The sequence below is a fragment of the Planococcus dechangensis genome (assembly GCF_042654465.1).
GTDB classification, from domain to species: Bacteria; Bacillota; Bacilli; order Bacillales_A; family Planococcaceae; genus Planococcus; species Planococcus dechangensis.
The window spans coordinates 285,821-342,026 of record NZ_JBHSGL010000005.1 but is presented as its reverse complement, the minus strand read 5'-3'; the positions used below and the strand labels follow the sequence as shown (position 1 = coordinate 342,026).

Annotated in this window: 59 protein-coding genes, 2 pseudogenes, 2 riboswitches and 1 other annotated feature (2 of these 64 cut by a window edge); of the genes and pseudogenes, 27 read left to right on the top strand and 34 right to left on the bottom strand. The window is 47.8% G+C overall.

The window, feature by feature from the left end:
* Positions 1–773, top strand: the 3' portion of a protein-coding gene (locus ACFO5U_RS04760) for an acyltransferase family protein (protein ID WP_377277152.1). It extends 319 nt beyond the left edge of the window; only the last 773 of its 1,092 coding nucleotides appear in the window; the start codon falls outside the window, past its left edge; its stop codon occupies positions 771–773.
* A 42-nt stretch (positions 774–815) separates the two neighbouring features.
* Here ACFO5U_RS04760 and ACFO5U_RS04755 read toward each other — a convergent pair whose 3' ends face one another.
* From ACFO5U_RS04755 to ACFO5U_RS04740, 4 genes are all read right to left on the bottom strand, one after another.
* A complete protein-coding gene (locus tag ACFO5U_RS04755) occupies positions 816–1,235 on the bottom strand; it encodes a YgaP-like transmembrane domain (RefSeq protein ID WP_377277150.1) in 420 nt (139 codons plus the stop codon).
* 85 nt (positions 1,236–1,320) lie between these two features.
* Complete coding sequence (locus ACFO5U_RS04750; protein WP_377277148.1) at positions 1,321–1,881, bottom strand: peroxiredoxin family protein; 561 nt, start codon at positions 1,879–1,881, stop codon at positions 1,321–1,323.
* Positions 1,878–2,498 carry a hypothetical protein gene (locus ACFO5U_RS04745; RefSeq protein ID WP_377277146.1) on the bottom strand — a complete coding sequence of 207 codons (621 nt, stop codon included), beginning with the start codon at positions 2,496–2,498 and terminating at the stop codon, positions 1,878–1,880. Before ACFO5U_RS04745 ends, ACFO5U_RS04750 begins: the two co-directional genes overlap by 4 nt.
* 463 nt (positions 2,499–2,961) lie before the next feature.
* Positions 2,962–3,813 (bottom strand): NAD(P)H-hydrate dehydratase, encoded by an 852-nt coding sequence (locus ACFO5U_RS04740; RefSeq protein ID WP_377277144.1) that lies wholly within the window; start codon positions 3,811–3,813, stop codon positions 2,962–2,964.
* Between the two features lie 366 nt (positions 3,814–4,179).
* On the opposite strand from ACFO5U_RS04740, the gene ACFO5U_RS04735 reads away from it, so the two are divergent.
* The 3 genes from ACFO5U_RS04735 to ACFO5U_RS04725 all read left to right on the top strand — a co-directional run bounded on the left by ACFO5U_RS04735 (position 4,180) and on the right by ACFO5U_RS04725 (position 7,204).
* Complete coding sequence (locus ACFO5U_RS04735) at positions 4,180–5,328, top strand: M14 family zinc carboxypeptidase (RefSeq protein ID WP_377279459.1); 1,149 nt, start codon at positions 4,180–4,182, stop codon at positions 5,326–5,328.
* Between the two features lie 107 nt (positions 5,329–5,435).
* Positions 5,436–6,392, top strand: a complete 957-nt coding sequence (locus tag ACFO5U_RS04730) for an MBL fold metallo-hydrolase (protein ID WP_377277142.1) — start codon at positions 5,436–5,438, stop codon at positions 6,390–6,392.
* Between the two features lie 89 nt (positions 6,393–6,481).
* The gene (locus tag ACFO5U_RS04725) at positions 6,482–7,204 is read left to right on the top strand and encodes a 3-ketoacyl-ACP reductase (protein WP_377277140.1); all 723 of its coding nucleotides are present in this window, start codon (positions 6,482–6,484) and stop codon (positions 7,202–7,204) included.
* A 50-nt stretch (positions 7,205–7,254) separates the two neighbouring features.
* Here the strand turns inward: ACFO5U_RS04725 and ptsP are convergent, their stop codons facing one another.
* Both ptsP and ACFO5U_RS04715 read right to left on the bottom strand, forming a co-directional pair.
* Positions 7,255–8,967, bottom strand: a complete 1,713-nt coding sequence (gene ptsP / locus ACFO5U_RS04720) for a phosphoenolpyruvate--protein phosphotransferase (RefSeq protein ID WP_377277138.1) — start codon at positions 8,965–8,967, stop codon at positions 7,255–7,257.
* A complete protein-coding gene (locus ACFO5U_RS04715) occupies positions 8,964–9,233 on the bottom strand; it encodes a phosphocarrier protein HPr (protein WP_377277136.1) in 270 nt (89 codons plus the stop codon). Before ACFO5U_RS04715 ends, ptsP begins: the two co-directional genes overlap by 4 nt.
* 146 nt (positions 9,234–9,379) lie before the next feature.
* Here ACFO5U_RS04715 and ACFO5U_RS04710 point away from each other — a divergent pair, with 146 nt between their 5' ends.
* From ACFO5U_RS04710 to ACFO5U_RS04685, 6 genes are all read left to right on the top strand, one after another.
* On the top strand, positions 9,380–10,132 hold the full coding sequence (locus ACFO5U_RS04710) for a DeoR/GlpR family DNA-binding transcription regulator (protein ID WP_377277134.1): 753 nt from the start codon (positions 9,380–9,382) through the stop codon (positions 10,130–10,132).
* The gene (gene pfkB / locus ACFO5U_RS04705) at positions 10,129–11,052 is read left to right on the top strand and encodes a 1-phosphofructokinase (RefSeq protein ID WP_377277132.1); all 924 of its coding nucleotides are present in this window, start codon (positions 10,129–10,131) and stop codon (positions 11,050–11,052) included. Before ACFO5U_RS04710 ends, pfkB begins: the two co-directional genes overlap by 4 nt.
* 4 nt (positions 11,053–11,056) lie before the next feature.
* The gene (locus ACFO5U_RS04700; RefSeq protein WP_377277131.1) at positions 11,057–12,976 is read left to right on the top strand and encodes a PTS fructose transporter subunit IIABC; all 1,920 of its coding nucleotides are present in this window, start codon (positions 11,057–11,059) and stop codon (positions 12,974–12,976) included.
* A 252-nt stretch (positions 12,977–13,228) separates the two neighbouring features.
* On the top strand, positions 13,229–13,603 hold the full coding sequence (locus ACFO5U_RS04695; RefSeq protein WP_377277130.1) for a nuclear transport factor 2 family protein: 375 nt from the start codon (positions 13,229–13,231) through the stop codon (positions 13,601–13,603).
* A 186-nt stretch (positions 13,604–13,789) separates the two neighbouring features.
* Positions 13,790–14,038, top strand: coding sequence for a hypothetical protein (locus tag ACFO5U_RS04690; protein WP_377277128.1), 249 nt, complete (start codon positions 13,790–13,792; stop codon positions 14,036–14,038).
* A 20-nt stretch (positions 14,039–14,058) separates the two neighbouring features.
* The gene (locus tag ACFO5U_RS04685) at positions 14,059–14,661 is read left to right on the top strand and encodes a histidine phosphatase family protein (protein ID WP_377277126.1); all 603 of its coding nucleotides are present in this window, start codon (positions 14,059–14,061) and stop codon (positions 14,659–14,661) included.
* Between the two features lie 125 nt (positions 14,662–14,786).
* On the opposite strand, the gene ACFO5U_RS04680 is transcribed toward ACFO5U_RS04685, so the two are convergent.
* Positions 14,787–15,005 (bottom strand): hypothetical protein, encoded by a 219-nt coding sequence (locus ACFO5U_RS04680; RefSeq protein ID WP_377277125.1) that lies wholly within the window; start codon positions 15,003–15,005, stop codon positions 14,787–14,789.
* Positions 15,006–15,117: 112 nt separating this feature from the next.
* Here ACFO5U_RS04680 and ACFO5U_RS04675 point away from each other — a divergent pair, with 112 nt between their 5' ends.
* The 3 genes and pseudogenes from ACFO5U_RS04675 to ACFO5U_RS04665 all read left to right on the top strand — a co-directional run.
* A complete protein-coding gene (locus tag ACFO5U_RS04675) occupies positions 15,118–15,579 on the top strand; it encodes an SRPBCC family protein (RefSeq protein ID WP_377277123.1) in 462 nt (153 codons plus the stop codon).
* 234 nt (positions 15,580–15,813) lie between these two features.
* The gene (locus tag ACFO5U_RS04670; RefSeq protein WP_377279458.1) at positions 15,814–17,823 is read left to right on the top strand and encodes an ABC1 kinase family protein; all 2,010 of its coding nucleotides are present in this window, start codon (positions 15,814–15,816) and stop codon (positions 17,821–17,823) included.
* Between the two features lie 394 nt (positions 17,824–18,217).
* Positions 18,218–18,304 (top strand): annotated as a pseudogene (locus ACFO5U_RS04665) (winged helix-turn-helix transcriptional regulator); the annotation flags it as partial.
* Positions 18,305–19,072: 768 nt separating this feature from the next.
* Here the strand turns inward: ACFO5U_RS04665 and ACFO5U_RS04660 are convergent.
* Positions 19,073–19,957: a DMT family transporter gene (locus tag ACFO5U_RS04660; RefSeq protein ID WP_377277121.1), complete on the bottom strand. Its 885-nt coding sequence runs from the start codon at positions 19,955–19,957 to the stop codon at positions 19,073–19,075.
* A 171-nt stretch (positions 19,958–20,128) separates the two neighbouring features.
* Positions 20,129–20,524, bottom strand: a complete 396-nt coding sequence (locus ACFO5U_RS04655) for a VOC family protein (protein ID WP_377277119.1) — start codon at positions 20,522–20,524, stop codon at positions 20,129–20,131.
* Between the two features lie 262 nt (positions 20,525–20,786).
* Between ACFO5U_RS04655 and ACFO5U_RS04650 the strand changes: the two genes are divergently transcribed.
* Entirely contained in the window at positions 20,787–22,046 is a 1,260-nt protein-coding gene (locus ACFO5U_RS04650) for a YeeE/YedE family protein (RefSeq protein ID WP_377277117.1), read from the top strand.
* Positions 22,047–22,160: 114 nt separating this feature from the next.
* On the opposite strand, the gene acsA is transcribed toward ACFO5U_RS04650, so the two are convergent.
* Positions 22,161–23,864, bottom strand: a complete 1,704-nt coding sequence (gene acsA, locus ACFO5U_RS04645; protein ID WP_377277115.1) for an acetate--CoA ligase — start codon at positions 23,862–23,864, stop codon at positions 22,161–22,163.
* A 66-nt stretch (positions 23,865–23,930) separates the two neighbouring features.
* Positions 23,931–24,038: riboswitch (SAM riboswitch) on the bottom strand.
* 75 nt (positions 24,039–24,113) lie between these two features.
* Positions 24,114–24,222, bottom strand: a riboswitch (SAM riboswitch).
* Between the two features lie 281 nt (positions 24,223–24,503).
* On the opposite strand from acsA, the gene ACFO5U_RS04640 reads away from it, so the two are divergent.
* Both ACFO5U_RS04640 and ACFO5U_RS04635 read left to right on the top strand, forming a co-directional pair.
* Positions 24,504–25,271: a helix-turn-helix transcriptional regulator gene (locus tag ACFO5U_RS04640; RefSeq protein ID WP_377277113.1), complete on the top strand. Its 768-nt coding sequence runs from the start codon at positions 24,504–24,506 to the stop codon at positions 25,269–25,271.
* 28 nt (positions 25,272–25,299) lie between these two features.
* The gene (locus ACFO5U_RS04635) at positions 25,300–25,854 is read left to right on the top strand and encodes a TVP38/TMEM64 family protein (RefSeq protein WP_377277111.1); all 555 of its coding nucleotides are present in this window, start codon (positions 25,300–25,302) and stop codon (positions 25,852–25,854) included.
* 35 nt (positions 25,855–25,889) lie between these two features.
* Here ACFO5U_RS04635 and ACFO5U_RS04630 read toward each other — a convergent pair whose 3' ends face one another.
* The 5 genes from ACFO5U_RS04630 to ACFO5U_RS04610 form a co-directional block, all read right to left on the bottom strand.
* Positions 25,890–27,485 (bottom strand): long-chain-fatty-acid--CoA ligase, encoded by a 1,596-nt coding sequence (locus ACFO5U_RS04630; RefSeq protein ID WP_377277109.1) that lies wholly within the window; start codon positions 27,483–27,485, stop codon positions 25,890–25,892.
* A gap of 213 nt (positions 27,486–27,698) precedes the next feature.
* Positions 27,699–28,256, bottom strand: coding sequence for a GNAT family N-acetyltransferase (locus ACFO5U_RS04625; protein WP_377277107.1), 558 nt, complete (start codon positions 28,254–28,256; stop codon positions 27,699–27,701).
* 335 nt (positions 28,257–28,591) lie between these two features.
* Positions 28,592–31,018: a DNA topoisomerase IV subunit A gene (parC, locus tag ACFO5U_RS04620; RefSeq protein WP_377277105.1), complete on the bottom strand. Its 2,427-nt coding sequence runs from the start codon at positions 31,016–31,018 to the stop codon at positions 28,592–28,594.
* Positions 31,015–32,985, bottom strand: a complete 1,971-nt coding sequence (gene parE, locus ACFO5U_RS04615; protein WP_377277103.1) for a DNA topoisomerase IV subunit B — start codon at positions 32,983–32,985, stop codon at positions 31,015–31,017. Before parE ends, parC begins: the two co-directional genes overlap by 4 nt.
* Before the next feature lie 115 nt (positions 32,986–33,100).
* Entirely contained in the window at positions 33,101–33,541 is a 441-nt protein-coding gene (locus ACFO5U_RS04610; protein ID WP_377279457.1) for a CoA-binding protein, read from the bottom strand.
* 101 nt (positions 33,542–33,642) lie between these two features.
* Between ACFO5U_RS04610 and plsY the strand changes: the two genes are divergently transcribed.
* Both plsY and ACFO5U_RS04600 read left to right on the top strand, forming a co-directional pair.
* Positions 33,643–34,233 carry a glycerol-3-phosphate 1-O-acyltransferase PlsY gene (gene plsY / locus ACFO5U_RS04605; protein WP_377277101.1) on the top strand — a complete coding sequence of 197 codons (591 nt, stop codon included), beginning with the start codon at positions 33,643–33,645 and terminating at the stop codon, positions 34,231–34,233.
* Positions 34,234–34,254: 21 nt separating this feature from the next.
* Positions 34,255–34,551 carry a HesB/YadR/YfhF family protein gene (locus ACFO5U_RS04600; RefSeq protein ID WP_377277099.1) on the top strand — a complete coding sequence of 99 codons (297 nt, stop codon included), beginning with the start codon at positions 34,255–34,257 and terminating at the stop codon, positions 34,549–34,551.
* A 27-nt stretch (positions 34,552–34,578) separates the two neighbouring features.
* Here the strand turns inward: ACFO5U_RS04600 and ACFO5U_RS04595 are convergent, their stop codons facing one another.
* From ACFO5U_RS04595 to ACFO5U_RS04580, 4 genes are all read right to left on the bottom strand, one after another.
* Complete coding sequence (locus ACFO5U_RS04595; protein WP_377277098.1) at positions 34,579–34,887, bottom strand: hypothetical protein; 309 nt, start codon at positions 34,885–34,887, stop codon at positions 34,579–34,581.
* Positions 34,862–35,314 (bottom strand): acyl-CoA thioesterase, encoded by a 453-nt coding sequence (locus ACFO5U_RS04590; RefSeq protein WP_377277096.1) that lies wholly within the window; start codon positions 35,312–35,314, stop codon positions 34,862–34,864. Before ACFO5U_RS04590 ends, ACFO5U_RS04595 begins: the two co-directional genes overlap by 26 nt.
* Positions 35,315–35,584: 270 nt before the next feature.
* Entirely contained in the window at positions 35,585–38,299 is a 2,715-nt protein-coding gene (acnA, locus tag ACFO5U_RS04585) for an aconitate hydratase AcnA (RefSeq protein WP_377277095.1), read from the bottom strand.
* A gap of 130 nt (positions 38,300–38,429) precedes the next feature.
* Positions 38,430–38,942, bottom strand: a complete 513-nt coding sequence (locus ACFO5U_RS04580; RefSeq protein WP_377277093.1) for a DinB family protein — start codon at positions 38,940–38,942, stop codon at positions 38,430–38,432.
* Positions 38,943–39,189: 247 nt separating this feature from the next.
* Between ACFO5U_RS04580 and ACFO5U_RS04575 the strand changes: the two genes are divergently transcribed.
* The 3 genes from ACFO5U_RS04575 to ACFO5U_RS04565 all read left to right on the top strand — a co-directional run bounded on the left by ACFO5U_RS04575 (position 39,190) and on the right by ACFO5U_RS04565 (position 41,306).
* The gene (locus ACFO5U_RS04575; protein ID WP_377277091.1) at positions 39,190–40,050 is read left to right on the top strand and encodes a site-specific integrase; all 861 of its coding nucleotides are present in this window, start codon (positions 39,190–39,192) and stop codon (positions 40,048–40,050) included.
* Positions 40,051–40,403: 353 nt separating this feature from the next.
* Positions 40,404–40,946, top strand: coding sequence for a cysteine hydrolase family protein (locus ACFO5U_RS04570; RefSeq protein ID WP_377277090.1), 543 nt, complete (start codon positions 40,404–40,406; stop codon positions 40,944–40,946).
* Positions 40,947–41,042: 96 nt separating this feature from the next.
* Complete coding sequence (locus ACFO5U_RS04565) at positions 41,043–41,306, top strand: GlsB/YeaQ/YmgE family stress response membrane protein (RefSeq protein ID WP_377277088.1); 264 nt, start codon at positions 41,043–41,045, stop codon at positions 41,304–41,306.
* A gap of 43 nt (positions 41,307–41,349) precedes the next feature.
* On the opposite strand, the gene ACFO5U_RS04560 is transcribed toward ACFO5U_RS04565, so the two are convergent.
* Positions 41,350–42,000, bottom strand: coding sequence for a lytic transglycosylase domain-containing protein (locus tag ACFO5U_RS04560; RefSeq protein ID WP_377277086.1), 651 nt, complete (start codon positions 41,998–42,000; stop codon positions 41,350–41,352).
* A 163-nt stretch (positions 42,001–42,163) separates the two neighbouring features.
* On the opposite strand from ACFO5U_RS04560, the gene mscL reads away from it, so the two are divergent.
* Entirely contained in the window at positions 42,164–42,553 is a 390-nt protein-coding gene (gene mscL, locus ACFO5U_RS04555) for a large conductance mechanosensitive channel protein MscL (protein ID WP_377277084.1), read from the top strand.
* 43 nt (positions 42,554–42,596) lie between these two features.
* On the opposite strand, the gene ACFO5U_RS04550 is transcribed toward mscL, so the two are convergent.
* The 4 genes from ACFO5U_RS04550 to ACFO5U_RS04535 all read right to left on the bottom strand — a co-directional run bounded on the left by ACFO5U_RS04550 (position 42,597) and on the right by ACFO5U_RS04535 (position 43,888).
* Complete coding sequence (locus ACFO5U_RS04550; protein ID WP_377277082.1) at positions 42,597–43,154, bottom strand: SCO family protein; 558 nt, start codon at positions 43,152–43,154, stop codon at positions 42,597–42,599.
* A gap of 95 nt (positions 43,155–43,249) precedes the next feature.
* Entirely contained in the window at positions 43,250–43,378 is a 129-nt protein-coding gene (locus ACFO5U_RS04545) for a YvrJ family protein (protein ID WP_377279456.1), read from the bottom strand.
* Positions 43,379–43,438: 60 nt separating this feature from the next.
* A complete protein-coding gene (locus tag ACFO5U_RS04540; protein ID WP_377277080.1) occupies positions 43,439–43,654 on the bottom strand; it encodes a DUF2922 domain-containing protein in 216 nt (71 codons plus the stop codon).
* Positions 43,655–43,669: 15 nt separating this feature from the next.
* Entirely contained in the window at positions 43,670–43,888 is a 219-nt protein-coding gene (locus ACFO5U_RS04535) for a DUF1659 domain-containing protein (protein ID WP_377277078.1), read from the bottom strand.
* A 118-nt stretch (positions 43,889–44,006) separates the two neighbouring features.
* Between ACFO5U_RS04535 and ACFO5U_RS04530 the strand changes: the two genes are divergently transcribed.
* Positions 44,007–44,441 carry a DUF2621 family protein gene (locus ACFO5U_RS04530; protein WP_377277076.1) on the top strand — a complete coding sequence of 145 codons (435 nt, stop codon included), beginning with the start codon at positions 44,007–44,009 and terminating at the stop codon, positions 44,439–44,441.
* Between the two features lie 116 nt (positions 44,442–44,557).
* Here ACFO5U_RS04530 and ACFO5U_RS04525 read toward each other — a convergent pair whose 3' ends face one another.
* The 7 genes from ACFO5U_RS04525 to ACFO5U_RS04495 form a co-directional block, all read right to left on the bottom strand.
* Positions 44,558–45,064 carry a CcdC family protein gene (locus tag ACFO5U_RS04525; RefSeq protein ID WP_377277074.1) on the bottom strand — a complete coding sequence of 169 codons (507 nt, stop codon included), beginning with the start codon at positions 45,062–45,064 and terminating at the stop codon, positions 44,558–44,560.
* Positions 45,057–45,380, bottom strand: a complete 324-nt coding sequence (locus ACFO5U_RS04520) for a thioredoxin family protein (RefSeq protein WP_377277072.1) — start codon at positions 45,378–45,380, stop codon at positions 45,057–45,059. The genes ACFO5U_RS04525 and ACFO5U_RS04520 overlap by 8 nt, the downstream gene beginning before the upstream one ends.
* Positions 45,381–45,401: 21 nt before the next feature.
* Complete coding sequence (locus ACFO5U_RS04515) at positions 45,402–46,112, bottom strand: cytochrome c biogenesis CcdA family protein (RefSeq protein ID WP_377277070.1); 711 nt, start codon at positions 46,110–46,112, stop codon at positions 45,402–45,404.
* Positions 46,113–46,318: 206 nt separating this feature from the next.
* Positions 46,319–47,692 (bottom strand): argininosuccinate lyase, encoded by a 1,374-nt coding sequence (gene argH / locus ACFO5U_RS04510; RefSeq protein WP_377277068.1) that lies wholly within the window; start codon positions 47,690–47,692, stop codon positions 46,319–46,321.
* Complete coding sequence (locus tag ACFO5U_RS04505; protein WP_377277066.1) at positions 47,689–48,921, bottom strand: argininosuccinate synthase; 1,233 nt, start codon at positions 48,919–48,921, stop codon at positions 47,689–47,691. The genes argH and ACFO5U_RS04505 overlap by 4 nt, the downstream gene beginning before the upstream one ends.
* Positions 48,922–49,156: 235 nt before the next feature.
* Complete coding sequence (locus ACFO5U_RS04500; RefSeq protein WP_377277064.1) at positions 49,157–49,726, bottom strand: DUF3221 domain-containing protein; 570 nt, start codon at positions 49,724–49,726, stop codon at positions 49,157–49,159.
* An 89-nt stretch (positions 49,727–49,815) separates the two neighbouring features.
* Positions 49,816–50,766, bottom strand: coding sequence for an MBL fold metallo-hydrolase (locus ACFO5U_RS04495; RefSeq protein WP_377277062.1), 951 nt, complete (start codon positions 50,764–50,766; stop codon positions 49,816–49,818).
* A gap of 118 nt (positions 50,767–50,884) precedes the next feature.
* Positions 50,885–51,087: a binding site (T-box leader), on the top strand.
* A 50-nt stretch (positions 51,088–51,137) separates the two neighbouring features.
* Between ACFO5U_RS04495 and proC the strand changes: the two genes are divergently transcribed.
* The 3 genes from proC to ACFO5U_RS04480 all read left to right on the top strand — a co-directional run bounded on the left by proC (position 51,138) and on the right by ACFO5U_RS04480 (position 53,920).
* A complete protein-coding gene (gene proC, locus ACFO5U_RS04490) occupies positions 51,138–51,941 on the top strand; it encodes a pyrroline-5-carboxylate reductase (protein ID WP_377277060.1) in 804 nt (267 codons plus the stop codon).
* Positions 51,942–52,077: 136 nt separating this feature from the next.
* Positions 52,078–53,094 (top strand): NADPH dehydrogenase NamA, encoded by a 1,017-nt coding sequence (namA, locus tag ACFO5U_RS04485; protein ID WP_377277058.1) that lies wholly within the window; start codon positions 52,078–52,080, stop codon positions 53,092–53,094.
* A gap of 610 nt (positions 53,095–53,704) precedes the next feature.
* A complete protein-coding gene (locus tag ACFO5U_RS04480) occupies positions 53,705–53,920 on the top strand; it encodes a hypothetical protein (protein WP_377277056.1) in 216 nt (71 codons plus the stop codon).
* Between the two features lie 149 nt (positions 53,921–54,069).
* On the opposite strand, the gene ACFO5U_RS04475 is transcribed toward ACFO5U_RS04480, so the two are convergent.
* From ACFO5U_RS04475 to ACFO5U_RS04465, 3 genes and pseudogenes are all read right to left on the bottom strand, one after another.
* Entirely contained in the window at positions 54,070–54,876 is an 807-nt protein-coding gene (locus ACFO5U_RS04475; protein WP_377277055.1) for a S26 family signal peptidase, read from the bottom strand.
* Positions 54,863–54,994 (bottom strand): annotated as a pseudogene (locus ACFO5U_RS04470) (sigma factor-like helix-turn-helix DNA-binding protein); the annotation flags it as partial. The gene ACFO5U_RS04475 and the pseudogene ACFO5U_RS04470, both read right to left, overlap by 14 nt.
* Before the next feature lie 15 nt (positions 54,995–55,009).
* Positions 55,010–55,414, bottom strand: a complete 405-nt coding sequence (locus ACFO5U_RS04465; RefSeq protein WP_377279455.1) for a sigma-70 family RNA polymerase sigma factor — start codon at positions 55,412–55,414, stop codon at positions 55,010–55,012.
* Positions 55,415–55,638: 224 nt separating this feature from the next.
* Between ACFO5U_RS04465 and ACFO5U_RS04460 the strand changes: the two genes are divergently transcribed.
* A protein-coding gene (locus ACFO5U_RS04460) for a hypothetical protein (RefSeq protein WP_377277053.1) crosses the window boundary here: on the top strand, positions 55,639–56,206 show its 5' portion. The gene runs 47 nt beyond the window's last position; the window shows 568 of its 615 coding nt (coding positions 1–568); its start codon is at positions 55,639–55,641; its stop codon lies off the right edge, out of view.

The following is a 56,206-nucleotide window of genomic DNA, read 5'->3' as shown; positions in this document are numbered from 1 at the left end:
CGGGTGCTGAACGGGACATCGGGGTCATTTTAACATCGATCTTTCTCATTCCCAATCCGCAGTGGCAAGACCCGTTTGTCATCGTCGCGTGGTCTTTGGAACATACCATTTACTTTTATCTCGCTTTTTCCGTCCTGTTTTTAACTCCACGCTTGATTGGCCAGAGCTTGTTTGCGGCTTGGGGACTTTTTTCGGTCGTCGCCGTGTTCGGCTGGGTTTATATCGACCATTTTCTCTTTGATTTTATGTTTGCACCGTTTAACTTAATGTTTTTGGCCGGTGTTTTTAGCGCATGGCTCATTTTGCATGTAAAGATCCCGTTGCAAATCGGCTATTTATTCACAGCGATTGGCCTGGCGGGTTTTCCCATTACATGGGTCAATTCGGTTCAAGGGTTCATGGCTGTCAGTTTTGAGATGAGTCTAGGCATCGCGATCGCCTTTTTATTAGTCGGGCTCGGCGCGATCGATTTGCAAAAGGACATCCATATCCCACAAGCGCTGCATCAGCTGGGAAATGCAGCATTCTCGATTTATCTGGTCCATAACATCGTATTGGACTTGTTTTCCGAATGGATGGACCGCTTAGGGATGTATGAAGTGCTCGGCGGTGTCGGGATGAGCGCAGTATTGGTCGCACTGATGATTTTCTTCGGCATGGCCGCACATTTTAAAGTGGAGCTGCCGCTGCATCAGCATTTCAAGGAGTGGCTGCTAAAAAAAACGAAAACTGTCCCGCTTAGCGAAATGGAGACAGCGGACAAGCGCCAATGAATAAAAAAACATCCCCCTAGCATTTTGCTGGGGGATGTTCAGTCATACCGGTTTATTCAAGAGGTTTTCCAATGCTTTTTTCTCACGGTTGATTTCATTCAAAGTACGGACGCCCATACGGCGGATGACGGTTAATGGCGGACACCAGCCTTGCAAGGCGTGCTGAATCATGAAAATGCTGACAGCCCCTGATAAAAAAGCCCATTTCTTATTGGCAGCGAGTGCCAAGATCGAGGAGCCGAGGGCGATCGATGCCATATTCACTTCCAGTACACGCTCTGTATCCCATTCATGCTCGAGCTCGTCAATGCGTCCGCGGATTGCGCTTTCGCCTTGACGCTTATAGTAATTGACAGACGCTTCCGTCTCACGTTCAATTTGCTGATTGATGTAGTCAGGCGTATTGTCGTTGACTTTCGTTTGTGTAGATGGCAATTGTTCTTTCGCTAAATCAAGTTCCATGTGTAATCCTCCATTTCATTACTCGTTCTAATGATAGTATTCCGCAAATGCATATTGTGTAAACACGAATTTCCTTATTAGAAACTCAATCGATGCGATCGGTTTGTTGTTTCATAATTTGTTCGTCCATCGGGCCGACAATCTTTTCGGCTATTTCGCCGCGTGTATTAAGGATATAAGTGGTCGGAACGGTACGGATTTGATAGCTTTGGGCGGTGCTGCCGGTTTCATCCATCGGAATGGAGAATGTCAGGCCGAATTCGTCGATAAATGAGCTGATGGCTTCAGCGCCATTGTCTTGAGCCGTTAAATTAACGGCTAAAATCTCAACATCGCTATCTGTGTTATCTTCGTGGAATTGCTGCATATGCGGCATTTCGGCGCGGCATGGAGGGCACCATGTCGCCCAAAAATTAAGGATGACTTTCTTGCCGCGATAATCGGATAATTGGACGGTTTCGCCGTTCTGGTCGGTGAGCATAAAGTCAGGTGCTAAGTCTCCTTGTGCTAAACCGGAGGCTGTAGTTTGTTCAGACGGATCAATTTCGGTCATTTGATCGACCGATTCGCCGCTATTAAAGAAATTGATGGCGATGATGGCGAGTGCTGCAAGGAGCAATAAAACAAGAAGAATTTTTTTGATCATAAAAATTGTCCTTTCTGTTCATGGCGTATGTATAGGGGGAGTGTGAATGCGGCTAGTGCAACGACTGTCGCATTTTGCCATGTGAAAAGCGGACCGAACGCACTTGAAATCAATAATTCACACATAAACAATAGCGCAATCACCAATCCGTGCGGCACATCGTCACGGCTTTTCATGAGCCGGACCGACACAATGCTAACGATCAGCAGTACAGTATGCCATAAAGCTTCGACTGCCTGCCGTTCAAAGATTGCCAAAATGACGTGATAGGCGATGAAAAACAGCAGCACTGAAAATACCGCCTGCTTAGTGAGTTCAATATGCTTTTTACGTGCAACGAACAAATAGCCTATAACAAGCGATACAGCGAGCAGATGTCCAGGCACGCCGCCATTGAAATAAAGAAGGGATAAAGGCATATTGATGAAATGATCGAAATTGAACAAGATATAGCTAAGTTTCCATGCGAGGATATACAATGTCACCGCATTCCAATACCAATCCTTAGGTTTACTGCCGCTTGCGAAACGCTGCAGCAAGCTTGTGGCGAGAAACGCTAAAATCACGGAAACCCAAATCGCCGGAATAGTTAAATGCAATATCGGGACGTAACTCACAAGCGCCACTCCATCCGGTTTTCAGTCGTCAAAAGAAATACCTCCATCCGTATTTAGATCGTAGTTGTCAGCGTCTTCCATTATAACGGAAATCACCAGCTTTTCATCTTTACTGCTTTCAATTGTATGCTGTGGGCAGTAGGAGAAGGCCACAATGCGATGTTTCTTGTCGAACCAGGAATGCTAGTGACTGATTGGGATTTTGATGGGGCTGGCCTAAAACGGAAGGAATGCAGGTACGGCCCGTCGAAATACTGCAAGCATTCAAAGAATACAAGCTTATTCATTTTTCCGCAGGACAAGTGGTGCGCAAAGAAGGGGAGCTTCACAACAGATTATCGCACGTCATCCAAGTCGCTATTTCAAAGCCGTATGAACAAAAAAACACCCACCGCCATATTGGCGATGGGTGTTTTTACTATTCATCACCGTATGAATGCCCGCAACTATCCTTGAATACACATCATTCATAAGATTTCCACACAAACGGTAGCAGCTCTGAAATTTCATGTGCCAGCATCGTATGCGCTGAACGGGTCTTGATAAATTCATCTGCGCAAGCTCCGTGCAAAAAGACTGCATTCAATATGGCGTGCTCATAACGAACATGGCATGTCAGCATGCCGAGGATCATGCCGGTCAATGTGTCTCCAGTGCCGCCTTTTGCGAGTGCGGAATTGCCGGTCGAATTCTGGAAGACGCGGCCGTCGGGTAAGGCAATGATTGTGGAAGGGCCTTTCAATACGACCGCTGCATGGTGCTCGAGTGCAAACGAGTGAGCGCAAGAAGCAGGGAATTGAAGGATTTCCTCTTGTGTAAATCCAGAAATCCGTTCAAATTCTCCCGTATGCGGCGTTAGGATAAGCGGCGCTGTGCGCTCTGGATAGCGTCTTTTGCTTAAAGCCCCTGCATCGAGTAAAAGAGGCGTCTCCGCTGTGAGTAAGGTGTCGACAGCCGCTTCTGTCACGGCATCCGGCAAAGTGCCGGGCCCGCACGCAATGGCCCGGTAATGGCTGAACGGCATCGAGCCATTCGCAATGTTTTGCAATGCATCCGGAATATAAGTCGCTTCTGCCGTCCGGTGGGCGATGCTGCGGATCGTTTCTCGGGATGTGCCGATTTCAAGTTTGCCGACGCCGCTGCGCAAAGCCGCGAGGCCGGCAAGCAAGGCAGCACCCGGCATTACCGGTCCGCCCGCTAGCAGCAGTGCAGTCCCGAAGCTTCCTTTATGGCTCTCCTGCTTGCGCTTAGGCAATGTATGACGCACCATTTCTTGTGACCAGACAATTATAGTTGGTTCATGCAGCTGGTTCATGATGCACCTCCTCCATGTATCCGTCTTTCCTATATTGTAGCCGATGAAGACAAAAAAGAAAGCCTTATGCAGAGGGAGGGGAAGTGTCAAGAGAAGTATTTAAAAAGAATGCGAGCGAGTGGTTGGAGAACAGGTATTTCGTACCACGAAACAATAAAATTTCGAGACATGAAACTTTCGCCTCCGGCAATAGTATCGTTTGGCAGTGCCAGGACAGGCGTTAAAATATATCCAAAGGACTGAAAGTTCTGACAACTATAGGCAATGCTGCAAAGCTTTGCTATACTCAGCCTATTCAACCAAAAGGAGTGGAAGGGCTTGAGAAAACAATTATTCCAGACGATGACTGCAGCAGGGCTTTGCGCCATGCTCGCCATGCCGGTGCAAGCGGCAGACCCAGTGCAAACTACGGAGCATCACCACGATAATGCAATCTCTGGCTTTGTCGATTATGCAGAACTGCAGCGTGAGCTTAAGCGCATCGAGTCGACGAGCAAAGGAACGGTATCCGTGGATGTGGCCGGGCAATCTTTTGAAGGGCGCGACATTTATACGGCGACTGTCGGTACCGGCGACCGAGTGCTGCTTATTCAAAGTGAGATCCACGGCAACGAAAAAACCGGGACTGTCGCCATCTTGAATTTGCTGAAGAGCTTGTCAAACAATTCCAAAGCCGCCAAGGCGATACGTGACGAAGTGACGATCGTCTTTATGCCGATGATGAACCCTGATGCTTCCGAAGCGGACAAGCGCCGCAATAGCATGACTTGGGATGACGTATTGGCCGATTTCCCAGAGCTGTCGACAGCTAGCCCATCGTGGAACTATTTGGACCGCGGCATTAGCCAAAGCTATGATTATGGCGCAAACCCAGGCTTTGACGTCAACCGTGACTTTAATCCGGATCTAAATTACGTGCCGGATGCAGCGGATTTCCCGGGAGCTTCGAACGAGCCGGGCTGGTTCATTACGAAAGAAGCACAAGTGTCTCGTGACGTCTATCAATCGCTGCAAGCTGAATACGGCAATGTAGATGTGTTTGTCGATGTTCACCACCAAGGGATGTATTACGTTGAAGGCACGCCGGACCCAGTGACCTTGTCGCTGTCTGCGCAATTTGTGCCGGACCCGTCCACAGCAGCGGGGGCAAAATACAGCGACTATGCGGATCGGTACAATTACGATTTCTCCCGTCAATTGAATGTGGCTGTATATGATGAACTGCAATCTTATGGCAACTCTAAATTCACCAATCTTTCCTTGTACTCGCAAGGGCTTGATTTGCCAGGGACAGCTCTTGGCAGCTACGCGTTAAATGGCAGCGGCACGGTGTTGTTTGAAGTGCGCGGCCAGACACAGATGATGGGGCAGAAAGAAAAAGGGCAATTGGTTAAATCGGTTGAACGCGGCTTGACGGCGATCGTGGAAGGCGTCGCTGATGGCAGTGTTTACAATCTTGACCCGGAAGCTTATGAAGACATTCCGCTCACTTCCTATCGTCCGAGCTCCAATTGACCAGTCGGCACCGCCACCTAGTGGGCGGTGTTTTCTTCTGGGAAAAGCTGGTTGTGCGGTTCGCTTGAGTTAAGGTAGACTGGATACAAATAGAAAGGGGTGCAAGCATGGCCATTACCAAGTTAAACGAGCGCATCAAGCTGATCGACGGTTTTGATCTCGGGCTTGAACAACGCACGGGCAGCTATATCATTCAAGAACAGGATATCACCATTATCGAGACGGGCCCGAGCCCCTCCGTTCCACACGTGGTACAAGGGCTGAACGAACTCGGCATTGCACCCGAATCGGTGCGCTATATCATTGTTACGCATATCCATTTAGACCATGCGGGGGGAGCGGGACTGCTGCTGCAGCAGTGTCCAAACGCCACACTCATCGTCCATCCAAAAGGCGCACGCCATTTAGCGGATCCGAGCCGCCTCATTGCCGGTGCGCGGGCGGTATACGGCGAGCAGTTCGACCGGTTGTTCAATCCGATCGAAGCCATCCCTGAACAGCGGATGGAAATCAAAGGGGAAGGCGACACGCTGCAAATCGGCCCCAATTGCGTATTGGAATTTTGGGACACACCAGGACATGCCAACCATCATTTCGGCATCTATGAGCCGGTATCAAATGGTTTTTTTGCCGGCGACACGGCCGGCATCCGTTATGCACAATTGATTGAAGACGGCATTGAGTTTTATCTGCCTTCGACTTCGCCGAATCAATTCGATCCCAAACTGATGACAGATGCCATCAACCGGATGAAAGCGAACCATTTTGATGTTGTTTATTTTGGGCATTTCGGGGCGACCAAAAACCCCGACGCGGCACTTCAACAAGTGCTCGAATGGCTCGGGGTGTTTGTTGAGCAAGGGCGCAAAGCTTTTGAAGAAAACGAATCGGCCGAAACGCTGGCACAGCGGCTCCTCGTATTGGTGAAAGAGCAGCTGGTGCAAATGGGTGTTGATGACCGCCATCAAGTGATGCCTTATATCGAAATGGATTTACACGTCAGTGCACAAGGCCTGCTCGATTGTTTCCATAAGAAGGCAGCACGCCAAAACATTCACAAATGATGTACCTCCGCCGGTTTAGGCAAGGTTTTTTTCGGGCATTACATTGTATGGAATAAAATTGTATATGTTTGAGAAGGGCGGAATATATTGTGGTACAAGTATTAACGGAAAAAACAGCGGTCATAACAGGAGCAGGACGCGGCATCGGCCGTGCAACGGCTTTAGCACTCGCAAACGAAGGGGTAGCGGTCGGACTCATTGCACGGACGGAAAGCGAGCTGGAACGGCTGGCTCAAGAAATCCGCTCATTGCGGGGGCGTGCAGCCTATGCGGTCGCAGACGTGTCGGATCCTGCACAAGTCGAATCGGCGGTGCGGAAATTGACACAGCAGCTCGGCGCGATCGATATTTTGATCAATAATGCCGGCATTGGCAAATACGGTAAATTTATGGAACTCGAGACGGAAGAGTGGCAATCGATGCTGAACATCAATTTGATGGGCATGGTCCACATGACCAAGGCGGTTTTGCCGCAGATGATCGAGAAACAGCAAGGCGATATCGTCAATATTTCCTCGTCGTCAGGACTTAAAGGAACGAGCGGTTCGAGCGCCTATAGCGCTTCGAAATTTGCAGTGCTCGGGATGAGTGAATCCTTGATGCAGGAAGTCCGTCCCGACAATATCCGTGTGTTTGCCATGGCGCCGAGCCGCGTGGTCACCGACATGACCGATTCAGGCAACGAAACCGAAGAGGAAAAAAGAAATTTCATGCAGCCGGAAGACATCGCGGAATTTATCGTTTCCCAATTAAAATTGAATCCGCGAATCTTTATCCCGCTATCGAAGCAATGGGCCACCAACCCTTTCTAAAAAACGTAAAAAGCCCTGAATGTCATCGAGACATTCAGGGCTTTTTTTGTTCAGCTGATTGCTTTTACATACGCTTCGACTTCTTCAGACGTCGAAAGCGCGAGTATCCGCTCGCTATGTGATGCCATATCGGCTTTTGATAATTTACTGATCTGGGAGCGGGCTTTCAGCAGTGAGGAAGCACTCATCGAAAATTCATCGAGTCCCAGCCCAAGCAAGATCGGAATGGCGATTTCATCGCCGGCCATCTCGCCGCACATGCCGGTCCATTTGCCTTCGCGGTGAGACGCATCAATGACCATTTTCACCAAGCGCAAAATGGCTGGGTTGAACGGCTGATACAAATAAGATACCCGTTCGTTCATCCGGTCGGCTGCCATCGTATACTGAATCAAGTCATTCGTGCCGATTGAGAAGAAATCGACTTCTTTGGCAAACACATCCGCCATAATGGCTGTAGAAGGAATTTCAACCATGATGCCGACTTCAATCGACTCATTGACTGCAACGCCTTCATTGGCAAGCTTGGCCTTTTCTTCTTCCAACAAGCCCTTTGCCTGGCGGAATTCTTCAATGGTTGCGATCATCGGAAACATGATCTTCAGATTGCCGTGGACACTTGCGCGCAATAAAGCACGCAGCTGTGTTCTGAACAATTCCGTCATCTCCAGGCACAGCCGGATGGCGCGCAATCCGAGAAAAGGGTTCATTTCTTTCGGCAAATCGAGATAAGTCAATTCCTTGTCGCCACCAATATCGAGCGTGCGGACGACAGTGGGTTTGCCGTCCATGCCTTGCAATACTTGCGAGTAGGCGTCGAATTGTTCGTCTTCTGTCGGGAAGGTTTCGCGGCCCATATACAAAAACTCGGTGCGGTATAGACCGATGCCTTCACCGCCGTTTTCAAGTACGCCAGTCAAATCTTTCGGCGTGCCGATGTTGGCGGCCAGTTCCACACGCTGCCCGTCAGCGCTCATTGTCGGTTGGTCTTTCATTTTTGCCCATTCGGCTTTTTGTACGCCGTAAGCTTGTTTTTTCTCTTCGTATTGTTGAATGATCTGTGCATCGGGATCGACAATGATCACTCCTTCAAGCCCATCGACGATGACGGTCATGCCATTGTTGATCGAGGACATGACGCGTTGTGCGCCGACCACTGCCGGAATTTCCAGTGTGCGGGCAAGAATTGCCGAATGCGAGGTGCGCCCGCCAATGTCGGTGACAAAGCCTTTGACAAATTCAGCATTCAGTTGAACGGTGTCAGAAGGAGTCAAGTCTTCGGCGATGATGATGACTTCTTCGTCGATCATGCTCGGGTTCTGGATGGTGACACCTAGCAAATGGGACAATACACGCTTGCGCACATCGCGGATGTCCGCGGCGCGTTCTTTCATATAGTCATTGTCCATCGCTTCAAACATCTGGATGAACATATCGGTCGTTTCCTGCAAGGCATATTCGGCATTGGCCTGCTCTGCATTAATGCGTTCTTTAATCGGCCCAATAAGCTCTGGGTCGCTGAGGACCAGCAGGTGTGCGCCAAAGATGGCGGCTTCTTTATCGCTGATTTGCTTGGCTGTCTTTTCTTTGATGGCTTCTAATTCGGCACTGGCTTTCGCGACAGCGGCGTCAAAGCGATTAATTTCATCCGACGCGTTATCGACTGTTTTCTGTTGGACAGTCAATTCCGGATTTTCCAGACGAAACGCTTTCGCTATAGCGATTCCGTTAGAAGCTGCGATACCGGAGATGGACTGTTTCATCCGTTGGAAATTCCTTCGCTTTTCAATACTTCGTCGATGCGGGCCATCGCTTCTTCTTCGTCCGCGCCGTCCGCAGCAATGGTAACGGTTGATCCAGAAGTAACGCCGAGTGACATGACACCGAGAATGGATTTCAAATTGACATTTTTGCCTTTGTATTCAAGAGTGATGTCTGATTGGAATTTCGATACTGAGCCGACAAGTGCTGAAGCTGGGCGTGCGTGGACTCCCGCTTCGTCCGTGATTGTATATTGTTTTTCTACCATGTTAAAATTCCTCCTGTTAGATGAACGTATTTGAGCGGAATTCATTCTTTTTTGAACGAATTTGACTGCTTATGAATGATTATGATTGATTTTGTAAACGATTTCAAGTATTATCTATGTAATCAGACAGAAAAGAGGGTGACTGAATGCTGACCACGGAGCGGCATAAACTGATATTAGAGCTTGTGAAAGAAAAGCAGAGTATTAAAATACAGGAACTGGTCGAACTGACAGCAGCTTCGGAATCCACCATCCGACGAGATTTAACTGAACTTGAAGAGCTTCAAAAATTGGAGCGTGTGTTTGGCGGGGCAAGAAAAATCGAACCCAATATGCCAGAACCGAGCATTCTGGACAAAGCAGCGAAGAACCTTAAGGAAAAGCAGCTGATTGCGCGCTATGCAGCTTCATTAATCAAATCCGGAGATTCGATCTTTCTCGATGCAGGGACCACAACGTCTCAAATGATTCCTTTATTAAAAGAGAAAAATGTAACCGTTGTCACCAATGGGTTAAGCCATTTGGAAGCGCTGATGGAACAAGGCATCACTTCATATTTAACCGGAGGATTCATCAAGTCGCGGACAGGCGCGCTCGTCGGGCCGCAAACTATCCAGTCACTAGAGAACTACCGCTTTGATAAAAGCTTCCTCGGCGTCAACGGGATTCACTTGGACAATGGTTTTACCACTCCGGACCCCGAAGAAGCGGCAGTAAAGCGAAGGGCGTGTGAACTGTCGAAAAGCTGTTATGTATTGGCAGACCGATCCAAATACGGCAAAGTCAGCTTTGCCCACATTATGGATTTGAATCGCTCTTCACTGATCATTGACGAATTGCCGATGGATGCTGTGCACGACATCGAACTTAAAACAACGATTAAGGTGGTGACACAATGATATACACGTGCACGATTACGCCTTCCATCGATTACACTGCTTATCTAGACAATTTTGAAAGCGGCAAGTTGAATCGAACGGAGGAAGTGTATTATTACCCCGGGGGCAAGGGCATCAACGTATCCCGCGTCCTTAGCCGTCTTGGGATCAAGAGCCGTGCACTCGGCTATGCCGGCGGTTTCACTGGCAAATACATCGAGCAGTTTTTAGCTGATGAAGGCATTGACACTGATTTTATCGACACTGGCGAGATCACCCGCATCAATGTCAAAATCAAAACCGACCAAGAAACCGAATTGAACGGACCGGGACCCGAAATCAATGCACTTCAATTGCAGGAGCTCAACGACAAAGTTTCCACGATGACACGAGGTGATTGGTTTGTGCTTGCAGGCAGCCTTCCGGAATCGATACCGATGCAATTCTTCAAAGATCTGGCAGCTACTTGCCACGAAAAAGGTATTCATTTCGTGTTGGATACATCCGGTTCTGCATTAAAGCAATTGATCGACACAAAGCCATTCCTGATCAAGCCGAATGAACACGAGCTGGGTGATATTTTCGGTGTAACGATTCACACGCCGGCTGATGCCTTCCATTACGCCCATAAATTAGTGGAACAAGGAATCGAGCATGTGGTCGTGTCAATGGGCGGCGCAGGGGCGATTTATGCGAATAAGGATCATGGCTATACAGCCGAAGCGCCAAAAGGTAAAGTCGTCAACACTGTAGGCTCCGGTGATTCATTGGTTTCCGGATTTGTCGCTTCTTATATAGAGCACCAAGACGCTGTACGCGCTTTTCAATATGGCGTCGCTAGTGGAAGCGCCACTGCTTTCCGCACAGACTTATGCGAAAAACAGGATGTGGAACAATTGCTTGCTGAAGTAAAAGTACGGCCATTCGAGAAAAGGATGTGACAAAATGAGAATTACTCAATTATTGACAGAAAGCACCATTATCCTCGATCTTCAATCGGGATCCAAACAGCAGGTATTAAACGAACTCGTTGAGCAATTGGACCGTGCAGGCAAACTGATCGACAAAGCGGCCTTCACTAAAGATATACTCGCACGTGAAGAGCAAAGCACAACCGGCATCGGTGATACGATCGCCATCCCGCATGCCAAATCAGCTGCAGTCAAAGCACCGGCCATCGCATTTGGTCGCTCGTTCAAAGGCATCGACTTCGAGTCGCTCGATGGTCAGCCGGCGCATTTGTTCTTCATGATTGCAGCCACTGACGGTGCCAACGATGACCACCTGGAAGCCCTGTCCCGCCTTGCGACATTCCTGATGGATGAAAAATTCCGTGTCAGAATTTTGGAAGCCGAAACAAAGCAACAAGTGCTTCAAGTCGTATCGGATAAAGAAACGGAAGTAGACGGCCCAGCAGATGAGGTCACAGCAGCAACTGCAACAACGAAAACCTCAGGTGGGAAAATTCTCGCCGTCACGGCTTGCCCAACTGGTATTGCCCATACGTATATGGCAGCTGAGAAGCTCAGCGGGCGTGCAAAAGAGCGTGGCATCGACTTGAAAGTTGAAACGAACGGTTCCAGCGGCGTAAAAAACCGCTTAACGGACGCTGAAATCGCAGAAGCCGATGCCATTATCGTAGCAGCGGATACAAAAGTCGACATGGGCAGATTCGACGGCAAGCCAGTCATTCAAACGCAAGTCGGCAAAGCCATCTATGAAACGGATAAACTGCTCGATCGCGCCGTCGCAAAAGACGCACCGATCTATAAGCATGACCGCACGAAAGATGCCGATTCCGGAACAGAAACGAAGTCAGGCTTCTACAAGCATTTAATGAATGGTGTTTCGAATATGCTGCCGTTTGTTGTCGGTGGCGGTATTCTTATCGCCCTGTCGTTTTTCTGGGGAATCAATGCAACGGACCCTGCTAGCCCGCAGTACAATGAATTTGCAGCCATGCTCATGACTATCGGCGGCGGCACCGCATTCTTCCTGATGGTACCGGTCCTTGCCGGGTTCATCGCGATGAGCATTGCCGACAGACCCGGTTTTGCTCCAGGGATGATCGGCGGTTTGATCGCCATTACTGTTACAGGGGTTGAAGAAGCAAGCGGCGGTTCCGGATTCCTTGGCGGTTTGATCGCCGGTTTCCTTGCAGGATATGTCACGGTGCTGGTGAAAAAAGTATTCTCTGGCATTCCGCAAAGCCTCGAAGGCTTAAAACCGGTCCTATTCTATCCGGTATTCAGCATTCTTATCACAGGGGTCGTCATGATGCTGATCAACCCGCCATTGACTCAAGTGTATTCAGGAATTTCAGCATTCCTAGAAGGCCTAGGCGGAACCAACTTGGTTCTTGTCGGCTTATTGCTCGGCGGCATGATGGCAGTTGACATGGGCGGCCCTGTCAACAAAGCGGCCTATACGTTCGGCATCGCGATGTTAGATGCACAGAACTTCAACTTCATGGCCACAGTCATGGCAGCGGGTATGGTGCCACCACTTGGCCTTGCTATTGCTACAACGATGTTCAAGAAGAAGTTCACCAAGCCTGAACGCGAAGCTGGCAAGACGGCTTACGTTCTCGGTGCAAGTTTCATTACAGAAGGCGTCATCCCGTTTGCGGCAGCTGACCCGGCACGTGTCATTCCTTCCGCGATTGTGGGAGCGGCGACGACCGGTGCACTGGTCATGCTGTTCGATATCGGCCTGCGGGCCCCTCACGGTGGCGTCTTCGTCATCGGGTTGGTCGACGGCGGGGCAGCAAGTATTTTAATGTACGTTCTTGCTATCCTTATTGGTTCATTTGTCACTGCGATTCTTGTCGGATTGCTGAAAAAGAATGTAGCCGTCACAACATAACAGAAAAACCGCAATGTGGATGAATTCCGCATTGCGGTTTTTCTGTTTAATGCGAATTGCTTACTGGTGATAGTCTTAAGCTATGTAGTATTCTTGAAGTTATTTCCTGCGATAGGCGAGATGGCACTAGTCAGCATCAGAATAGTGGTGTAGTATAAAGTTAATTAGCGGAATATTCAGTATATATTGCATGGAAGAAAATCTTGGCAACTAAATACGCTTAGTCAACAAGCTGCCAAAGGAGGAGAGGGTATGAAAACGAGCAGCACAGCCGACTTTCTGCGTGACTTCAATAATGCATTTTTCAGCGGCAACCAGCAATTCATTGAACAGCATGTCACAGACGATGTCGAGTGGATCATGGTCGGAGCATCGCAATTAAAAGGCAAGCAGGCTTTAGTGGATGCCGCGTTCGGGATGCAGGACTATACACAATTGGATTTTGAAGTCGAGATGGTTGTTGCCGAAGGACTAAGTGGCGCAGTAAAAGGAGTCATGACCGCAACTGGAGGCAATGGGCGCAAGCGCAAGTACTGTTATTCCGATTTCTATGAAATGTCGGGAGAGGGCGAAGCAAAGATCCATAAGATGACGTCGTTTGTCGTCGAAATCAAAAAAGAGCCATAGTGCTCTTTTTTTAGTTATTCATCAATTGAAATGTAATAAACTACATAAGGAATTGCAAATAAAAACAATCTAGCCTTCAACAAAGCTAACAAATAAAGCAGCAGCAATTTGCCATGCCTTGCAATCTCTCATCTTTTTCGTCAATATTGAAAGCATAAGTTAAGGCAAGTCGAAAGGATGTTCGTAGTGGATTATTTAAAGTCTCGCAAAAATTCATATGGCGCATTGCTAAGCGGTCTGATTTTAGGTGTTGTTATTGCATTTCTAATCAATGACGATCCGGATACATCAACTTTGATTATGGCAGGGGCGATTGGCGTCATCATTGGAGAAGCTGTTATGTTCTGGCGCTGGCACAAGCAAAAACAATCCAATGAACAAGAAAGAAATGGTAAAAACACTCCCCAAAAAGATAGCAAGAATAACGAAAGATAAAAGAAAGGAAGTAGAAGACCATGACCACCATTTGCTTGATCCGCCACGGAGAAACGGAATGGAATAAAGTAGGGCGCATCCAAGGAACGACAGATGTGCCACTCAATGACAGAGGAATCAGCCAAGCGAGAGCGTGCGGTGCCCATTTGACGGCGGAAGACTGGGATGTCATCGTCACTAGTCCGCTAGAGCGTGCACGGCATACAGCTGCCATCATCAATGAAAACTTAAGCTTGCCGATGGTGGAAATGACGGAGTTCCAAGAAAAACATTTCGGCAAAGCAGAAGGGTTAACGGCCCAGGAGCGCTATGGCTTGTATCCGGACAAAAATTACCCGGGACAAGAACAGCCGGATGAATTCCGCAGCCGCCTTGTCAGTGGATTGACACAGTTAAACGAACAATTCGCCAATAAACGCGTGCTAGTCGTCGCGCACGGAGGGGTCATCCATACGATTTTGGAACAATTGGCTTTCGGGGAATTCGATGCGTCCGCAGTGCGCCTGCAAAACGGCGGGATGAACCGGATTCAATTTACCGAACAGCGCTGGCGTATTCAAACGTGTAATTTCATTGATCATTTGGAAGCAGTACAAGTCCAAGCAAAGGAAAAAAGATCGTGAACAGTCAATTTACCGGTAACGCACAGCTATCAAAAATTGTGAAACGCACTTTGAATGATAAACATTGGTGAATTGTAAGTAATAAAAAGAAACACCGTCGCAATTTGCGGCGGTGCTGGCTAAGGTCATGAGCGTTTCTTTTTAGACGTGTTAGGCGCAACAGTTTCTTTCGGCGGATCAAATATGCCGCGGCGATAGACAAAAACAGCAAGTGCGGCCATAAATAATGCCGAATTAAACCAAAAGACCAAATCATTCAAATTGCCGCTGAACACTAATGTGTTGACAACAGTCAAAATATGCATGGCCAATAGCAAAGTAAACAAAATTGTTGAGGTTCTCAATAACATCACTCCAAATATAGTCGGTTTCATTTAATTGTAACTGAATTAATATGCTTGCGGCGATCAAATATGGCAATCTGTAAAACAACCCAATCAGAAAGGAATGAACAAGATGGTGAAATGGAAAGAGCAGATGACAATCGATGCCCCGATCGAACGGGTGTGGAGTCTTTTTCAAGATGAATCGATACAATTGATTATGCCAAAAGTGGAAACCCACGAATTAGTGGAGGGAACTGCGAATGCCACTAGTGCAAAACACGCTCAAGTCTACACGGAAGGCAAGCAGCAACAGCGCTATATAGTCGAAACTTTATCATATGTGGATGAGCTGGACCGTAAATACCGCGAAACAACATTTACGATGGGGAAGATGTTCCGTGTCCGATATCATTTTCTCCTTGAAAGACTGGAGGGACAGTCGACACGTTTTACATATGAAGGAGAAAACAAAGGGATGAACTTAACAGGGAAGGCGATGCTGCTGGCAGGAAGCAAAAAAGCAGCGCAACAAACCGTCGTGGACTTTATGAATCGCGTAAAAACTCTAGCTGAGAAGAAGCCATCAAACTAAGCGATGGCTTCTTCTTAAAAATGTAACATACTACATAAGGTTTTATAAATAATTAAAAAAAGCCGACAAACAAAATCACCAAACAATAAAAGAAAAAGCAGGAAGCACGCAACAACATCTCGAAGCTATACTTGAAAAGTTTTCAAAGTTTATCCAGTTGATAAACAAACCAATTGGAGCTAAGGGCTTTGCTTTAATGAGCAGATCGACCTCGGGAAAAGGGGAATGGCTATGATCATTTATGTACGCATGATTGCAGAAATGCTGATCATTGCGCTTTTCATTTACTTTGTCAGTGGACGTCTCATGGGTTCGAAGGTGAACTTCATTAAACGGTTGTTGTCCGTCGTATTAGGCGTCGTGCTGACGACGTTTGTTTACTGGTATTCGTATTTGCGTTATATCGACTTTGTGGGCGATGAATATTCAACGATGTTGACGGACACGAGCACTGTCATTTGGATCGGCAGCATGCTGATGATTTCCATGCTGTTTTATCTGATCCTTGAGCTATTCGACCCCATCGAACTTGGAGACCGTGGCGAGCGCATCACTAACCGCAAGTTTATTTGGAAACGCCTGCGGAGTCGTTGGAGACGTCAAAAACGCTTGAGCAAAGTGCTTGAAATTGCCGTGAAAAATGGCATTTCGAGTACTTTGAAGTATGCCAGACACCGTGAAAATAACCGTGAATTGGCTGTTGCATTCAGACGGACGCTCGAAGAAAGTGGAGGCGTATTTATCAAGTTCGGCCAAGTGTTATCGACAAGAACGGATTTATTCGCGCCGGTATTTATTGAAGAGCTCAGCCAATTGCAGCAAAACGTCAAACCGCTGCCAAAAGAACAAGTCTCGGAAATTCTTCGTAAGTCAATGGCGCAGCCTGTTGAAGATGTGTTTTCAAAACTCGACAAAGAACCGCTAGCCGCTGCATCGATCGGTCAAATTCACCGCGGTGTACTGCGAAAAACAAATGAAGAAGTTGTCGTGAAAATGCAGCGGCCGGAAGTGAGTGCGATTATGCGCGACGACTTGGACATATTAGTGGAGTTTGCCGAATGGGTATCCAGCAAATCGACATGGGCGCAAAACATCGGTTTTCGGGAACTGGCAGTCGGTTTTGCCAATGGCTTGCGTGAAGAAATCGATTTTGAGATCGAAATGCGTAATATGATTCAAGTCAGTAATTCATTGGCAAAAAGCAAAAATCAAGTCAAGATCCCGAAAGTTTACAGAGAATATAGCAACTCGACAATCATTGTCATGCAATATTTCCAAGGAAAAAGCATTTCTAAAGGCAATGCGGTGTTCCGTCATTTTGATGTAGAACCAAAGCAGTTCGGACGCACCGTGCTGTTTTCATTCCTGGAACAGATGCTATTTTCAGGAATTTTTCACGCTGATCCTCACCCCGGCAATATATTCATCGATGAGACTGACGGCAAACCGATTTTGCTTGATTTCGGTTCGGTTGGAAGGCTCACTGAAACCCAGCAGGAAGCGCTGAACCATTTCATCATCGGCATCCAGCAAAACGATGCAGGAATCGTCCATGACGCAGTGGTCGATCTGGTTGAAAACAGCGATAAAATCGAAGGACACCGCCTTGAGCATGCCATCGGGGAAGTCCTTTTGAAAATCGCTTATGTCGACCGAATACCGACCGCTGAATTGATTCATTCCTTGTTTGACATGATCCGTGAATTTGGATTGGCATTTTATCCGTCTGTCGGCATAGCGTTGCGGTCGATGATCAGCTTGGACAGTACGCTGCATACCATCGATCCGAAATTCGATATGTTTACGGAAGCGAAGGCTTTTGCCAAAGAAACGAAAACATCAATGCTGAAAAAGCCCTTTAAAGAGCCGCGTGCGACAAAAGAGCGCATAGAAGAAGAATTGGTTCTTATGCTGCCGGAAATTGCCAAACTGCCTAAGCGCATCGACCAGCTGGTCCGGCGTGTAGAAGGCGGCAAGGTCATTCTGCATCATGATGTATTCTCTGATAAACATAATTCAGGGTTTGTCATGCAATTGTTTTCGCGCTTTGTCTTGCTTATGTCAGGGATTACATTCGGGATCATTTCAGCTGCATTATTGGCCATCGCTCAATTTATCGACACAATTTACGCAATCTATTTGAATACCGCGGCATACGGTGGATTATTCTTATGCGTCATTTTGCTCGTGCGCTTGTCGATTCAGGCGATCCGTGATATGAAACGCAATAACCATTATAAATAAAAATTGAATGCTGATTTTTTCTTGATTTTAAGATAGAGTTTGAAATCTTGAAAATGAAACATACAAAAGCCATCGCAAAATCGATCGATTTTGCGATGGCTTTATTTTGGACTATAGTTCAGCTTTCTAATTCAAAGAAATGATGTAATGTATCTTCCACGCTTTGAAGTCCGTTTGCTCTCAGATATGGCACACAAGGGGATATAACATTCAATGAGCGTTACCACGTACAAGTGCAATCCTGGAAAGTCCATAAATATAAATACAAATAGCTCCATGAACGGGATGATGATTAAATCAGCGATTTTCAAGGAGGCTGTTAAAAATAAAATCAGCAATAATAATGATCTGAGTCAAGAACAGATAGAACAATGCCTAAAAAGAAGCCTTTATACGCATTGTCTATAATGAAGCGCCGCCAAAAGCCGAATATGAATTGATCAAATATGGCTGGAGCCTGCAGAGGATTTTGGATTTATTGCGACATTGAGGTAAAACGGCATATCGAGATAATACATAGTAATAAATACGAAGTAGTGTAAGAAGGAATACTGAACGATCATTCGACGTAAGTGAAAGTCGCTTCAAGCAAATCGCTGAACTGGCTTTGTCATTTCAGGAAGAGAGGGAACGGCTGAATAGCCAGGATAATGAGTTAAAAATATTTTAGTTTACATAATATAAATTATAGGAAGTTGTGTCTCATTTAATAAGTATGCTCCTGACAGTGAGACGAAACGCATTTTTTTGTTCAAATACGCCGTTTTCAATGATTTATTCATTAGTGCTATTTATGTGCAACTATTGCTGTTCGATTGTAATTCGATAAGTATCTAGCCGCTGAATTATTTATAAATCGTTCCAGTTTGAAACTCCAATGACAATTCAACCGGTTACACAAAATGTATTCCGATTCATCAGTTAGTCCAGCTAATCATTAACTAACGACTCCCATGAACTTATTACGGAGTTTTATTAAGCTGTACATTACACTGAGTCTTGATTCGCTCTTTTCATCATTTCATCAGCATGTGCATGCCTTTTGTTACTTCATTACACATCCTGGGTCTTTCTAGTTAAGTCCGTCAATCTCTACACGGTATCAGCTGATGTTCTGTAACCAACTATGAGTTTACATCCATTTCTTCTAGTGACAAGACTTTTGAATTCGGTTAATATCTCGAATTCGAAATAACTGCTTTTAAAAGCTTTCCGCTCCTTACCGTCTTTCCTCGTTCGTCTTATTGTGCTAAATCACTTTTCCCGTCACGGGATCCCGCTTTTCCGGCCAATTCACGAGAAATATGCCGAGAAAAATGAAAGCCCCTCCGATCACTAGCGACAGCCCAATGTGTTCTCCGAGGATCAACCATCCGAAAATGACGCCGAAAAATGGCGCTAGAAACAAAAATGCGCTTACCTTCCCGGGATTGCCGTTTTGCAACAGGAAAAACCAGATCGCAAACTGAATAATCGATGCCGGTATCACCAACCAGAACAATATAAACAATGATTGTGCATTGATGTCGAATCGCTGGGGTTCAAAAAGGCTGCTGGCAATCAACAGCACGACACCACCGAACAGCATTTGGTAAGCGGTCAATACCCATGTATCCAAGCGGATGCCCCAATGTTTGATCAATAGCGTCCCAATCGCCCAGGAAATGGCGCTGGCGAAACCAAACAACGCCCCCACCTCCAAATTGATTTGGCTGCCCATCGTGATGAATACCCCGAAAAACCCGATCACCACACCGGACCACTGGACGACGCGGTAACGGATGCCAAGCGCCAGCGTCCCGAACAATACCACAAGCAGTGGATTGGTGAACGTTAAAATCGCGGATTCACCAGCCGTGATTGTCCGCAAACTAAGAAATATGCAGCCCATGACCCCAGCTGTCTGGAACAAGCCGATGATGAAAATATGGAGCCAATCTGACCAAACGTGCGGATGCTCTCGACGGAACAGCAGCACGAAGAAAGCCATCAACATGCCTGCGATCGTAAAGCGTACACCGACTAACAGTAGTGGTGACACATGTTGGAGGCCGATTTTGGCGACAGCAAACGAAGAACCCATCAAGCTCGTCGTAACTACCACCAAAAAAGCGAATAGAAATTTATTGTTCACGTGACATCTTCTCCTTGTCCCCATAGCAACTGGCCTATTTTCGATATGGTTTCATCGTATAGGAAAGCCGGCAGATAATCCTCCTTTTTTAAGGGTTTTTGTATTGTTTCCATAAAAAAACCGAAATGGCAAAGCATTTACGCCATTTCGGTGATCTCGATGATTGCACGTTTATGCGTTCATCACAAGGAAATTCCAGCGATGACCGTCGACATCCGCAAATCCCGCTCCATACAGGCCGTTGTGTTCACCTGGCTGTGCATACACGGTGCCGCCGGCTTGTTCGATCCGATCGATGAAATTGTTGACTTCTTCTGCCGTCTTCGCCGATAAAGAAAACAACACTTCTGATCCTAACGACGTATCGACGACTTCCTGCCGGGTAAACGCTTTAAAGGTCTCTTCTGGAAATAGCATGACATACAGGTGCTGCCCTTCCAAATAAAAAGCCGCTTGATGTTCATTACTCGAAGCAGCTTGAAACGTCAAAAACCCGGCTTGCTCGTAAAAGGCTTGTGCCGCTTGCAAATCTTTCACCGGCAAATTGATCCATAATCTATTGTCCATTCGGTTTCACCTCGCTTTGGTGCCTAACACAAATGCCTCCCAGGCAGCAGCAATTGGCCTATTCCCCTTTTTCTCTCTTTTCCACTAAAGGTTCTTTTCATTCCTTTTCCCAAGTATGGTTATCACAAACCTGCTTAGCGCATCTGTGTTCGTTGACATGCTGACTGTGCCAGATGAAGTGCCGCTCCGTTGACTTTCCATATAGGCTGCTTTAATATAATGTTTTATTCCCTACTAATACACTCAGAAAAGGATGGTTTATATGACGACTTCCACAAGGGTCCAACCGGTAGATGAAGCACAAGATCCTGTTTACCGTGATTCGACTGCATTAAACGCACCGCAAAAGGCGTTGATTGGAGGCGGTCTGGCAGTCAGTGCATTGTTGACAGTGTACTTGCTCGCCACGCAGCATGTGTCCCAAACCATCTTGCTCGGTCTCGGGCTGCTGCTTGGCTATACCTTGTTCCATGCACGTTTCGGCTTTACTTCGGCATTCCGCCGCTTCATGTCGGTCGGCAACGGCCAGGCGATGCGCTCGCATATGCTCATGCTGGCGGTGGCGGTCACTTTATTCGCCCCGATCTTGGCATATGGCTATTCATTCTTCGGCACCGGTGTCTCAGGGTATGTGTCTCCTGTCGGCGTCAGCTTAGTCGTCGGTGCGTTCATCTTCGGCATCGGCATGCAGCTTGGCGGTGGCTGCGCTTCCGGTACGCTTTATGCGATCGGGGGTGGCCGCTCCGTCATGTTCGTCACGCTGTTATTCTTCATTATCGGAACGACGATCGGTGCTTACCATTTGCCGTTTTGGACAGAGGACATGCCGGCATTTGAGCCGATTTCCCTTGCCACTTCGACAGGTCTCGGCTACAGCGGGGCTTGGCTGGTGTCGATCGCGTTGTTCGGCTTGATTGCATGGATCACTTTAGTGATCGAGAAAAAGAAACGCGCACCGAAAATGGCGCCGCTTCCGACCGCAACGGGCTGGAGACGGATTTTCCGCGGCTCTTGGCCGCTCGTCATTGCCGCTGTGGCGCTTGCCGTATTGAATGCTTTGACTTTGATGACGCGCGGCACGCCGTGGGGCATCACATCCGCATTTGCGCTATGGGGGTCTAAAATCGCTGAATTCTTCGGCATGGACGTCGCAAGCTGGGGCTACTGGCAAGGGGCGAATGCCGCCATGCTCGAATCGTCCATTTTCGCCGATTCTACGACCATCTTGAACTTTGGTGTGATCCTCGGTGCCTTTCTGGCATCGGCTGCCGGCGGCTTGTTCAAGTTCACCAAAATTACTGCCGGCAACTTCTGGGCATCCGTTGTCGGAGGTTTGATGATGGGCTACGGGGCGCGTCTCGCGTTCGGCTGCAACATCGGTGCTTATTTCGGCGGTATCGCCTCATTTAGCCTGCACGGCTATGTATGGGGAATACTCGCACTCGCCGGTACATTTTTCGCACTTTACTTGCGGCCGCTGTTCGGCTTATCGGTCCCGAAATCCAACGATTCGGTGTGCTAGCCAGTTTATATGGCATTTTAGTTAAGTATAGAAAAGGAGGCGTCCCCCCACGGGGAACGCCTCCTTTTTGATTGGATTTGTTCATTTAGAAAAGCTGCAAGCCATAACTCTGATTTACTGCTCGATAGGTTCACGGCTTTTCAGCTCCCTGCGCAAAATCTTGCCGCTGATTTTCGTCTTCGGTAATTCCTCGATCACTTCGATTTCACGCGGTGCAGCGTGGGCGGACAGTTTCGAACGGACAAACAAGCGAATGTCTTCGATCAATTCGGGACTGTGCGCATAACCGCTATTGAGCACAATAAACGCCTTGACGATTTCGCCGCGCAGTGCATCCGGCTTGCCGATCACGCCCGCTTCTGCGACCGCTGCATGTTCAAGCAATTTGCTTTCCACTTCAAACGGGCCGATGCGCTCACCCGAGGAATTGATCATGTCGTCGCTGCGGCCTTGGAAGAAGATATAGCCGTCCTCGTCTTGGATCGCCAAGTCGCCGGACAAGTACCAACCGTCGAACTGGAAATACGAATTGTATTTGGCCTCGTTTTGCCACACTTCTCGCATGATGCCCGGCCACGGAGCGCGGATCGCCAAATGGCCGATTTCCCCGTTTGGCAACACCTCGCCTTGATCGTTCAGGATGCTGACCGTAATGCCGGGGAACGGTCGCCCCATGGAACCTGGCTTAATGATTTCAGACGGCAAATTGACGATCAACTGGGCGCCGGTTTCAGTCATCCACCATGTATCATGAATTCGCAGGCCTAACTGCTCGCTTCCCCAATAAATCACTTCCGGGTTCAGCGGTTCGCCGACGCTGAGGATGTGGCGCAACGAACCGAGCTCATAACGCGCCAACACCCCGTCCCCTGCCGATTTCAGCATGCGGAACGCGGTTGGCGCACTGTACCAAACCGTGACCTTCGCCCGTTCGATCGTGGCGTACCAAGAATCAGCATCAAAGCGCCCGCCGTTGACGACGATGGTGGCGCGGTTCAGCCAAGGGGCGAAAATCGCATAGACCGTTCCCGTTACCCAGCCTGGGTGCGCCGTGCACCAATAGACATCGTCTTCTTTCAAGTCGAGCACCCAGTGGCCGGTCTGGTATTGATGGATCATCGCGCGGTGTGCATGGATGATGCCTTTCGGTTTACCGGTCGAGCCGCTCGTGTAATGGATGTTGAGTGGGTCTTCCAAGTCTACCCATTCGGTCGAAAAGCCATTGTCAGTGGTTTGTTCTACCAGCTCTGCCAATGAAATTTCACCCGACCGGCAGCGCTCGGCGCTGGCGGTAATAAAGACTTTCTCCAAAGACGGCAAATCATCCCGTGGTATGCGCACGGCTAGATCCGGGTCGGTGATGATGAAGCGCCCTGCGCAGTCTTGGATGCGGTCGCGCACAGCTTCTTCCATGAACGCTTCGAACAACGGACCGGCGATGGCGCCGAGCTTCACTACCGCCAGCATGGCGATATAGCAATCGGCATTTTTCGGCAGGAAAATAAAGACGATGTCGCCCCGGCGGACGCCTTTACTGTGTAGTGCTGCTGCGACGCGGTCGGTTTGTCTTTTCAATTCGTCAAATGTCCAACGCTCCTCGTATTCGCCGTTGATATAGTGAAGGGCCGTTTTGCCGCCAAAGCCGTCCTCGACATGCCGGTCGATGCATTCATGGGCCATGTTGACTTTTCCTGTCTCACTCCAAGTGAATTGCTTTTCCACTTGCTGCCATGAAAAGGAACTGCGTGCCTGGTCATAATTCTGCAAGTTCGGCTTGTTCCTGGGTTGAAAGCTTGGTGCCAATGATCGATTGCTCATGTGATGTGCCTCCTTTTAGTTATAGAAAAAACCCCGCTCATCAAAAGAAGAGGGGGTTCGGTCCTCAACTTATCTTTCAGCCTCGCGGACTGCAGGAAGTAGCACCTGTGCAAGCATCGCTTGCCGGTTGCTGGGTTTCGTCGGGCCTGATCCCTCCACCACTCTTGATAAGAAGTGTTGCTATGTAATTGAAAAACGAATAGCCAAAACAAAAAACAGACCTCTACGAGAGAAGGTCTGCTGTGCCTTCTCTTATCTTCCAGACGCATTCGCCTGTTGGAAGAAGCACCTGTGCAAGAAAGACTTGCCGGTTGCCGGGCTTCACAGGGCCAATTCCCTCCGCCGCTCTCGATAAGATGATAATTGTCTATGAAATTCGCTATGTCGACAATGGTAAGGCAGCGATTCTGGAATGTCAAACATTTTTTCCAAATAACTTGAAATATTCCTTGTTTTCCGACTTTTATAATCGGTATTAACTTGTGCGTCAAGTAAATCATATGCTGGAACGGACAGAACCTTTTATCAATTATTGCGCATCGTGCAGAATTTCCATGGCGATGTTCGAAGAAACCCGCTCCCAGCTCTTGATTCTTGCTATAATCAAGAAAGTCTACTAAATGAAAAGAGTGGGTGCTTATGCCAGTATCGTATTTTATCCGAACCATTGATTCCCCTAATCCGTTACCTGAGGCCGTCGCCACTCCGCTCCACCGCCACAACAAGACGGCGGAACTGTTGTGGGTGGAACGCGGCACACTGGAAATTGAACTCTCCGACCGTCGACTGGTGCTGTCTGCAGGTGATCTGCTACTGATTCCGGCGGGCTATTGGCACCGTCTGGTTGTTGTGGACGATCCGCAGCCCATCAAAAAACTGATTTTCGCGTTATCTGTTAAAGCGGCTTCTGTTCAACGGGCCAGACCAGCCAGTCCCATTTATACCAGTGCGCTGTTTGCGGAACTGGAGCGGGAACAGCAAGCGCCGTCAGCGTCATTCGGCAAAGGCCAAAAGATTGTGGAGCTTTTGCTGTTGGAGGTCGGCCTGGCCCAAGTGGCTCGTTTAACAAATCCTGTTGAGTCGTTTCGATTGCCTCATCTCTTGCATAACTTAGAAGAAACGTGCCATTTGCCGTTTTCACTATCCGAAACAGCGGCACGGACAGGCCTCAGCAAGTTTCATTTTAGCCGCAAATTCAAAGAACAATGCCACGAGACGCCGCTTCAGTTTGTCATCCGCTGCCGCATGGAATGCGCACAGCAGTTATTGCTGGCAACAGATCATGACGTTTCGTCCATCGCTTCCCTCTGCGGCTATAAGAGCGCGACGCAGTTCCATGCCGCCTTCACGCGCTTTAGCGGCACAACCCCTAAACGCTACCGCATGAAGCAAGCGGATGGCCTGTAATGCCACTTTAAAGGAGACTATTTATGTTATGACCATCGAATTAATGTACCGCTCATTGGAATTTGCGGCCCTGCTGCTATTCAATATCGCTATCGGTGCGCTTGGTTTTATCCCGAGTTTGCTCGTCACGCCAGTCAACCTCGACCGCTTCGGGTTAATCGGGGGCAGCGTGTTGTCCGTGAGCGGAGAAATTTTGGGCGCCTTATGCGGATTTTGGCTTTACCGTTACGGAGCCAAGCTCATTCCGCTCTCCTGGCAGCAACACCGCTGGTTCCGGTTTTTCCAGCGCCAACAAACAAAGAGCGTTTTTTGGTCGGTGCTATTGCTGCGCCTCGTGCCGTTTGTGCCGTCCGGTGTTGTAACAGCAGGCGCAGCCGTCACCCCTATCTCAACTCCGCTATTTTTTGCCGCAAGTTCACTCGGCAAATTGCCAGCGGTGGCACTGGAGATCGCGGTGGCGTTCGGGTTGACTGTTTTATTGCCGACACGCATGCTCTACAGCGTCTTGGGGATAGGGGTGGCCGTCATTGCCGCTCTTGCGCTCTTTCGCAAACGCAAGAGCGCATCATTAGATTCCACATAAAAGCGAGCGCCAATGGGGCGCTCGCTTTTTATTCGTTAATTGACTTTTTTGCCGCCGCCCCAGTACATTTCCCGCAATTGGAACTTTTGCAGCTTGCCGGTCGCTGTCTTTGGCAATCCCTCGACAAAATCAACCGATTTCGGCACTTTAAAGCGTGACATGTTTTCGCGCGTGTAATCAAGGATTTCCTGTTCGGTTACTTCCGCCCCCTTGTGCAAGACGATAATCGCTTTTGGCACTTCGCCCCATTTCTCATCCGGTACCGCGATGACTGCCACTTCCGCAATCGCCGGATGCTTGTAAAGCACGCCTTCGATCTCGGTGGAAGAAATGTTTTCTCCGCCGGAAATGATCATGTCCTTGATACGGTCCTGGATTTCGATAAAGCCGTCCGGATGCGTTACGGCCAAGTCGCCTGTGTAGAACCAGCCGTCGCGGATGGCTTCCGCCGTTTTTTCCGGGTCTTTGTAATAGCCGGCCATGACGACGTTGCCGCGTGTGACGATTTCCCCGAGTTCTTTGCCGTTCCAGGCGACTTCCTGTCCGTCTTCTTGGTTGACGACTTTCGTTTCGCCATTGAATGCCAATTCAATGCCTTGGCGCGCTTTAATGCTCGCCTGTGCATCGGCGTCAAGCTCGTCGAATTCATTTTTCCATTCGCAATACAATATGAATGGTGAGGTTTCCGTGAGTCCGTAAACGTGCATCATGTTGAGCCCGAGCGTCTTCTGCGCTTTGGCAATCAAGGCCGCAGCAGGCGGTGCGCCGGCTGTGCCCATGCGGATTTTGGTCTTCAGTTCAATGTCACGCGCTTTCGGATCATTGACCAGCATATTGACAACTGTCGGTGCGCCGCATAGTGACGTAATGCCGTGATTTTCAAACAAGTCCAAAATGAGTGGCGGGTCGACTTTGCGCAAGCATACATGCGTGGCCCCGGCTGCGGTGATCGCCCAAACGCCGCCCCAACCGTTCGTATGGAACATCGGCAAGGTATGCAAATAGACATCATCGTACTTGATCTCCAAATGGTGCAGGAAGTTGGCGCCGTTCAAATAATTCGTCCGGTGCGTCTGCATGACGCCTTTCGGGTTGGAAGTCGTGCCGCTGGTGTAATTAAGCGACAGCATTTGGTTTTCATCAAGCTCCACTTGAGGCAGCCGATCATCATCTCCGACCGCTCCAATGAACGCTTCGTAATCGGTGCCGTCCAAATCGGTCGTGTGGCCATCAGCCGGCGTGATGATATATCGTTCGATCGGCAACTCGTCTTTAATGTCCTCGATGATCTTCGCGTATTCCGCATCGACAATGAGCACTTTTGCATCGCTGTGTTTGATGATATAGCCCAAGTCTTTTGCGGACAGCCGGTAATTGAGCGGCACGATAACGGCGCCCAGCGGCGTGATGCCATAGAACGCCTCGAGCATATAATGCGTATTCGGCAGCATGACGGCGACATGTTCTTTTTCTTTGATGCCTGCGTTATGTAGTGCCATTCCGAGTTGATCGGCACGCTGGGAAAACTCCTTGTACGTAAAGCGCTTGTCGCCGTCGATCACGGCGACTTTGTCCGGATAATACTTTGCTGCGCGTCGTTTCCAGTCCAGTGGTGTCAATGGTACGATCATTTTGAAAACCCCTCTCGTGTCTCTTGTGTCCAACTGTTATATATCAAGTATAGAAAGGCTGGCACAGGGTGTCAACGGAAGTTTCCGAATTGGCGGAAAAATGAAACAATACACCATTTGTGTTATAGCACAACTTTCTTCGAGTGAAATGGTTTTGGCGTCAGTTGTTCTCTTCTATTCAGAAGGCCTCAGTGCTTTATATTGCATGTGCCATTACTCCAATGGCCTCTTGCTGTTGTAGTCGGTTGCGAGAATCGCCAAATAGTCCGTGTCTTCGAACACGCCGTTCATCCGGAATTCCTGCTTGAAACGCCCTTCGAAAGCCATGCCGCTGTTTTCCAGCACTTTGCGCGACGCGGGGTTGCGCACCAGGCAACGGCCGAACAAGCGGTTCAAGCCGTGATCAGTAAAACCGATATCCACCAGTTTAAGGCACGCTTCAGTCGCGTAGCCCTTCCCCCACTCCGTGGGATCGATGAAATAGCCGACTTCCCCGGATTGATGGGTTTGTGACACACTCACCAACCCGCAATTGCCGATATAGCGATCCGGCTGCTCTTTGGCGAATACGGCGTATTCAAAGGCACTTCCTAATTCAAAGCTTTTTTGCAAATACAACAGCCACGCGTCGAGTTGTTTTCGTGGATACGGATGCGGAATCATCAACATCGTATCGGCAATTTCTTTTTTAGAAACAACCTTAAACACATCGTCTGCCATCTGATCGGTATAGGGCTTCAACAGCAGCCGTTCGGTTTCAATCATCACCATCAGTCCCCTCCCAGTTCATTCATCTGGTCATACAGTAAATCAATGCAATGCATTTGTCGAGACAGCGGATTTGGATCATTAATAAAAGCAGACTGTTAACCAGCTGTTATGACTAATTTGAAATCGTGCTTTATTCAATATTGACTATGGAAATTCATCGGCAGAAAAGCATAGGTATCCTATTGAATAAACCAGTCGGTTAACAACTGTCAATTTAACTTTTTCCACAAATACATTAGAGAGCATAGGCATTGTCCTTTGTTACACACAGGAAAAACAAGAGGTAAATATAAAAAAAGACACCGAATGAATAATTCATTCAGTGTCTTTTTCAATTATGTTTGTGTTTCGATTCGGTAAGCGGCTGTGACGGTGCCGTCTGATGACTCGTCGACGATAAACGAACCATTGGAATAGCGGTCGACAGCTTTCAAGCGGCCGGGCGCAATAGGAATGCGCAAGCCTTTGGACGTTTCGAGCACAATTTCATCCGTTCCGGTCGTGCCGAGTACGGCGACAACGCGATGTGGATTGGATTTCAACTCGCGCAGCATGATGACGCCGCGTTTGGCGCGGCTGCCGCTTTCGAATTCAGTCAGTTTCATTTTCTTGGCAGCGCCGCGTTGCGTCGTCAACACCAAATCTTGCGGGGTGTTGGGGTCGAGCATGACCGCTGACACCGCAACGTCGCCTTCTTTTAAGTTCAGTCCTTTGACGCCGGCAGTGCGCAGTCCGGTTACCGGGACTTCCTCAAGCGGGAAACGGACGCCGTAAGCCATTTGAGTGGCCAAAAACAGTTCCGTTTCAGTTGTGGCGAGCCCGACAAAGATCATATCATCGCCTTTTTTCAAATTCATCGTCTTGATGGCCCGTGAGTAGCGCTGCACGTGATAATCTTTGAGCGCTGAACGCTTTACTTGGCCGAGTTTCGATACCGTCAAGATGGTGGCGTCCTGGTCAAAGTTTTCAAACGGGAATACGGCGATGACCGATTCCTTGGCATCCAACGTGACCACACTCGACAAATGCTGGCCGAGGTCTTTCCATTTGATGTCCGGCAGTTCATTGACCGGTTGGAACACGAAATTGCCTCCGGAAGTGAAAATCAACACCGTATGCTGCGTATTGAGATTGCCTTCGAACAGCAGATGGTCGCTATCTTTCATGGCAAAATCCTTGCCGTTCGATGCGGCATGGGAGCGGGTGCTGGTCCGTTTGACGTAACCTTCTTTTGTTACAGTGACGACGACTTCTTCGCTCGGAATCATAATTTCGCGCGTGATGGTCAATTCTTCGATTTTTTCTTCGATTTCAGAGCGCCGTGGTTCCGCAAATTGCTTGCGTATGGCTTGCAACTCTTTTTTGATGACATTTTTCAGTTTCGTGGCACTTGTTAAGATGCCGGTCAGTTCTGAAATAAGTTTCCGCAAGATTTCTTCCTCTTTTTGCAGTTCGGTTATATCGGTATTGGTCAACCGGTAAAGTTGCAAGGAAACGATGGCTTCTGCCTGCGGCTCGGAAAACGCGAATTTCTCGATCAAATTGTTTTTCGCATCGCGTTTGTCTTTTGACGCCCGAATCGTTTTGATTACTTGATCGAGTATCGACAACGCTTTGATCAAGCCTTCGACGATGTGCATGCGATCGCTCGCTTTTTGCAGGTCAAACTCCGAGCGTTTCGTGACGACTTCCTTTTGGTGTTCGATGTAGGCATCGAGCATCGTCGGCAATGTCATCATCGTCGGTCTGCGGTGGTGAATCGCCACCATATTGAAATTGTAGCTAATCTGCAGGTCGGTATTTTTGTACAAATAGTTGAGAATGCCGGCTGCTTGTACATCTTTTTTCAATTCGATGACGATGCGCAGGCCGGTCCGGTCGGATTCATCGCGCACTTCCGAGATGCCGTCGAGTTTGCGGTCAAAACGATGATCGTCAATTTTCTTGATGAGGCTCGCTTTGTTCACTTCAAACGGAATTTCCGTCACGACGATTTGTTCTTTGCCGCCTTTTAATGGTTCAACAGTGGCTTTTGAACGGACAGCAATCTTGCCGCGTCCGGTTTCGTACGCTTTGCGGATGCCGTCAACGCCTTGGATGATGCCGCCGGTCGGAAAATCAGGCCCCTTGATGACGGTCATCAACTCATCGATCGAAGCATTGGGCTTGTCGATGCGCATCAACACCGCATCAAGTGACTCGTGCAGTGCATGCGGCGGGATATCGGTCGCATAACCGGCAGAAATACCAGTCGATCCGTTGACCAGCAAGTTGGGGAAACGTGCCGGCAACACGGTCGGCTCGACATCCACATCGTCGAAATTCGGGATGAATTCGACGGTGCGTTTTTCGATGTCGCGCAGCAGCTCACCTGCAATTGCAGACAAACGGGCTTCGGTGTAACGCATCGCTGCAGGGGAATCCCCGTCCATCGACCCGTTATTGCCGTGCATTTCCACGAGCATGTGGCGGATTTTCCAGTCTTGGCTCAAGCGCACCATTGCTTCGTAAACGGAACTGTCCCCGTGCGGGTGGTAGTTACCGATGACGTTCCCGACCGTTTTGGCGGATTTCCGGAACGCTTTATCGTTGGTGTTGCCTTCATGGTACATCGCATATAAAATGCGGCGCTGCACGGGTTTGAGCCCGTCGCGGGCGTCCGGCAATGCACGGTCTTGGATGATGTATTTACTGTAGCGGCCAAACCGATCGCCAATGACTTCTTCTAAGGGCAGATCCTGGAAACGTTCGGTTTGTGTCATACGAGTTCCTCCTCAGCGTGAATCAAATCATTTTCTAAGATGTTGCTGTCGTCTTCTAAGCCGAAGTCGACGTTGTTCTCGATCCATTTACGGCGCGGCTCGACTTTGTCGCCCATCAATGTCGTGATGCGGCGTTCGGCGCGCGCTCCGTCTTCGATCGTCACCCGGATCAATGTGCGCGACTCCGGATTCATTGTCGTCTCCCACAATTGGTCGGCGTTCATTTCCCCGAGACCTTTATAGCGCTGGAGCATATAGCCTTTGCCGATTTTTTTGATCGACTTGTCCAGATCCGCTTCGGTCCAAGCATAATCGACCACTTCTTTCTTGCCGACGCCTTTGGACACTTTGTAGAGCGGCGGCAATGCGATGAACACTTTGCCGGCTTCGATGAGCGGTTTCATATAGCGGTAGAAAAACGTCAACAGCAGCACTTGGATGTGTGCGCCGTCCGTATCGGCATCCGTCATGATGATGACTTTGTTATAGGCGATATCGGCTACTGAGAAATCCGATGATACACCGCCGCCGATGGCATGGATGATGGTAGCGATTTCTTCGTTTTTCATGATATCTTCAAGCTTTGCTTTTTCGGTGTTGACGACTTTCCCGCGCAACGGCAAGATCGCCTGGAATGTTCGGTCGCGTCCTTGCTTTGCCGAACCGCCGGCCGAGTCGCCCTCGACAAGGTATAATTCGTTCTTTTTGGCATTGCGTGACTGTGCCGGCGTCAATTTTCCGGACAGCAGCGAATCCGATTTTTTGCGTTTTTTGCCATTGCGGGCATCTTCCCGTGCTTTTCGTGCGGCGAGACGCGCTTGTGAGGCCCGTATCGCTTTGCGTACGAGCGATGCACTATGTTCTGCGTTCTCCTCGAGGAAATACATCAATTGCTGGGAGATGACCGCATCGACCGCACCACGGGCTTCGCTCGTGCCGAGTTTGCTTTTCGTCTGTCCTTCAAACTGCAGCAAGGCTTCCGGAATGCGCACGGAAACAATCGCCGCCAAGCCTTCCCGGATATCGGAGCCTTCGAGGTTTTTGTCTTTGTCTTTCAGCAAATTGATTTTTCGGGCGTAATCGTTGAAGACACGCGTCATCGCGGCTTTGGCACCGGTTTCATGCGTACCGCCGTCACGCGTTCTGACATTGTTGACAAAGGACAGAATGGTCTCGGAATAACCGTCGTTGAACTGGAATGCGAATTCCACTTCCAGGCTGTCGCTTTGGCCTTCCATATACGCCACTTTATGCAGCACGTCTTTTTCTTCGTTCAAGTATTCGACGAACGCCTCAATGCCCGTTTCATAGAAAAAGCTTTCGCCTGTCCCGGTGCGTGCATCGATCAATTCGATGGTCATGCCTTTCATGAGAAAAGCCGATTCGCGCAAGCGCTCGCTGAGCGTATCGTAATTGTATTTGGCAATAGAGAAGATCGTCTCATCGGGCAGGAAATGGATCAACGTACCTGTTTCCTTCGTTTTGCCAATTTCTTCTAATGTAGTGGCCGGTTTTCCACCATTTTCAAAGCGCTGGCGGTATTTGCGGCCATCGCGGTGAATTGTTACTTCGAGAAAGCTGGATAAGGCGTTCACGACCGAAGCGCCGACGCCGTGAAGCCCGCCGCTTGTCTTGTAGCCGCCTTGGCCAAACTTGCCTCCGGCGTGGAGCACCGTCAAAATGACTTCCGGTGTCGGTTTGCCGCTTCTGTGCATTCCCGTCGGCATGCCGCGGCCGTAGTCGCGGACGCTGATGCTATTGTCTTCGTGGATGGTCACCGTAATGCGGTCACCGAATCCGGCCAATGCTTCATCGACAGAGTTGTCGACGATTTCATAGACCAAATGATGAAGCCCGCGGGTATCGGTCGAACCGATATACATCCCCGGACGTTTTCGTACAGCATCCAGCCCTTCTAGAACTTGGATTGCTTCTTCGTTGTATGCGGTGCTGTTCGTTTTAGCCATCTATTTCCCTCCAGCAAACATTTGTTCGTATACTCTCTTCTTTTAATCGTATGTCATTTATGCCGTTCCTGTCAATGTTCATAGAAAAAGAGCGCTAGGCGCCCTTCGTGAAATGCTATTTCAAGATGGCATGTTCGACTTTAATACAGCGGTCCATAATAACCGTATAGCCTGCTTCTGACAGGCGGTTGAATACCGCTTCGTCGACCACATTCAGCTGTGTCCAAAATACCGGCGCATCGAGTTTAAGAAAATCCTCAGCTATGTCCGGCAAAAACTCGCTGCGGCGGAACACATTGACGATGTCGACTGATTCCGGAATGTCCTGAAGCGTGGCGTAGCTTTTCTCACCAAGTATGCTGTCGGCTAGCGGGTTGACTGGAATGATGCGATAACCGGCATCTTGCATCGCTTTTGACACCATATAAGATGTGCGCATCGGATTCGGGCTCAGTCCGATCACTGCGATCGTTTTCGCATTGTCGAGCACTTCTTTGATTTCTGTGCGGTCTGGGTTTTTCAACAAAATCACCTGTCCTTTTAGTCTATCATACATGAAACGACGGCGTTTGTTGAATAATCCGCCATCTATTGTTTCTCTTACAAAGCTCATGGTAAACTGTAGAAAAGAAACTTGCACCTACAAAGGAGTCAGCCATGGATATATTTCTTCCGCTCATAATCGCTTATTTACTCGGATCGATCCCTTCTGCGTTATGGATCGGAAAACTGTTTTACAACACCGATGTCCGGACCAAAGGAAGCGGCAATCTCGGCGCCACCAATACGTTCCGCGTGCTCGGCCCGAAAGCCGGATTGGTCGTCACTGTTCTGGACATATTAAAAGGCACTGCCGCGACGCTGCTGCCGTTAGTGATCGCAACAGACATCCATCCGCTCATTTTAGGCGTAGTTGCCGTAATCGGCCATATGTTTCCTGTATTCGCCCGCTTTAAAGGCGGCAAAGCAGTTGCCACATCCGGCGGCATCCTGCTAGGCTACCAATGGCCGCTGTTCTTGCTCGCCGTCGCCGTCTTACTGATTGCGTTGAAGATCACCAAAATGGTATCCTTATCGTCAATCATCTTGGCCGTAGTATCGGTCGTCTACACCATCATCTACACGATCAATACCGGCGATTACTTATTCATGGCCGTCATATTTACGCTTGCGACGTTCATCATTTACCGTCACCGTGCGAATATCGCAAGAATCCGCGCGGGCACAGAACCGAAGATCAAGTGGTAGACATCGAAAGGACGTGTTTGCATGGAGATCCATCTAAGCAAAGAAGCAACAACTTGGTTCAATGAAGAAATGGAAGTGGAGCCTGGCGAAGCGGTGCGGTTTTTTGTCCGCTACGGGGGTTCTGGCCTGCAACCGGGCTTTTCGATCGGCGTCACAAAAGACAGCCCATACGAACCGGCTGTCCGCCACGAACAAGAAGATGTGCTGTACTTTATCGAATCGGCAGACGAATGGTATTTCGACGAACACGACCTCCACGTCACCGTGGATGATGACTTGGATGAATTAAGTTATTCATACGAACAAAAAGAAGCATGACGCTCACGGCGTCATGCTTCTTTTTGTTTATTTAGAGACTTTGACTAACTTATTCAGTTGCTCTAATTGCCCTTCTGCCCGCAAGATTTCGGCTTGGCGGCTGCCGAATAAGTCGAAATGCGGATAGTCATTTCTGAGATCCAGCCATTCTCGCTGCAGGCCGTAGCGGCTGCCCCAGTCAACCAATTTGTCGATGTCACTGCAGCCCACCTTAGTCACCGTCGTGCAGCCAGGAAAACGATGGTCGACCCAGTAATGCGTCAAAAACGAAATATGCCCATCAGCTACGTCTTGTTTCCAGCGCTCCAATTCAGGCCGTCGGATTCCGAACGCCATCTTGTGCCGCCTCCCTTGCCACTTCTTTGTATTTTGCATCCCATTCCGGATCGACTTTGCCGAGCGGCACCGGACGAAAGCTTTCTTTTTTCACCACTGCATGCTCTGAAGTCGCCTTGGCAGCGATCGTGCCGTCTTCGTGAAGCACCTCATAACCGTAAGTCGTCCGCAGGCGCCCGTGCGACTCGACCCATGTTTTGACGATCGCTTTCGTGCCGTAGCGCAATGCCGCTTTGTATTGGATGGAGATATCGGTGACGGGCGATAAAAAGCCTTGCGCTTCCATACCGGCGTAAGTAAAGCCGAGATCCTTGATCAATTGTGTCCGGCCGATTTCGAGCCACACCAGGTAGTTCGCATGATAGACAACGCCCATCTGGTCGGTTTCCGCATAGCGGATTTCAATTTCTTTTTCACTTATGTACATGTCCTTCACCTCTCCTCTAGTATACAGGACAAGTCTTGGGATCAAAAAGCACAAGCTCCTATAGTTTTTGTTTTTTAGCTGTCGAGAAACTCTAGAAAATGTGTTTTGCGAAACTTAAACATTTCACTGATTCTCTGGTTTAGTGAAAAGTAGCTGATTCTTAAAATAGTAATGGATTATTTGCTTATTCTAACTTTGAAAAAGCACAAGCTCTTCTCACTTGTGCTTTTTTTAACCAAAAAAAAGCCGCCCGGAGGCAGCTTTTTTCTTTTATACTTCTAGCAATTTGTTGCGGAGCACCATTTGCAGGATGCCGCCGTGACGGAAGTAGTCAACTTCCACTTCAGAATCGAAGCGTGCGAGGACTTTGAATTCCGTGACATTGCCGTTTTCAGCAGTTGCTGTGACAGTGAGTACGTCGCGCGGTTTCACATCGTCAGACAAGTTGACGCTGATTGTTTCGTGGCCGGTAAGGCCAAGAGACTCAGCGCTTTCGCCGTTGACGAATTGAAGCGGCAAGACGCCCATCATCACAAGGTTTGAACGGTGAATACGCTCGTAGCTTTCCGCGATGACTGTTTTGACGCCCAGAAGGAATGTCCCTTTAGCAGCCCAGTCACGGGAAGAGCCCATGCCGTAATCTTTACCGGCTAGAACCACAAGTCCTGTACCTTGCTCTTGATACTTCATGCATGCATCATAGATCGGCATGATTTCACCAGTCGGCCAGAATGTTGTAAATCCACCTGTTGTACCTGGTGCTACTTGGTTACGGATGCGGATGTTGGCGAATGTTCCGCGCATCATCACTTCGTGGTTACCACGACGGGACCCGTAAGAGTTGAAGTTGCGTGGCTCTACGCCGTTTTCACGCAAGTACAAACCAGCTGGTGTATCTTTTCCGATTGCGCCTGCCGGTGAAATGTGGTCAGTTGTAATCGAATCAGCGAATTTCGCCATGACACGAAGGCCGGAAAGCGGCTGGATCGGTGCCGGTTCTTTCGACATTCCTGTGAAGAACGGCGGGTTTTGGATGTACGTAGAATTTTCATCGAATGCATACAAGGAATCGTCGTTTGTTTCGATTGCATTCCATTCTGCGTTTTCAGTGAAAACATGCTCGTATTCTTTACGGAACAATTCCGGAGTAACTGTGTTAGCTACAACGTCTTTTACTTCTTGTGAAGAAGGCCAGATATCTTTGAAGAATACATCATTGCCTTCTTGGTCTTGGCCGATCGGGTCCACTTCAAAGTCGATGTCCACAGTTCCGGCAAGTGCATAAGCGACAACCAGCATTGGAGATGCCAAGTAGTTTGCTTTTACTAGCGGGTGGATACGTCCTTCAAAGTTCCGGTTACCGGACAATACAGAAGAAACGAGCAAGTCGTTTTCGACAATTGCCTCTTCGATTTCTGGAAGAAGCGGGCCAGAGTTCCCGATACATGTTGTACAACCATAGCCGACCAAGTTAAAGCCGATTTGGTTCATGTACTCAAGAAGACCGGAATCGCTCAAATAGCCGGTAACGACTTTTGAACCTGGCGCAAGTGATGTTTTTACGTAAGCTGGCGGCGTTAAGCCTTTTTCTACAGCTTTTTTCGCTACAAGTCCAGCTCCGAGCATAACGTACGGATTGGATGTATTGGTACAAGATGTAATGGCTGCAATTGCCAATGCACCTGTTTTCATTTCAGCTGTTTTGCCATCGTTGAACTTAACCGTTGCTGTTTTGCTGACTTCATTTTCATCAAGTGCAAAACCGTGTGGGCCTTCTGCAGCCGTCACCGCTGTATTGAACTCTTTCTTCATTTGAGAAAGCGGAATCAAATCCTGCGGGCGTTTCGGTCCAGCCAAGTTTGGCTCGATGACTGAAAGATCGATTTCAACAAGGTCTGTATAGATCGGGTCTTCATTATCGACCGTGAAGAACATATCGTTTGCAGTCAAATATTCTTTCGTAACAGCAATTTGCTCTTCAGAACGAGCTGTCAAACGCATGTAAGTAAGCGCTTCTTCGTCTACTGGGAAGAATCCGCAAGTTGCGCCGTATTCAGGTGCCATGTTGGCAATCGTCGCGCGGTCAGCAAGCGGCAATGTCGTAACGCCTGGTCCGAAGAACTCGACAAATTTACCTACAACGCCTTTTTTACGCAATGTTTCAGTGACTTTAAGTGCCAAATCCGTCGCAGTCGCACCGTTTGGCAATTCACCAGTCATTTTCACGCCGATAACTTCTGGAATCGGGAAGTAAGAAGGTTGTCCGAGCATGCCAGCTTCCGCTTCGATGCCGCCGACTCCCCAACCAAGAACGCCGATACCGTTGATCATTGTTGTGTGGGAATCTGTTCCGACAAGCGTATCCGGGAATGCTTCGAAAGTGCCGTCTTCGTTTGGTACAGCGTGGACAACGTTCGCCAAGTACTCAAGGTTAACTTGGTGGACGATCCCTGTTGCTGGTGGGACTGCACGATAGTTGTCATATGCTTTTTGAGCCCAGTTTAGAAACTGGTAACGTTCAGCATTGCGCTCGAACTCAAGTTCCATGTTCGCACGAAGTGCATCTTCGTTGCCGTAACGGTCAACTTGAACCGAGTGGTCAATGACCAAGTCAACTGGAATTTCCGGGTTGATCTTGTCCGGGTCGCCGCCCATTTCAGCCATAGCTGAACGAAGTGCTGCCAAGTCAACAACCACCGGTACACCGGTGAAATCTTGAAGGATGACGCGTGAAGGCTTGAACGGAACTTCCGCTTCTTTGTTGGCATCTTTGCCCCATTTTGCTAATTCTTCTACATGCTCGTCTTTGATGACATACCCGTCGTGCTGACGCAATACGGATTCCAAAAGTACTTTTACAGAGTACGGAAGGCGAGATACTTTCGCGATCCCCGCTTCTTCGAGTGCAGCGAGACGATAATAGTTATACGTCTTGCCGTTAAGCTCGAAGGATGTGCGGCTGTTGTGCAAACTGCTCTTTGCCATAGTCGTGTTCCTCCTTTAAATCTACTGAAAAGGCGTGTTACCGCGTCTTTTCTCCTCTTCCATCATACCGAAACATAGTGCATAAGTAAATTACATTAAAATTATGCATTGCGATAAGTTTTTTGAATGACTATTTCTTTTTCTCATCGACTTTTCTTAAGGTTTCTTCCAATTGGGCTAAGTGCCGTTTTTCATGATAGCCGACAAACGGAAACCACTGAACGAGCGGGACATCACCGAATACCGGATGCGGCATGGAGTTGTTTCGGAGTGTCTCTTCGCCTGCGGATGAGAATACCTCATACATACGGTTTCTCGACGCATTCAATTTTTCTTTCATCTCATCTAAGGTGAAGTAGCTGTCATCCGGAACCGTGCGCTTGGGTGCTTCCACTTTCACTTTGCGGCTGACGGATAGCTGAATCGGTTTTTTGATGGCTTTGTTCTGCTGATTTTTTTTAATAGCTTGTGCGACACCTTCGGCAATGGTCGTTTCAATTTTTTGAAGGTGATCCAAAATCTGCATCGCCGACCATTCTTCCTGTGAAGGCTTTTGATTCAATTCATCATTGGTAAAGCCTTCAACTTTTTTCAAAATTGTGTGCCGGATCTTTGCGTTTTCCTCATTTTGCAATTGCTTCACCCCATTTCTATCCCATTATCTTTCTTTATACCCGCTTTGTCGATAATCATTCTTGTCCTTACTGGTTTTAAGGGCTGGTTGTTGGCGGTTTTTTCTTTATTATTCATTATCCTTAAGTAGTTTAGTACTTATGAATGAATAAACGCTTCATTTTCATTCAAATCCACACTGTTGCAAGGGAAAGTACGTTCCCTTGCGCCTGAAAAATGGTATACTGACTAAAACCTAATCAGAGAGGTGAATGTCCATGCCATACGGTTATGAGAAATACAGATTGGATAATGGCATCAGCCCCAACACGGTCGTTCATGAAGTTCAGCTGATCCGTGCACTGTTTGCCTTTTTGCGCAAAACGTACAAAAAATCAGTGGAGCCTCATGAAATCCGGCCATCTGACATTCAACAATTTCTTCTGGAACAAAAAGAAGCCGGCATTAAAGACAGCACCTTAAACCGCAAACTGATATACATCCGCCGCTGGTTCGATTATATGTGGCAAATCGGCAAAATCCCGAACGATTTCATGCCCAAATTCAAATTCAACCGCAAATTGGACTTGAAACCTCATGACATCGATGTCGATTACGAATCTTTGCTTGAGAAAAAACCGCAAGTCTTGAAATCTGATAAGCTGCCGCTCAATGCCAAACTACTGTATATCTTCTATTTGCGTGGACTGCGCCTTCGCGATATGGTGGCGATTGACATCGATAATTTTGTCGATGCCCAACAGGGGCTTCAATTGGATGTCGAAAAGAAAGACGGTTACCATTGCACGCTCTATTTCGATCAACAAGAAGCCATTGTGATGGAACAAGGCATTGAACGCGCACAAATGCGCGGCACCTCGTTTTTGCTGTCGTCTAAAGTGAAAGACCAATACACTAATTTTCAGATGGGATCATTATCTGATTATACCGAAGCTCTCGCGGAGTTTGTCGGCATGCCGATGCGCTCCGGCGACATTCGTTTTGCATATGTCCATCATCTGTATGCGGTCGAGCATAAAAATTTAGAAGAAATCCAAGAAATCTTGGGCGTTTCCCTGGATTCTGCTTCCCGCATGCTGAAAGATTCCCTTACGCGCATGAAACGTAAAGCGGAATAGTGAACATAAGAAAAGACCGGAGCCTCAAAAAGCTACGGTCTTTTCTTATGTTCATTGTTAATCTTCTGGTGCCCTGCTCCCTTTGTCGTTTAAGCCAGAAAACCAAAATCAAAGGCGAAAATGAAAATGATGAGCGTATGAATGACCGTAAACCAAACGCCTTGCTTGTTAAGCTTTTCATAATTTTCATATTTCATCAAGGACACCCCTTTTCTTACCCTTCATTATACAGAGTATTCAGACTATTAACAAGTTTTATTTGCTTGTTGCTCTCACTGTGGTCCTAAAAATGTATTTCCTGTTAAAATAAAATCAATCCCGTTACTACACGTAAAAAACAGGAGGCGATTTGAATGAAGAAAGCATTGCTAGTAGTGGATTATACGGTGGACTTTGTCGCTCCCGACGGCGCCCTTACATGCGGTGAACCAGGACAAGCCATAGAACAGGCGGTTTGTTCATTGACCGAAGAATTTGTCGGCAACGGCGATTTTGTCGTGATGCCGGTCGATCTTCACGAACCGGACGATCCGTTTCATCCGGAGACCAAGCTCTTTCCCCCCCACAATATCCGCGGCACCGACGGACGGAAATTATACGGCCGGCTACAAGCGGTTTATGAACGGCATATAGACCAGATCGTTTGGATGGATAAAACACGTTATAGCGCATTTGCCGGAACACGCCTGGAAATTCTCTTGAGAGAGCGCAATATCGAAGAATTGCATATTATTGGCGTCTGCACGGACATCTGTGTGCTTCACACAGCTGTTGATGCTTATAATAAAGGCTACCAGATCGTCGTCCACGAAAAGGCCGTTGCGAGCTTTGATGACGCGGGTCACCGCTATGCACTGCGCCATTTTGAAACTACCTTAGGGGCAAAAGTTCAATAATTTTTCCTGATCTATGTTTTAAAAGTCCTGAATGTGGTTATACCTAGAGTGTAGCACTTATCCATACCAAAACATTCTAAAGGAGCTGGAAAAATTATGGGATTCATTTTGTATCTAATTATGGGTGGTATCATCGGCTGGATCGCTGGCCTAATCCTCGGGAAAGACATTCCGGGCGGAGTAATCGGTAATATTATCGCAGGTATCATCGGTGCATGGCTCGGCGGCATGCTGCTAGGAGATATGGGTCCAGTTATTTGGGACATCGCTATCATCCCAGCATTAATCGGTGCTTTGATCTTCGTATTCGTCCTAAGCTTGATCCTTGGATCAATGAACAAAGGACGCAGACGCGCATAATCAAACAAATAGAAAACGAGCGGACTCCGGTCCGCTCGTTTTTTTATGATGATTGATTGTACTCTTCTTCGTATCGTTCATAATAACGCAAAATGTCTGCGACATACGCATCACTATGGTTGTAGCGATAGATGGCTCGCTCCAAATCCCCATCGGCCGCCCCGTTTTGCGCCAAATAATTGGCGGCGCTGTGGAGCGCGTCTTCCAAATCGTAGGGATCGGCTATGCCGTCGCCATTAGCATCAACGCCGTAGCCTCCGTGGTGCGCGATGACTTCAGGGTCAGTCTTTTCCGTTTCCGGAATGTCCCCTTCCCCAAGTCCTGAACAGGTCGGGTGGGTCCAACCGACAAATGTGCACGGCATAAACTGCATATGGCCTTCTGCTCCGACCGGCGACAGCAGCGGGTCCATCGTCGAGAATTTCGTCTCGATGCGGTGATGGGCTGCCAGCAAGGTCCAAGGAATTCCGTATATCTCCGCTGCATCGCGATAAAGTGGAATGTTTTCTTCGGGGAACGGCACTTCGAATACACGGTCCTGGCTTTTCTGAACCGTCTCTTTAACGGTATCCCCATATTGTGCAAAGCCAAATATGGCCACAAGTGTAAAGGCTACGATGGTGGCAGGGAATAGCGCCAATAAGCAACCGAACTTCCAAGCGAGCGAACGTTTTTTTTGTTTGTTTTGTTTCATTTTTTCACACCTATACGTCTATTTGCTTCAGTTTACCACAGCCTTTCCTGCTTTGTCCGATGGCGCTATAATTGAACATTTAAAAACAAGACAGGAGAAAATCGGTATCAGCGGAATAATTGTTATAGTAATGAATAGACAATCTTATAAAGGAGGGAAATTCATGTGGGAAGATTTTAAGAAATTCGCATTAAAGGGCAACGTAATCGATTTAGCGATCGCTGTCATTATCGGAACCGCATTCGGGAAAATTGTCAGCTCCCTTGTCGAAGACATCATCATGCCGGCTGTTGGCATCATGCTCGGAGGCTTCAGCGTTGAAGATTGGACTTATACGTTAAATGGCGCTGAACTGCGTTACGGCGCCTTTACCCAGTCGGTCATCGACTTTTTCATTATCGCTTTTTCCATTTTCATGGTGATCCGCCTATTTACGGGCCTAAAACGAAAAAAAGATGTGCCTGCTGAGGAAGAACCGGAAGTGCTCGACAAAAAAGAAGAGCTGCTCGTTGAGATCCGCGACTTGTTGGCTAAAGAAAAAAACGGGCTATGACCTGTTTGATTCCATAAAAAAAGCTGCCGAATTCGGCAGCTTTTTACTGTTCCAATTTTTTCATCGCTTCAATGATTTCGCCTGTTGGCACATTTTCAAATCCGTCATAATTGCTGACGACTGCCCCTTCCTGGTCTACAAGGTAAAATGACGTGCCGTGGATCACTTGGTTGCTGTTCGGATCATTTTTGACCAAAGTCTTAAAATTATCGGCAGCAAATTCGGCGATGTCGTCCTGCTTATATCCGGTCAGTATATGCCATTTGCTTTCATCAGGAATCGGGTAATAGGACAAGTATTCCTGTATTTTTTCCGGTGTGTCCGCTTTTGGATCGACACTGAATGCGACAATTTTATAATCTGTCAGCCCCGCTGCTTCAATTTCCCCTTGCAAATCGGCCAGGTTAAACGTCATCGGTGGGCACACCGTTTCGCAATTGGTGAATACGAAAGTCGCAAGCCAAGGTGTCCCCAACAGATTTTCTTTGCTCATTTCATCGCCGCGGTGATCGGTATATGCAAAGTCTTCGACCGTCTCCGCCCCGCATGCTGCGAGGAACAGCACCAGCGCAGGCAAAAACGCCAGCCATTTCCATTTCATACGAAAGCCTCCACTCTCTAACTGCCCCTATCATAGCCGAACAGACACTTGAAAACAATCCGCGCTGCGCATGCAAAAATCACAACTTTGTGAAATCAGGGCAATTTCAATGTAACCAGCGCATCGTGGATAGCCACGAGTTTACCTTCCACGCGGTGCATCAAATAAAACGAAACGAATATCGGAAAGCCGAGTTCCTGAGTCCATTGCATCCATTCCTGCATCAAGGCGCCTCCTTTCTTTTTCAAAAAAGCCTCCCCGCTTTTGCGGGAAGGCTGTGATCATTATGCTTGGTATTCGACGACATTGCGTTCGACAATCCGCGCTGTCTTGGCCGTTGCGAGCGGTGATCCGCTCACTTCAAAGACGTTTTGGTCGACAATCGCCTGCATGCCGGCGAACAATTCCTGAGCCGTCAGATTCTCGCGCGGTTCATCGACCGTCAGAGTGACTGCCTTGCCCGCAGCTGTTTCAAAACTCAATTCCAAAGTTTTTGCCATGTGTCTGTCTCCTTATTATTGGTAGATGCTTGAACCGGAAATCTTCTCTAGTTCCATAAGTGGTTTCGTGCCGAATGATTCCAACACTTGCGCTGCTGTGAAAATCCCTGCTGCTGATGCATTTTCTGTGACGTTCTGGTATGCCTTGACTTTACGCTTCAAACGCCCTTGATCATCGAGTCCGTTATCGAACGTCAAGCGCATGCTGGCGTTTTTAAAATCGCTGTATGCCATGTGCCTCACCTCCTTTCATTCGCTATATAGACACAAACGCGAAAAAAGGATACATTTCAGGTGAATTTTCTTCCCAAGGCTTCTATAATGGAAAAGAGAATGATTGAGGTGAATCAAGGTGGAATTACAAGGCTGGTTTTTATGGTTCATATTGTTTTGGGTCGTCGTATTGGTGGGATTGTTCGCCATTGGCGGATACTTTATGTTCCGGAAATTCCTGAAATCGATGCCGAAACAAGACGGCCTATCAGATTTGAACTGGGAAGAATATTACGTAGACAAAACGATTCATTTATGGGGAACCGAAGAAAAAGAATTATTGAATGAACTCGTGCAGCCGGTGCCGGACTTGTTCCGTCCTGTTGCGAAGCAGAAAATTGCCGGCCGCATCGGCCAGATCCTGCTGCAGGAAAAAGTGAAGAAAATGGAAATGGAGCATATTATTCGCGGCTATATCCAAGCAACGCCAAAGCGCGACCATAAGTTTCTGCGCAAAAAACTGGCAGAGCTCGAAATCGATGTCGCTCCATATGAACAGTATTTCGAACAATAAAACACAATGACAAACAACTAGAGCCTGTATCAGCACCGATTGCCGATCGGAATGAACTTTTACCGGTGTTCCGCTTGCAAAGAAAAGGCTCTCAAAACACAAAAAACGCTGTTCCCTTATTCGGGAACAGCGTTTTTTTGTCCTGCAATCATATAGTATTTCCTTAACATTGCCAAGCGCCATGGCACGATCATACCAAATGCCAGCAGCCAAAACATGCCGCCAAGTTCGCCGATATCGATCGACGCGCTGAGAATGACCTTCGCCAACAACCGCACAAGCAACAGACCCAGCAAAATGAAGACAAACGCTTTTGAACGTTTCAAGTAAACCTCGCCGTCGCGCACTTCGAATTTCGACGTGCGAATCAAGATGATTGAAAACAACATGCCAACCAACAGCGCTTCTGCCACCTGCAAAGGCGCTACGCGGAAAAAAGGGAAAACGAACATCAATGCGCCTGTTGACATAAACAACGGCGGCAAAATGATTTTTTTCGCTGAAGCGGGTTTTTTCGCTGATTTCGAACGTACAACGATTGCGAGCATGCCCATCACCAGCGCACCGATTGTGGTCACCGCAAGAAAGACGGCCGGCGGAATGCTATTGAATAATTCATCCATCCAGCTCCGCCTCCAGTTCAGCTAAGCGCTTCGCCAATTCGTCCATCCGCACAAACCGGGCAAAGCGCAGCTGCTCTTTCCCGTGTTTGAACAGGATCACCACAGGGGCTGTAAACAGCATCAACTGTCCGGCGATTTCTGGCAGGCGCGCAGCGTTCACCAAGTAAAAAGGAATGGATGAATTCGGCTCCAGCCCTTCGACTTGTGGTTTTAGCCCCTCGCATACCGAACAATTATCGGTTTTGACAAACAGCAAAAACGAGCTTTCGCTTGCGATATGTTGTTGAAATTGTTCCATCGTAGTAATAATTTTCATAACGGCACCTTCTCTGCGTTCTTAAAATCCTTGGAAGTCCCCGAAAATCGGACTTAAAATGCGGATAATGTAGGTCATGCCGTCAAAGAACAGCAAGACTCCAACGGCGATCATGATAAATCCGCCGGTTTTCATGATGGTGTTGTGGTGCTTGCGCAGCCAGCCGAGACGTGTAACGAAAAATGACAGAACGAAAAACGGAATTGCAAAACCGAGTACATATGCAATCATATACCAGACGCCTGAACCTGGGTTGGTCGCAGCGAGCGCATAAATCGCCGCTGTGATCGGCCCGGTACAAGGCGTCCACCCTGCTGCAAAAGCGAGACCGATGACGAATGTGCCTAGAAATCCGGCGGGACGATTTTTAAACGAAAATTTACGATCTTGCATCAAGAACTTCGGCGAAAAGACGCCGACAATCATCAAGCCGAAAATGACGATGAACAATGCGCCGACTTGGCGGATGACTTCATCATAGCGGACAAACCATTCATAGAAGAATGATGTACTGAATCCTAATGCGATAAAGATGGTGGAAAAGCCCAAAAGGAAAAATAAAGTATGGAACATTCCCCGGCGTTGCATGACTTTTCGGTCGTTTTTGATTTCATCCATCGTCATGCCTGTAATATAAGATAAAAAGGCGGGATATAAAGGCAATGTACAAGGTGAAATGAAACTTAAGAAACCGGCACCGAAAGCCAGCAGTAAATTGATATCGGTTGCCACGTGAACACGCTCCTCTCTTACGCATTCTATCTTATCAGAGATAGTGCTCAAAAACCGCCTTATAGCTTGTGAAATCTTTATGGACATTTTTGCAGCCGCTTGAAATTACGCCATAAAAAAGCCGGTTCTCTTTAGGGGGAGAGAACCGGACGCAATGGCTCGCCTGTTGTACCGAACAGGTTGAGCTTATATTATTGGACTACTGATCACCCGATGAGTTTCTTGGCGAGTCCCAATTGATAATGAACTTGGTCAAACCCGGTGCCTCCGAGAGAGGTACGGCGCTTGACGGCTGTTTTTGGCAGCAAAGTTTCATAGATGTCTTGTTCGAAAAGCTCGCTTGCTGACTTCAAATCGTCAAACGGCAAATCCTTCAAATAATAGCCGCGCTGGATGCACGTGAACACGAGCTTTCCTGTGACATCATGCGCCTCGCGGAAAGGCATGCCTTTAGCGGCCAAATAATCCGCAAGCTCTGTCGCATTCGAAAAGTCGGAGTTGACGGCTTTTTCCATCGATGCCGTATTGACCGTCATCGTCCGGATCATGCCTTCAAAAATCGGCAGCGAGCCCATCAATGTATGCACAGTATCAAACATGCCTTCTTTGTCTTCCTGCATATCTTTGTTGTAGGCAAGCGGCAAGCCTTTCAATGTCGTCAGCAAAGCGAAGAGGTTGCCATAGACACGGCCGGTTTTGCCGCGGACAAGTTCTGCCATATCCGGATTTTTCTTCTGCGGCATGATGCTCGAACCCGTCGAGAACGTATCATCAAGTTCGATAAAGCGGAATTCTTCGCTTGACCACAGGATGATCTCTTCTGCAAAACGCGACAAGTGCATCATGAGAATCGATGAGTTGCTGAGAAACTCGAGAATGAAATCACGGTCGCTGACGGCGTCCAGGCTGTTTTGGTAAACACCCTTAAAGCCGAGCAGTTCCGCGGACATTTCACGGTCGATCGGGAAACTCGTCCCCGACATCGCCCCCGCACCGAGTGGCGACACATCGATGCGCTTTAACGATTCCCGCATGCGCTCTTTGTCGCGCTGCAGCATCCAGAAGTACGTCATCAAATGGTGGCCGAATGAAATCGGCTGCGCACGCTGCAAATGCGTATAACCCGGCACGACCGTCTCGACATGCGTTTCCGCCTGTTCGACGATCGCCGACTGGAACGCTTCGATCAACTCGATGATTTCCGTCACACGGTTTTTCAAATATAGATGCATATCGGTCGCTACTTGGTCGTTGCGGCTTCTGCCTGTATGCAGCTTGCCGCCGACCGGACCGATTTCATCGATCAATAGTTTTTCCAAGTTCAAGTGGATATCTTCGTTGGAGACGCTGAATTCAAGCTCGCCGTTTTCCGCCTTGCCTTTTAAGGTCTGGAGCCCAGCCAGAATGAGATCCGCATCTGCTTGCGGCAAGACCTCGCAGGCGCCGAGCATTTTGACATGCGCCATGCTGCCTTGTAAATCTTCGAGGACCAATTTCTGGTCAAACGAAATCGATGCCCCAAACTCATCAACCCACTGTTCGGCGGTCTTTTGGAAACGGCCGCCCCACAGTTTGGTCATGATTGCACCTTCTCTTTAACTTGTGTCGTGACCGCGACTTCTTTCTTATTGATTTTCGAGTTGACCACTGTTGGCAAGCCCCATAGTTCGATAAAGCCGACTGCTGATGCATGGTTGAATGTATCATCTGTCGAATACGTCGCGAGTTCTTCGCTGTATAGGGAGTTCGGTGATTTACGCCCTTCTGTGATGGCATGGCCTTTGAACAATTTCACACGCACCGTGCCATTGACGAATTCCTGCGTTTCTTTCAGGAATGCTTCAAGTGCCACACGCAGCGGAGAGAACCAGAGACCTTCATAAATCAATTCCGTCATTTTCTTTTCGATGACCGGCTTGAAATGAGCCATTTCTTTTACCAATGTAATGTCTTCAAGCTCTTTATGTGCGGCGATCAAGGTCATCGCTGCCGGAGCTTCATAAATTTCACGTGATTTGATGCCAACCAGTCTATTTTCGACATGGTCGATTCTTCCGACGCCATGTTTGCCAGCCAAATGGTTCAATTCGAAGATCAGTTCAGTCAATTTATAATCGACGCCGTTAAGTTTCGTCGGCACGCCTTTAACAAATTCAATTTCCACGATGTCCGGTGTATCCGGTGTGTCTTCCAGCGCATTCGTAATGTCGTATGCATCTGCCGGCGGTGTCGCCCATGGGTCTTCTAAAATACCGCATTCGTTGGCACGGCCCCATAAGTTCATGTCGATTGAAAATGGTGAGTCGAGGTTTACCGGGATCGGCACATTATGTTGCTTGGCGTATGCGATTTCCTCATCACGTGACCAGCCCCACTCACGAACCGGTGCGACCACTTCGAGATCCGGGTTCAACGATTTGATCGATACTTCAAAACGTACTTGGTCATTGCCTTTGCCTGTGCAGCCGTGTGCAACAGCCGTAGCGCCGCTCTCCACTGCGATTTCCACAAGCTTTTTCGAAATCAAAGGACGAGACAACGCTGATACCAACGGATATTTGCCTTCATATAATGTATGAGCTTGCAATGAAATAAGTGCATAATCTTCTGCGAATTCATCTCTGGCATCGATCATATAGCTTTCGACCGCTCCGACTTGCAATGCTTTTTTCTTGATGAATTCCAAGTCTTTTCCTTCTCCAATATCGAGGCAGACCGCCACGACGTCATAGCCTTCTGCTTTCAGCCACGGAATGGCTACCGATGTATCAAGTCCACCTGAGTATGCGAGTACGATTTTTTTGTTCATAAATGAATGACCTCCTGTATTTTTATGCGTTATATGCGATGAATATACACATCTTAACATGGCGTTTTTTAGAACGCAAGAGATGAGCGCATAATATTTCATCTTTTTTCACAAATATGCAAATCGCTTGTCTATCTACTATAAGAATACAGCGGAAGATGAAGTTGAAAAGAAAAGACCGCACGGCTTATCGCCGTACGGTCTTGTTGGTTTTGATCGTAAAGAAGAGCGTAGTTTACTCTTCGGTGTCTTCGGTTTCTTTATTGCCCATTGTATATTCGAGTGTATCCATATTGATGCGCACTTCAGTCAATTCGCCTGATTCCATATCGGTAAACAAAAAGCCGATTTCGTCGTCGCGGACGAGCGGCTGCCCCATCAAAATGAGCGTGGACAATTGTTCGCCGTTAATGAATGCTTGCAATGCTTCCGTCTGGCGCTGGGATTCCTCATCCATCAAAATGGTGATTTTTTCCGCTTGCCCTTGCATCGGGAACGATTCTGCCAGCGGCTCCGAGTAATCTGCCGAAACCTTCATCCCGGTGCGGATGTCGCTGATGGTGGCGTCGGTTGTTTCGCCGCCTTCTGCGAACTGCACTTCCACATCATCCGTGATGGCAAAGTAAATATTATTGATCAGGATGCTGCCATTGCCGATTTGCGTAATAAAGCCTTCTTCGGTCATGCCGTCTTGCTCTACTGTGATTTCCGGATCTTCCTCGCCGGCTGGTTCGGTCGGTGCCGCTTCATCAGAACAGCCTGCCAGAAGCAGGAGCCCTGCGAGAAACAAACTTGCTTTTTTCACTATATCTCAATCCTTTACGCCTTAGATTCTTGTTGCCTGTAGTTGTTTTTTAGTTTACCCGTTGCCGCTAACACGCGCAACTTTATACATTAAGCCTGTCGGTAACGGAAAATGCCGCTGTCGTCCATCCGCTCCTCAATCAACCCGTCTTCGAGCAAGTAATCGATCTGGCCGATCGTTTCGGATAAGGTCAAGCCGAGCTCTTTTTCGTAGGCATGCGGAAACAATTGTTGTGTCAATTCATAAACTGACTGTTCTTGTGAGCGGTCGAGCATTGCGAGCACTTTCATAGCGCGTTGATGCTGCTTTTCAAGACGCGTCGATACCAATTCATGAACATTGCGCACTTCTTCGCCGTGGCCGCTATAGATCAGGTCAATCGGCATTTTCAACAGCCGGCTTAATGAGTCATTGTATTGAAGCAAAGACTTAGGCCGCCCTTCTTGTGGATCGAGCGGCGGTTCAATGAGCGGATTAGAGGAAACTTTCGCAATGACATTGTCGCCGCCAATCATTACGCGCAGCTCCGGATTCCAAAACGACAAATGGCTTTGTGCATGTCCGAGCGATTCCTGGACATGCCAGTCAGGATGTCCAGGCAAACTATCTCCTTCATTAATAGCCATATCCAACGGGCGGTCTCCCAATAAATTGAGCGGGCGCTTCATCTTTTTCGTCCAAAACAGCAAATCGCCAGGCACCCCTTCTTCTTTCAAGCGCTCCAGGTAAAAGGCGTCGTGGTAATCAAAAAAAGCTTGATCGCGCCGCAGCCACAAATCATTGTAAGGATGGCCATAGAGCTTGGCTTTGTCGAATCCGTCAACCCAACCGGCGTGATCCGGATGATGATGCGTCAAGATCACTTGTTCAATATCAGCGGGTTCCACATTCGCCGACTTCAATCCGGCTTTCAAGGCAGTCCATGCTTCGGGCGTTTTCGGACCGGCATCGATTAACGTCAGTGCGTCCCCTTTTAATAGATAGGAATTGACGTCCCCTACCGCAAATGGTGTCGGGATGATGATTTTGATTGGTTCCATATATTTCACTCCTCTGAACTGAACGACTATTCACTTATCATACCGCGCTTTTCGGCCGGCGTCACCTCAATTGGTGAATTTGACAAACAAAACGCCTTTATCTATAATTCAATAACATATGTAAGCGTTGATGAAGATTAGTATGGAAGGTGATGGGCAACAGAGAGTGCGCCGCAGCTGAAACGCGCACCCCCGCTCCCTTCTTGAACCTGCTTCTGAGCTGCCGTGCAAACACGGCCGTCTGTCCGCGATAAGGATATCGAGTTGTGCACATGTGCAAACTTAGGTGGTACCGCGGAAACAAGCGTTTTCGTCCTTGGATTGACAGGGATGATTGCGCTTTTTATTATGAGAAAAGGAAGTGGAGAACTATGAAAATCGTATGTGTAGGAGCCGGGTCGATGGCCGAATCCATGATCCACGGCTGGATCAATAAACGAATTATGAAACCGGAAGAAATTTCCGTCATGAACCGCTCGGACCAGGACCGCTTGGAATTTTTGCATGATGAATACGGCGTCAACATTGTCTGTTCTGAGAAAACCGAACTGAAGAATGCTGATTTTATCCTATTGGCGATGAAACCGAAAGACGTAGAAGTCGCTTTAAAAGGCATCCGTTCCAAGCTGACGGGTGATACCGTTATCGTGTCGGTCGCAGCGGGCGTGTCGATCAATACGATCCAAAAACACGTCGGCGATTTTGCAGTCGCGCGTGCGATGCCGAATACATCCGCACAAATCGGGAAATCCGCCACAGGCGTCGCTTGGAGCAAGTTCGTTACAAAAGAACAGCAGCATCTGCTGCGGAAATTATTGTCATCGATCGGCGGCGTCACAGTCGTTGAAGAAGATCAATTGCACGCAGTGACAGGCGTTGCCGGCAGTGGACCGGCTTATCTGTATTATTTCGCCGAATCGATGGTCCAAGCAGGCATCGATAATGGCTTGTCTTCTGCCGATGCAAAAAAACTCGTCCGTCAAACTTTCGACGGGGCTGCTGAAATGTTGCAACAGGAAGATTTCTCTGTGCTCCGCGAGCGCGTTACCAGCCCGAACGGCACGACAGCCGCTGGATTGCAGGCATTGTATGATAACGACTTTAAACGCATTGTCGGCGACTGTGTCACCTCTGCAGCCAACCGCTCCCGAGAACTCGGAAAAGAATTCGAATAACGAAAATCAAACACCCCGCGGGAGCCTTCTTCCGCGGGGTGTTTGCTGGACAAACCAGATCGTGGAAGTGAGCTAAGCTTTCCGGTATACTGATTTCTTGTATAGATCTTGTATAGATATTGAAGGAGGGTTTTACTTGGCAAAGCTATTCGAAGAGTTCCATATAAAAGATGTCACATTCAAAAACCGCATCGTCATGGCGCCAATGTGCATGTACCAAAGCGATCAAGAAGATGGTCAAGTCACGGACTGGCACCGTGTGCATTACCCGACGCGCGCGGTCGGCGGTGTTGGTTTGATCATCACCGAAGCAACTGCCGTTCAGCCGGTCGGGCGCATTTCATCGCGTGATCTCGGAATTTGGGACGACGAACATATCGAAGGCCAAGCGGAAATCGTGCGCTTAATGAAAAAAAATGGCGCAAAAACCGGCATACAACTCGCACATGCCGGCAGAAAAGCGACTGTCGACGGAGATATCCAAGCGCCGAGTGCGATTGCCTTTAACGACAAATACAAAACTCCCGTCGCGATGACGATCGAAGAAATCGACGAGACGGTTCAAGCATTCCGCGACGGTGCTGTGCGCGCCAAAAAAGCCGGATTCGACGTCATCGAAATCCACGCAGCCCACGGCTATTTGATCAATCAATTCCTATCTCCGCTAACCAATCAGCGCAGCGATGAATACGGCGGCAGCAGCGAAAATCGCTACCGCATCTTGCGCCGCATCTTGGACGAAGTCAACGCCGTATGGAGTGGCCCCCTGTTTGTCCGCATTTCAGCAAATGATTATGCAGAAGGCGGCATGACGCCTGAACAATATATCGAAATGACCAAATGGATGAAACAGCAAAACGTCGATCTGGTCGATGTCAGTTCCGGTGCAGTAGTTCCGGCGCCGATTCCGGTCTTTCCGGGCTACCAAGTGCCCTTTGCTGAACTGGTCAAAAAAGAAACACCCATCGCAACCGGTGCGGTCGGCTTGATTACAGATCCGCGCCACGCAGAGGAAATCCTCCAAAACGGCCGCGCGGATTTCATCTTCCTGGCACGCGAGTTGCTGCGCAACCCGTATTGGGCTTACACCGCAGCGACTGAACTAGAAGCTGATATCGAGGCTCCTGTGCCTTATGAGCGGGGTTGGATATGAGACAGTTGCAAAATAGCTGTAATTTAGTATACTGAAAGTAATAAAAAAACCGGATGCTGTGAGCATCCGGCCAGCTGCATGCCGCCTATCGAGGGCGGTCGGCTGGACATTATAGGTTTTTGGAATAACCGTCAGCCCACGCCAATGGGACGGTTATTTTTTTTTGGGAATGACCAAAATCAAGGTAATGATGAGCGTCAATGCGCTAATCGTCAACCCGACACTCGTGAACACAAGCGCAAAAGCTTCTGCCATGGTCATGCTACCACCCCCTTTCTTTAGGGAATGGCCAAACCGCCCTCATGCAACTGTAACTCTATTTTAACACAAACAGAACAAGTGTTCTATTAATAGCTAAAAAATTATCAGTAAAAATAATCCAGATACTAAAGCTGATTTCTTTAAATAGAAATTGGGCTTTTACTTTCTCAATTACATTTTTACAATGCCCATTCTTTTTCCTCTTCCATATAGAGATGTTTATTTCTGGAGATTTTGTATATACTGGTAAAAACTACTTCAGTAATAAGTCGTGGCCACAACATTTAAGGAGCGATTGCAACCTTGACTGACTGATCATGCAAATTAACGATTGAAAGGAATAAAAAAAGTGAATTTAGAAGCAGATGCACAGAACAGAAAAGCTCAGGATGAAAAAAAGAAGAACAGGGACAAAGCAGACGCAGAATTACTTAAAAATGCAGGAAAAGATTTCACATTTCACCTAGTACTCGAAGGGGCTATCAGGTTTATTTTCTACGTGCTCTGGAACGTGCTGACCTTCATACCGAAGCTGTTGTTCAAAATTTTTAGTAACACACCATGACACTTTAAAACGGGGATATATTTTTTGTTGTAAATACACTTGTTCAGGCAAAAAAAAGAAACTCACTGTTGAGTTTCTTCTGATAGGATGCCATCGGTTAACTTATGATTGACTACCAGATGGAGTTTTTTAGAAGTCTTTCCGCTCATTTACTTCTTGAAATAGCCAATTACTTTTCCCTGCACTTCGCTCGTAGTAAGAGTTTGCTGGCTTCCCCTAAACCAATCATCTCCTAAAACAAAGATTTCGTTTTCCGCCAAACGGAAATCGTCCGTGTTTTGAAAAAAGACCTCTTTCATGGAATCAATATTTTGAGGAGCGCCATTCTTTGTCATTGCCTGATTGTATTCCTCATTCGAGTTTATCCCAGCTCGATGTGCCCGTCCATAAAAAGTATCCAGCTGCTGATCATTGATATAAATTTGCCCTTCTACAATTCCGACCTGCTCATTGGGCAATCCAATCACTCTTCCGATTGTCCGTTGCTTTCCGTCAAAAAACTCAGCTTCATATACGATTACGTCCCCTCTTGAAACATCGTTTCCATCATACGCTAGCGGATCAATCAATAACGGATAGGCAGCGTACTCATGATTCCCACGATCCATCGCATCGTACTTGAAATCTAATACTTCAAGCGGCTCTTCGTAGCTAGTGAATATTTCAATTTCTGCGACTGTTTTTGAATCCGTCATAATCGAACTTTCCGGTGATGCAGGGGCTGAATTCGGTATTTCTCGTCCATTTTCGTTCAAAATCACAATGAGAAATGTCGTAACAACTGTCAAAAGCAACATAAAGATAGCTGTGTACTTAAAAACGGGAAGCCATTTACTAGCATAGGTCCTCGGTTTGTTCTCGTCTTTAATTCTCAATAGGATTCGGCGTCTCAAGGATTTCTTGAAGCGGGGCTCGTCTCCAACAAATGAATCTAGTTCACGTTTAAATTTGTTCATCTGCTATGCCCTCCCATTCTTCAGGGTCTATTTTATCCCTCAGTAACACCTTCGCTCTTCTTAACCTTGTTTTTACGGTATTTTCCGAGCAGTCCAGCAGCTTACTGATTTCTATGCTGGTGAATTCCTGGTATTAAAACAAAAGAATGACTTCTCGGTATTTTATTGGCAGCTCCATTACCTGTTGCGTCAGATTATTGTTTTCGGATTGCTGCACATATGTCTCTTCAGTCGATTTAGACGTGGAAATCAAATTACCGATTGACTCTTTAAACAAGGAACGTTTGTTTTTCCAGCTTCTTAGATGGTCATGACATTTATTGATGGTTATCTTGGATAGATAAGTTTTAAGGGAGGAACGCTGTTGAAACTGATTTGATTTCCGGTAGAAAGTAATTAAAACTTCTTGCAGGATGTCTTCAGCGGCCGCCCAATCCTCGACGTAAAAATAAGCTAGACGGATAAGGTATTCGCCGTGATCGTCCATTATCTGCTTAATTTGTTCTTCTTCCAAGCTTTTGTCTACCTGTCGATTCATCACATGACACACCGCCCTTTCCTCAACACCCCATAGACGTAACATTTCGAAAAATAGTTTCATTAATTGGAAGAAAAGAGGAAAATCTGCCCCTGAAATAGCTTTCTCACTAAACAAAAAAAGAAGAAGTCGTGCCCCTCACTTCCTCAAAAGTTATAGTATTATCTAATAAAACTGTGATATTAAAAACTCTAGATATTCTTCAATGTAAAGGAGATGAAACAATGAAGAAGGTCTATATCACTCACGAAACCAGTGGTTCGGATGGAGAAATGCTTTTATGTGAGGATGTTCAAGACCTTGCGAAGTTTTATATGGGCCCGTCGGACACCGTTAACGATTCAGATGCAACATGTGAAATACTCGTTGAATTTATATGTACAAAAGCGTTGTTTCCAATCTATCTTACCTTTGAGCCGCTAAGTGGAATGGAAGATGATTTGGAACGCCTTTTTCAGAGCGAAAACATTGAATACTCATTAAGGTTTGAGGGTCCAAAAAACAAACGGTTTCCTGTTTTTAAGCTCACAATCGAAATGCATTCTTCACTGACCTTTGTTTTACGAGAAACTTATTTGGCAGCAATTTGCAATCATTTCTATGCATTTTCTCTGTCGGATAATATCGTCTATAAACCGGTTACATTCAAGGGCTGGTTTGGACGCGAGAAGACATCACTATGGCCGCACTTCGATATGAACGCCGCTTCAACAATTATTGAAATTTGGCATGACGGGGATGGGTTTAACCTCTATACAAACGAAGCTCATTTCTCGACAATTGAAAAGCTGG

Excerpts from the sequence above, each read along its gene's own strand:
- ACFO5U_RS04675 (WP_377277123.1), top strand. The coding sequence starts at position 15,118 with ATGGTGAAATGGAAAGAGCAGATGACAATCGATGCCCCGATCGAACGG.
- pfkB (WP_377277132.1), top strand. The coding sequence starts at position 10,129 with ATGATATACACGTGCACGATTACGCCTTCCATCGATTACACTGCTTAT.
- ACFO5U_RS04550 (WP_377277082.1), bottom strand. The coding sequence starts at position 43,154 with ATGAAATGGAAATGGCTGGCGTTTTTGCCTGCGCTGGTGCTGTTCCTC.
- ACFO5U_RS04625 (WP_377277107.1), bottom strand. The coding sequence starts at position 28,256 with ATGGTGATGATTGAAACCGAACGGCTGCTGTTGAAGCCCTATACCGAT.
- ptsP (WP_377277138.1), bottom strand. The coding sequence starts at position 8,967 with ATGAAACAGTCCATCTCCGGTATCGCAGCTTCTAACGGAATCGCTATA.
- ACFO5U_RS04495 (WP_377277062.1), bottom strand. The coding sequence starts at position 50,766 with ATGGAACCAATCAAAATCATCATCCCGACACCATTTGCGGTAGGGGAC.
- ACFO5U_RS04520 (WP_377277072.1), bottom strand. The coding sequence starts at position 45,380 with ATGAAAATTATTACTACGATGGAACAATTTCAACAACATATCGCAAGC.
- ACFO5U_RS04525 (WP_377277074.1), bottom strand. The coding sequence starts at position 45,064 with ATGGATGAATTATTCAATAGCATTCCGCCGGCCGTCTTTCTTGCGGTG.
- acsA (WP_377277115.1), bottom strand. The coding sequence starts at position 23,864 with ATGAGCAATCGATCATTGGCACCAAGCTTTCAACCCAGGAACAAGCCG.
- ACFO5U_RS04730 (WP_377277142.1), top strand. The coding sequence starts at position 5,436 with ATGGCCATTACCAAGTTAAACGAGCGCATCAAGCTGATCGACGGTTTT.
- ACFO5U_RS04695 (WP_377277130.1), top strand. The coding sequence starts at position 13,229 with ATGAAAACGAGCAGCACAGCCGACTTTCTGCGTGACTTCAATAATGCA.
- ACFO5U_RS04635 (WP_377277111.1), top strand. The coding sequence starts at position 25,300 with ATGACCATCGAATTAATGTACCGCTCATTGGAATTTGCGGCCCTGCTG.
- ACFO5U_RS04600 (WP_377277099.1), top strand. The coding sequence starts at position 34,255 with ATGGAGATCCATCTAAGCAAAGAAGCAACAACTTGGTTCAATGAAGAA.
- ACFO5U_RS04640 (WP_377277113.1), top strand. The coding sequence starts at position 24,504 with ATGCCAGTATCGTATTTTATCCGAACCATTGATTCCCCTAATCCGTTA.
- ACFO5U_RS04610 (WP_377279457.1), bottom strand. The coding sequence starts at position 33,541 with ATGTATGATAGACTAAAAGGACAGGTGATTTTGTTGAAAAACCCAGAC.
- mscL (WP_377277084.1), top strand. The coding sequence starts at position 42,164 with ATGTGGGAAGATTTTAAGAAATTCGCATTAAAGGGCAACGTAATCGAT.
- parE (WP_377277103.1), bottom strand. The coding sequence starts at position 32,985 with ATGGCTAAAACGAACAGCACCGCATACAACGAAGAAGCAATCCAAGTT.
- parC (WP_377277105.1), bottom strand. The coding sequence starts at position 31,018 with ATGACACAAACCGAACGTTTCCAGGATCTGCCCTTAGAAGAAGTCATT.
- ACFO5U_RS04685 (WP_377277126.1), top strand. The coding sequence starts at position 14,059 with ATGACCACCATTTGCTTGATCCGCCACGGAGAAACGGAATGGAATAAA.
- ACFO5U_RS04755 (WP_377277150.1), bottom strand. The coding sequence starts at position 1,235 with ATGGAACTTGATTTAGCGAAAGAACAATTGCCATCTACACAAACGAAA.
- argH (WP_377277068.1), bottom strand. The coding sequence starts at position 47,692 with ATGACCAAACTGTGGGGCGGCCGTTTCCAAAAGACCGCCGAACAGTGG.
- ACFO5U_RS04590 (WP_377277096.1), bottom strand. The coding sequence starts at position 35,314 with ATGTACATAAGTGAAAAAGAAATTGAAATCCGCTATGCGGAAACCGAC.
- plsY (WP_377277101.1), top strand. The coding sequence starts at position 33,643 with ATGGATATATTTCTTCCGCTCATAATCGCTTATTTACTCGGATCGATC.
- ACFO5U_RS04545 (WP_377279456.1), bottom strand. The coding sequence starts at position 43,378 with ATGCAGGAATGGATGCAATGGACTCAGGAACTCGGCTTTCCGATATTC.
- ACFO5U_RS04655 (WP_377277119.1), bottom strand. The coding sequence starts at position 20,524 with ATGGACAATAGATTATGGATCAATTTGCCGGTGAAAGATTTGCAAGCG.
- ACFO5U_RS04700 (WP_377277131.1), top strand. The coding sequence starts at position 11,057 with ATGAGAATTACTCAATTATTGACAGAAAGCACCATTATCCTCGATCTT.
- ACFO5U_RS04575 (WP_377277091.1), top strand. The coding sequence starts at position 39,190 with ATGCCATACGGTTATGAGAAATACAGATTGGATAATGGCATCAGCCCC.
- ACFO5U_RS04535 (WP_377277078.1), bottom strand. The coding sequence starts at position 43,888 with ATGGCATACAGCGATTTTAAAAACGCCAGCATGCGCTTGACGTTCGAT.
- ACFO5U_RS04595 (WP_377277098.1), bottom strand. The coding sequence starts at position 34,887 with ATGGCGTTCGGAATCCGACGGCCTGAATTGGAGCGCTGGAAACAAGAC.
- ACFO5U_RS04630 (WP_377277109.1), bottom strand. The coding sequence starts at position 27,485 with ATGATCGTACCATTGACACCACTGGACTGGAAACGACGCGCAGCAAAG.
- ACFO5U_RS04505 (WP_377277066.1), bottom strand. The coding sequence starts at position 48,921 with ATGAACAAAAAAATCGTACTCGCATACTCAGGTGGACTTGATACATCG.
- ACFO5U_RS04560 (WP_377277086.1), bottom strand. The coding sequence starts at position 42,000 with ATGAAACAAAACAAACAAAAAAAACGTTCGCTCGCTTGGAAGTTCGGT.
- ACFO5U_RS04565 (WP_377277088.1), top strand. The coding sequence starts at position 41,043 with ATGGGATTCATTTTGTATCTAATTATGGGTGGTATCATCGGCTGGATC.
- ACFO5U_RS04710 (WP_377277134.1), top strand. The coding sequence starts at position 9,380 with ATGCTGACCACGGAGCGGCATAAACTGATATTAGAGCTTGTGAAAGAA.
- acnA (WP_377277095.1), bottom strand. The coding sequence starts at position 38,299 with ATGGCAAAGAGCAGTTTGCACAACAGCCGCACATCCTTCGAGCTTAAC.
- ACFO5U_RS04650 (WP_377277117.1), top strand. The coding sequence starts at position 20,787 with ATGACGACTTCCACAAGGGTCCAACCGGTAGATGAAGCACAAGATCCT.
- ACFO5U_RS04735 (WP_377279459.1), top strand. The coding sequence starts at position 4,180 with ATGCTCGCCATGCCGGTGCAAGCGGCAGACCCAGTGCAAACTACGGAG.
- proC (WP_377277060.1), top strand. The coding sequence starts at position 51,138 with ATGAAAATCGTATGTGTAGGAGCCGGGTCGATGGCCGAATCCATGATC.
- ACFO5U_RS04465 (WP_377279455.1), bottom strand. The coding sequence starts at position 55,414 with ATGAATCGACAGGTAGACAAAAGCTTGGAAGAAGAACAAATTAAGCAG.
- ACFO5U_RS04570 (WP_377277090.1), top strand. The coding sequence starts at position 40,404 with ATGAAGAAAGCATTGCTAGTAGTGGATTATACGGTGGACTTTGTCGCT.
- ACFO5U_RS04540 (WP_377277080.1), bottom strand. The coding sequence starts at position 43,654 with ATGGCAAAAACTTTGGAATTGAGTTTTGAAACAGCTGCGGGCAAGGCA.
- ACFO5U_RS04475 (WP_377277055.1), bottom strand. The coding sequence starts at position 54,876 with ATGAACAAATTTAAACGTGAACTAGATTCATTTGTTGGAGACGAGCCC.
- ACFO5U_RS04750 (WP_377277148.1), bottom strand. The coding sequence starts at position 1,881 with ATGATCAAAAAAATTCTTCTTGTTTTATTGCTCCTTGCAGCACTCGCC.
- ACFO5U_RS04740 (WP_377277144.1), bottom strand. The coding sequence starts at position 3,813 with ATGAACCAGCTGCATGAACCAACTATAATTGTCTGGTCACAAGAAATG.
- ACFO5U_RS04715 (WP_377277136.1), bottom strand. The coding sequence starts at position 9,233 with ATGGTAGAAAAACAATATACAATCACGGACGAAGCGGGAGTCCACGCA.